Origin of the sequence: Streptomyces sp. NPDC051561 (assembly GCF_044454195.1) — a bacterium.
In the GTDB taxonomy this organism is placed as follows: domain Bacteria; phylum Actinomycetota; class Actinomycetes; order Streptomycetales; family Streptomycetaceae; genus Streptomyces.
Genome location: NZ_JBITDM010000025.1, coordinates 1 through 54879, shown reverse-complemented (window position 1 = coordinate 54879; position 54879 = coordinate 1). Strand labels below are relative to the sequence as shown.

At 69.8% G+C, this 54879-nt stretch carries 58 protein-coding genes, 4 tRNA genes and 1 pseudogene (1 of these 63 only partly in view); 17 read left to right on the top strand and 46 right to left on the bottom strand.

Annotated features, from left to right (window positions below):
* Positions 1-324, bottom strand: partial view of a helix-turn-helix domain-containing protein gene (locus ACIA73_RS35440; protein WP_399443066.1) — the 5' portion only. 123 nt of this gene lie to the left of the window's left edge; the window shows 324 of its 447 coding nt (coding positions 1-324); the start codon lies at positions 322-324; its stop codon lies off the left edge, out of view.
* A 225-nt stretch (positions 325-549) separates the two neighbouring features.
* Here ACIA73_RS35440 and ACIA73_RS35435 point away from each other — a divergent pair, with 225 nt between their 5' ends.
* From ACIA73_RS35435 to ACIA73_RS35425, 3 genes are read left to right on the top strand one after another with little or no spacing between them, the layout of a single operon-like run.
* Positions 550-837, top strand: coding sequence for a WhiB family transcriptional regulator (locus ACIA73_RS35435; protein ID WP_399443064.1), 288 nt, complete (start codon positions 550-552; stop codon positions 835-837).
* Complete coding sequence (locus ACIA73_RS35430; RefSeq protein WP_399443063.1) at positions 834-1583, top strand: hypothetical protein; 750 nt, start codon at positions 834-836, stop codon at positions 1581-1583. The genes ACIA73_RS35435 and ACIA73_RS35430 overlap by 4 nt, the downstream gene beginning before the upstream one ends.
* Positions 1580-1768: a hypothetical protein gene (locus tag ACIA73_RS35425; RefSeq protein WP_399443062.1), complete on the top strand. Its 189-nt coding sequence runs from the start codon at positions 1580-1582 to the stop codon at positions 1766-1768. The genes ACIA73_RS35430 and ACIA73_RS35425 overlap by 4 nt, the downstream gene beginning before the upstream one ends.
* A 218-nt stretch (positions 1769-1986) precedes the next feature.
* Here the strand turns inward: ACIA73_RS35425 and ACIA73_RS35420 are convergent, their stop codons facing one another.
* The 10 genes from ACIA73_RS35420 to ACIA73_RS35375 all read right to left on the bottom strand — a co-directional run bounded on the left by ACIA73_RS35420 (position 1987) and on the right by ACIA73_RS35375 (position 10343).
* Positions 1987-2499 (bottom strand): hypothetical protein, encoded by a 513-nt coding sequence (locus tag ACIA73_RS35420; protein WP_399443061.1) that lies wholly within the window; start codon positions 2497-2499, stop codon positions 1987-1989.
* Between the two features lie 210 nt (positions 2500-2709).
* The gene (locus tag ACIA73_RS35415) at positions 2710-2967 is read right to left on the bottom strand and encodes a hypothetical protein (protein ID WP_399443060.1); all 258 of its coding nucleotides are present in this window, start codon (positions 2965-2967) and stop codon (positions 2710-2712) included.
* 2 nt (positions 2968-2969) lie between these two features.
* Positions 2970-3260 carry a hypothetical protein gene (locus tag ACIA73_RS35410; protein ID WP_399443059.1) on the bottom strand — a complete coding sequence of 97 codons (291 nt, stop codon included), beginning with the start codon at positions 3258-3260 and terminating at the stop codon, positions 2970-2972.
* 69 nt (positions 3261-3329) lie between these two features.
* Positions 3330-4196 carry a peptidoglycan-binding protein gene (locus ACIA73_RS35405; RefSeq protein ID WP_399443058.1) on the bottom strand — a complete coding sequence of 289 codons (867 nt, stop codon included), beginning with the start codon at positions 4194-4196 and terminating at the stop codon, positions 3330-3332.
* 224 nt (positions 4197-4420) lie between these two features.
* The gene (locus ACIA73_RS35400) at positions 4421-5062 is read right to left on the bottom strand and encodes a hypothetical protein (protein WP_399443057.1); all 642 of its coding nucleotides are present in this window, start codon (positions 5060-5062) and stop codon (positions 4421-4423) included.
* A gap of 82 nt (positions 5063-5144) precedes the next feature.
* A complete protein-coding gene (locus tag ACIA73_RS35395) occupies positions 5145-5345 on the bottom strand; it encodes a hypothetical protein (protein ID WP_399443056.1) in 201 nt (66 codons plus the stop codon).
* Positions 5342-7720: a hypothetical protein gene (locus ACIA73_RS35390; RefSeq protein ID WP_399443055.1), complete on the bottom strand. Its 2379-nt coding sequence runs from the start codon at positions 7718-7720 to the stop codon at positions 5342-5344. Before ACIA73_RS35390 ends, ACIA73_RS35395 begins: the two co-directional genes overlap by 4 nt.
* Positions 7707-8552 (bottom strand): hypothetical protein, encoded by an 846-nt coding sequence (locus ACIA73_RS35385; RefSeq protein WP_399443054.1) that lies wholly within the window; start codon positions 8550-8552, stop codon positions 7707-7709. The genes ACIA73_RS35390 and ACIA73_RS35385 overlap by 14 nt, the downstream gene beginning before the upstream one ends.
* Before the next feature lie 6 nt (positions 8553-8558).
* A complete protein-coding gene (locus tag ACIA73_RS35380; RefSeq protein WP_399443053.1) occupies positions 8559-9671 on the bottom strand; it encodes a hypothetical protein in 1113 nt (370 codons plus the stop codon).
* A 42-nt stretch (positions 9672-9713) separates the two neighbouring features.
* The gene (locus ACIA73_RS35375) at positions 9714-10343 is read right to left on the bottom strand and encodes a hypothetical protein (protein ID WP_399443052.1); all 630 of its coding nucleotides are present in this window, start codon (positions 10341-10343) and stop codon (positions 9714-9716) included.
* 83 nt (positions 10344-10426) lie between these two features.
* Between ACIA73_RS35375 and ACIA73_RS35370 the strand changes: the two genes are divergently transcribed.
* The gene (locus tag ACIA73_RS35370) at positions 10427-10852 is read left to right on the top strand and encodes a hypothetical protein (RefSeq protein ID WP_399443051.1); all 426 of its coding nucleotides are present in this window, start codon (positions 10427-10429) and stop codon (positions 10850-10852) included.
* A 12-nt stretch (positions 10853-10864) separates the two neighbouring features.
* On the opposite strand, the gene ACIA73_RS35365 is transcribed toward ACIA73_RS35370, so the two are convergent.
* The 14 genes from ACIA73_RS35365 to ACIA73_RS35300 all read right to left on the bottom strand — a co-directional run bounded on the left by ACIA73_RS35365 (position 10865) and on the right by ACIA73_RS35300 (position 26545).
* The gene (locus tag ACIA73_RS35365; RefSeq protein WP_399443050.1) at positions 10865-11257 is read right to left on the bottom strand and encodes a hypothetical protein; all 393 of its coding nucleotides are present in this window, start codon (positions 11255-11257) and stop codon (positions 10865-10867) included.
* Positions 11258-11265: 8 nt separating this feature from the next.
* The gene (locus ACIA73_RS35360) at positions 11266-11556 is read right to left on the bottom strand and encodes a hypothetical protein (RefSeq protein ID WP_399443049.1); all 291 of its coding nucleotides are present in this window, start codon (positions 11554-11556) and stop codon (positions 11266-11268) included.
* Between the two features lie 107 nt (positions 11557-11663).
* Positions 11664-12251, bottom strand: a complete 588-nt coding sequence (locus tag ACIA73_RS35355) for a phage tail protein (RefSeq protein WP_399443048.1) — start codon at positions 12249-12251, stop codon at positions 11664-11666.
* A gap of 113 nt (positions 12252-12364) precedes the next feature.
* Positions 12365-12766, bottom strand: a complete 402-nt coding sequence (locus ACIA73_RS35350; protein ID WP_399443047.1) for a hypothetical protein — start codon at positions 12764-12766, stop codon at positions 12365-12367.
* A gap of 209 nt (positions 12767-12975) precedes the next feature.
* The gene (locus ACIA73_RS35345) at positions 12976-16893 is read right to left on the bottom strand and encodes a DNA-directed RNA polymerase subunit beta' (protein WP_399443045.1); all 3918 of its coding nucleotides are present in this window, start codon (positions 16891-16893) and stop codon (positions 12976-12978) included.
* 131 nt (positions 16894-17024) lie between these two features.
* On the bottom strand, positions 17025-20510 hold the full coding sequence (gene rpoB / locus ACIA73_RS35340; protein WP_399443044.1) for a DNA-directed RNA polymerase subunit beta: 3486 nt from the start codon (positions 20508-20510) through the stop codon (positions 17025-17027).
* A 670-nt stretch (positions 20511-21180) separates the two neighbouring features.
* Positions 21181-21564, bottom strand: coding sequence for a 50S ribosomal protein L7/L12 (gene rplL, locus ACIA73_RS35335; protein ID WP_399443043.1), 384 nt, complete (start codon positions 21562-21564; stop codon positions 21181-21183).
* Between the two features lie 111 nt (positions 21565-21675).
* Positions 21676-22206: a 50S ribosomal protein L10 gene (gene rplJ, locus ACIA73_RS35330; RefSeq protein ID WP_399443041.1), complete on the bottom strand. Its 531-nt coding sequence runs from the start codon at positions 22204-22206 to the stop codon at positions 21676-21678.
* Between the two features lie 382 nt (positions 22207-22588).
* Complete coding sequence (locus ACIA73_RS35325) at positions 22589-23533, bottom strand: hypothetical protein (protein WP_399443040.1); 945 nt, start codon at positions 23531-23533, stop codon at positions 22589-22591.
* 132 nt (positions 23534-23665) lie between these two features.
* Positions 23666-24388 carry a 50S ribosomal protein L1 gene (rplA, locus tag ACIA73_RS35320; protein ID WP_399443038.1) on the bottom strand — a complete coding sequence of 241 codons (723 nt, stop codon included), beginning with the start codon at positions 24386-24388 and terminating at the stop codon, positions 23666-23668.
* Between the two features lie 80 nt (positions 24389-24468).
* On the bottom strand, positions 24469-24903 hold the full coding sequence (gene rplK, locus ACIA73_RS35315; protein ID WP_185027986.1) for a 50S ribosomal protein L11: 435 nt from the start codon (positions 24901-24903) through the stop codon (positions 24469-24471).
* 176 nt (positions 24904-25079) lie between these two features.
* The gene (nusG, locus tag ACIA73_RS35310) at positions 25080-26003 is read right to left on the bottom strand and encodes a transcription termination/antitermination protein NusG (protein WP_399443037.1); all 924 of its coding nucleotides are present in this window, start codon (positions 26001-26003) and stop codon (positions 25080-25082) included.
* 83 nt (positions 26004-26086) lie between these two features.
* Positions 26087-26365, bottom strand: a complete 279-nt coding sequence (gene secE, locus ACIA73_RS35305; RefSeq protein WP_399443036.1) for a preprotein translocase subunit SecE — start codon at positions 26363-26365, stop codon at positions 26087-26089.
* Between the two features lie 107 nt (positions 26366-26472).
* Positions 26473-26545, bottom strand: a tRNA-Trp gene (locus ACIA73_RS35300).
* A 206-nt stretch (positions 26546-26751) separates the two neighbouring features.
* On the opposite strand from ACIA73_RS35300, the gene ACIA73_RS35295 reads away from it, so the two are divergent.
* Entirely contained in the window at positions 26752-27978 is a 1227-nt protein-coding gene (locus ACIA73_RS35295) for a pyridoxal phosphate-dependent aminotransferase (protein WP_399443035.1), read from the top strand.
* A 120-nt stretch (positions 27979-28098) separates the two neighbouring features.
* Positions 28099-29139, top strand: a complete 1041-nt coding sequence (locus ACIA73_RS35290; protein WP_399443034.1) for an adenosine deaminase — start codon at positions 28099-28101, stop codon at positions 29137-29139.
* 3 nt (positions 29140-29142) lie between these two features.
* Here the strand turns inward: ACIA73_RS35290 and ACIA73_RS35285 are convergent, their stop codons facing one another.
* A complete protein-coding gene (locus tag ACIA73_RS35285) occupies positions 29143-29697 on the bottom strand; it encodes a TetR/AcrR family transcriptional regulator (protein WP_399443102.1) in 555 nt (184 codons plus the stop codon).
* 156 nt (positions 29698-29853) lie between these two features.
* On the opposite strand from ACIA73_RS35285, the gene ACIA73_RS35280 reads away from it, so the two are divergent.
* Positions 29854-30486, top strand: coding sequence for an NAD(P)-dependent oxidoreductase (locus ACIA73_RS35280; protein WP_399443033.1), 633 nt, complete (start codon positions 29854-29856; stop codon positions 30484-30486).
* Between the two features lie 43 nt (positions 30487-30529).
* Here the strand turns inward: ACIA73_RS35280 and ACIA73_RS35275 are convergent, their stop codons facing one another.
* The 6 genes from ACIA73_RS35275 to ACIA73_RS35250 all read right to left on the bottom strand — a co-directional run bounded on the left by ACIA73_RS35275 (position 30530) and on the right by ACIA73_RS35250 (position 33130).
* The gene (locus ACIA73_RS35275) at positions 30530-31585 is read right to left on the bottom strand and encodes a UDP-N-acetylmuramate dehydrogenase (RefSeq protein WP_399443032.1); all 1056 of its coding nucleotides are present in this window, start codon (positions 31583-31585) and stop codon (positions 30530-30532) included.
* Between the two features lie 98 nt (positions 31586-31683).
* Positions 31684-32112 carry a MaoC family dehydratase gene (locus tag ACIA73_RS35270; RefSeq protein WP_399443030.1) on the bottom strand — a complete coding sequence of 143 codons (429 nt, stop codon included), beginning with the start codon at positions 32110-32112 and terminating at the stop codon, positions 31684-31686.
* 1 nt (position 32113) lies between these two features.
* On the bottom strand, positions 32114-32569 hold the full coding sequence (locus ACIA73_RS35265; protein ID WP_399443029.1) for a MaoC family dehydratase N-terminal domain-containing protein: 456 nt from the start codon (positions 32567-32569) through the stop codon (positions 32114-32116).
* 115 nt (positions 32570-32684) lie between these two features.
* Positions 32685-32849, bottom strand: a complete 165-nt coding sequence (gene rpmG / locus ACIA73_RS35260) for a 50S ribosomal protein L33 (RefSeq protein ID WP_007265873.1) — start codon at positions 32847-32849, stop codon at positions 32685-32687.
* An 89-nt stretch (positions 32850-32938) separates the two neighbouring features.
* Positions 32939-33011, bottom strand: a tRNA-Met gene (locus tag ACIA73_RS35255).
* A 46-nt stretch (positions 33012-33057) separates the two neighbouring features.
* Positions 33058-33130 (bottom strand) — tRNA-Thr (locus tag ACIA73_RS35250).
* 249 nt (positions 33131-33379) lie between these two features.
* On the opposite strand from ACIA73_RS35250, the gene ACIA73_RS35245 reads away from it, so the two are divergent.
* The 3 genes from ACIA73_RS35245 to ACIA73_RS35235 all read left to right on the top strand — a co-directional run bounded on the left by ACIA73_RS35245 (position 33380) and on the right by ACIA73_RS35235 (position 36010).
* Positions 33380-34660: an amidohydrolase family protein gene (locus ACIA73_RS35245; protein ID WP_399443028.1), complete on the top strand. Its 1281-nt coding sequence runs from the start codon at positions 33380-33382 to the stop codon at positions 34658-34660.
* Positions 34661-34711: 51 nt separating this feature from the next.
* On the top strand, positions 34712-35368 hold the full coding sequence (locus tag ACIA73_RS35240; protein ID WP_399443027.1) for an SDR family oxidoreductase: 657 nt from the start codon (positions 34712-34714) through the stop codon (positions 35366-35368).
* 108 nt (positions 35369-35476) lie between these two features.
* Positions 35477-36010: a GyrI-like domain-containing protein gene (locus tag ACIA73_RS35235; RefSeq protein ID WP_399443026.1), complete on the top strand. Its 534-nt coding sequence runs from the start codon at positions 35477-35479 to the stop codon at positions 36008-36010.
* Between the two features lie 126 nt (positions 36011-36136).
* Here ACIA73_RS35235 and ACIA73_RS35230 read toward each other — a convergent pair.
* Positions 36137-36218 (bottom strand) — tRNA-Tyr (locus ACIA73_RS35230).
* A 191-nt stretch (positions 36219-36409) separates the two neighbouring features.
* On the opposite strand from ACIA73_RS35230, the gene ACIA73_RS35225 reads away from it, so the two are divergent.
* The 3 genes from ACIA73_RS35225 (at position 36410) to ACIA73_RS35215 (ending at position 38340) form a co-directional block, all read left to right on the top strand.
* Positions 36410-36898, top strand: a complete 489-nt coding sequence (locus tag ACIA73_RS35225; RefSeq protein ID WP_399443025.1) for a YajQ family cyclic di-GMP-binding protein — start codon at positions 36410-36412, stop codon at positions 36896-36898.
* 192 nt (positions 36899-37090) lie between these two features.
* A complete protein-coding gene (locus ACIA73_RS35220) occupies positions 37091-37672 on the top strand; it encodes a methylated-DNA--[protein]-cysteine S-methyltransferase (protein ID WP_399443024.1) in 582 nt (193 codons plus the stop codon).
* A complete protein-coding gene (locus tag ACIA73_RS35215) occupies positions 37669-38340 on the top strand; it encodes an alpha-ketoglutarate-dependent dioxygenase AlkB family protein (RefSeq protein WP_399443023.1) in 672 nt (223 codons plus the stop codon). Before ACIA73_RS35220 ends, ACIA73_RS35215 begins: the two co-directional genes overlap by 4 nt.
* Here the strand turns inward: ACIA73_RS35215 and ACIA73_RS35210 are convergent.
* The 13 genes from ACIA73_RS35210 to ACIA73_RS35150 all read right to left on the bottom strand — a co-directional run bounded on the left by ACIA73_RS35210 (position 38337) and on the right by ACIA73_RS35150 (position 50342).
* A complete protein-coding gene (locus ACIA73_RS35210) occupies positions 38337-38609 on the bottom strand; it encodes a GlsB/YeaQ/YmgE family stress response membrane protein (protein WP_399443022.1) in 273 nt (90 codons plus the stop codon). The two genes, ACIA73_RS35215 and ACIA73_RS35210, sit on opposite strands and share 4 nt — an antisense overlap.
* 110 nt (positions 38610-38719) lie before the next feature.
* On the bottom strand, positions 38720-39112 hold the full coding sequence (locus tag ACIA73_RS35205; RefSeq protein WP_399443021.1) for a YccF domain-containing protein: 393 nt from the start codon (positions 39110-39112) through the stop codon (positions 38720-38722).
* Positions 39109-39972, bottom strand: coding sequence for a zinc metalloprotease HtpX (gene htpX / locus ACIA73_RS35200; RefSeq protein ID WP_399443020.1), 864 nt, complete (start codon positions 39970-39972; stop codon positions 39109-39111). Before htpX ends, ACIA73_RS35205 begins: the two co-directional genes overlap by 4 nt.
* A gap of 184 nt (positions 39973-40156) precedes the next feature.
* Positions 40157-41698, bottom strand: coding sequence for an NADH-quinone oxidoreductase subunit N (locus ACIA73_RS35195; RefSeq protein WP_399443018.1), 1542 nt, complete (start codon positions 41696-41698; stop codon positions 40157-40159).
* Positions 41695-43269: a NuoM family protein gene (locus ACIA73_RS35190; protein WP_399443016.1), complete on the bottom strand. Its 1575-nt coding sequence runs from the start codon at positions 43267-43269 to the stop codon at positions 41695-41697. Before ACIA73_RS35190 ends, ACIA73_RS35195 begins: the two co-directional genes overlap by 4 nt.
* Before the next feature lie 3 nt (positions 43270-43272).
* Positions 43273-45267 (bottom strand): NADH-quinone oxidoreductase subunit L, encoded by a 1995-nt coding sequence (locus tag ACIA73_RS35185; RefSeq protein WP_399443015.1) that lies wholly within the window; start codon positions 45265-45267, stop codon positions 43273-43275.
* Positions 45264-45668, bottom strand: coding sequence for an NADH-quinone oxidoreductase subunit NuoK (nuoK, locus tag ACIA73_RS35180; protein ID WP_399443014.1), 405 nt, complete (start codon positions 45666-45668; stop codon positions 45264-45266). The genes ACIA73_RS35185 and nuoK overlap by 4 nt, the downstream gene beginning before the upstream one ends.
* A complete protein-coding gene (locus tag ACIA73_RS35175; protein ID WP_399443013.1) occupies positions 45668-46324 on the bottom strand; it encodes an NADH-quinone oxidoreductase subunit J in 657 nt (218 codons plus the stop codon). The genes nuoK and ACIA73_RS35175 overlap by 1 nt, the downstream gene beginning before the upstream one ends.
* Positions 46321-46932 (bottom strand): NuoI/complex I 23 kDa subunit family protein, encoded by a 612-nt coding sequence (locus ACIA73_RS35170; protein ID WP_399443012.1) that lies wholly within the window; start codon positions 46930-46932, stop codon positions 46321-46323. The genes ACIA73_RS35175 and ACIA73_RS35170 overlap by 4 nt, the downstream gene beginning before the upstream one ends.
* Positions 46933-46934: 2 nt before the next feature.
* Entirely contained in the window at positions 46935-47903 is a 969-nt protein-coding gene (locus ACIA73_RS35165; RefSeq protein ID WP_399443011.1) for an NADH-quinone oxidoreductase subunit H, read from the bottom strand.
* On the bottom strand, positions 47900-49282 hold the full coding sequence (locus ACIA73_RS35160) for an NADH-quinone oxidoreductase subunit C (RefSeq protein WP_399443010.1): 1383 nt from the start codon (positions 49280-49282) through the stop codon (positions 47900-47902). Before ACIA73_RS35160 ends, ACIA73_RS35165 begins: the two co-directional genes overlap by 4 nt.
* Positions 49279-49911, bottom strand: coding sequence for an NADH-quinone oxidoreductase subunit B (locus ACIA73_RS35155; protein ID WP_399443009.1), 633 nt, complete (start codon positions 49909-49911; stop codon positions 49279-49281). The genes ACIA73_RS35160 and ACIA73_RS35155 overlap by 4 nt, the downstream gene beginning before the upstream one ends.
* Entirely contained in the window at positions 49902-50342 is a 441-nt protein-coding gene (locus ACIA73_RS35150; protein ID WP_399443008.1) for an NADH-quinone oxidoreductase subunit A, read from the bottom strand. Before ACIA73_RS35150 ends, ACIA73_RS35155 begins: the two co-directional genes overlap by 10 nt.
* Before the next feature lie 210 nt (positions 50343-50552).
* Here ACIA73_RS35150 and ACIA73_RS35145 point away from each other — a divergent pair, with 210 nt between their 5' ends.
* The 4 genes and pseudogenes from ACIA73_RS35145 to ACIA73_RS35130 form a co-directional block, all read left to right on the top strand.
* Positions 50553-51752, top strand: coding sequence for a sensor histidine kinase (locus ACIA73_RS35145; RefSeq protein WP_399443007.1), 1200 nt, complete (start codon positions 50553-50555; stop codon positions 51750-51752).
* Positions 51753-51887: 135 nt separating this feature from the next.
* The gene (locus ACIA73_RS35140; protein ID WP_399443006.1) at positions 51888-53189 is read left to right on the top strand and encodes a sensor histidine kinase; all 1302 of its coding nucleotides are present in this window, start codon (positions 51888-51890) and stop codon (positions 53187-53189) included.
* Positions 53190-53515: 326 nt separating this feature from the next.
* Positions 53516-54175: a response regulator gene (locus tag ACIA73_RS35135; RefSeq protein WP_399443101.1), complete on the top strand. Its 660-nt coding sequence runs from the start codon at positions 53516-53518 to the stop codon at positions 54173-54175.
* Between the two features lie 363 nt (positions 54176-54538).
* Positions 54539-54879: pseudogene (locus ACIA73_RS35130) on the top strand (2-oxoglutarate ferredoxin oxidoreductase subunit alpha); the annotation flags it as partial.

Here is a 54879-nt window from a genome sequence, read left to right as displayed (position 1 = left end):
CGTCAGCCGGTGGGCCCCGCCGCCCGCACCCGTGGACGCGGTGCGGGGCCCACCGGGGAGGGGGAGGTCCTCCTCGGTCAGGCGGCCGGACCGGATGAGCATGTCCCGTACCGGAACGCGCAGGACATGGGCGAGCCGGCGGGTCGTCTCCAGGTCGGGCATGCTCTGGCGCTGCAGAAGTCTCGTGATGGCCGCGCGGTGCACTCCCGCCTCGTCCGCGAGCCGGGACTTGCCCCCGCCGCGCGGACTGTCGATGTCGTATCCGCGGTGCCGGATCAGGTCCTCGACCCAGTTCGCGAATTGCTCGATCTCGCCGTTGGTCATGGCTGTTGCCTCCCTCTGAAGCAGGCAACAGCCTAACGCTCTCGCACGCACGATAAGCGCCTGGGCGCACCAGTCCTCCCGGTCGTGAATCGCCGCGTACGTCCACACCGGGACGCAGTTTCCCCTTGCAATTGCTGTACGTCACACCCGCATCACCATCCGCTTCGAGCCGGCCCCGGCCCCATCTTGGTTGCGCGCTCGCACGCAACATGTCAGTGTGCCGCCATGACCTCATCGATCTCTCGGCCGACCGGCGCTCATGATGCGTGGTCTCCGTGGTGGCGCGCTGCCGCATGTTCCGGGCTTCCACCGGAAGTCGTTTTCGCCCGCCGGGAGAGGGAAGCGGCGCCCGCCCTGCGTGCCTGCGCCCGCTGCCCCGTGGCACGCCACTGCGAGGAGACCGTCGCACCGGCCGACAGCTGGTTCGACGGGGTCTGCGCGGGGCGGCTCTGGCGCAACGGCCGCGCCGTCACCCGTACTCCGCACACCCGGCACCGAAGGGAAAGCCGATGACCCTCCCCCTTTCCGCCCGCACGCGTGACACCGGGCTCTGGCTCGATCTCCTGGTACGCCAACTGCCGGACCTCCACGCCGAATTGGCACCGGGGTCACGCTCCCGCGCCGGCGACCGGCCGGAGCCCGGCGCGGCCGAGCTCGCCGCCAGGGACGCCCGCATCCGGGCGGAGCGCCGCGACGCCCTCCACAACGAACAGGCGCACGGCCTCACCGCACCCGGCCACTCCGCCGCCCCGCTGCGGCTGCACGTCTCGGACGCGCTGCGGGACATCGGTGACGGCGTACGGGAACTCGACGAAGCCGTGCACGACAAGCTGGACATCGGCCGGCCGCGCCGCGCGAGCGTGCCGCAGCGGCTGCTGCGGATCCGCGGACTGCTGGACCGCGTCGACGCCCACCCGGTGCTCGCCGCCCACGTCCGCGACGAGATCCGGCGGATGGCCCGGCGCTGCGGACGCGCACTGGGCGACACGGAGCCACTGGTCCGGGTCGGCGGCAGGTGCCCCTGGTGCGACTCGGTCTCCCTGCGCGCGTTCCCGGACCGGCGTGCCGTGCTGTGCGTCAACCCCGGCTGCCGCTGCACGGACGCCGCGTGCGACTGCAGTACGGACCCGGCGTCCCACCATGTGTGGCGCGAGGAGTCCTGGGCGGCGCTGGTGGGCGGCGGCGCCGACCTGGAGGAGATGGGCGCCGCGCTGAGGGACAGCGCACCCGGGCAGCCGGAGGAAGAGGGGAACCGATGAGCCGCGGGCACGCGGAGCCTCTGATCACGGGCGCACTGGCCGCCCAGGAGGTGGCGGTGGCCCCGGCGACGATCCGCAAGTGGGTGCAACTGGGCCACCTGTCGCCCGCGGGCCGACAGGGGCGTGCCCAACTCTTCCGGCTGGAGGACGTGTTCGCGGCCGAGCGCGCCGCGCACCGGCGCTGAGGGCCTGTTCGGAACCCCGCCAACCCGGGTCCGAACGCACGAAAGCGAGGCGGCCGTGCCCCTGCGACGGGGGACGGCCGCCTCGTGCGCGGACGACGGTGGGTCGAGTGGTGCTTGGGCGATGGGTTGGGTGGTGCGTTGGGCGATGGGGGCGGCAGGCGCCGGACAACAGGTGAGCGTCGTGGGGGCACCGCCCCTCTCCGGCGCCGGCCATCCGCTCAGCGGCGGTGCTCGGCCGGCGACCCGGGTGGGCGCTCCGTCTCCCCCGTTCCGGCAGCCGGACGCGGACCCGGGCCGTGCGCGTCCGCCCGTACGGAACCCGGCCGGTCCGGCCTCCTGTGCTCCAGGCCCGCTTCCCGGGCCGGGCCCGGGCCGCTCCCCCGGCCCCACTCCCCGTCGGGGTCCCGCTCGTGCGTCGCGGGCGCCTCGGACTCCGGGTTCCGGGACGGGGCGACGCCGCCGGGTTCCTCCGGATCCCCGGGGGACGGAAAGCGGAGCAGCCTGGGCCGCCCGGGCTCCCGTCCCGAGGCCAGGTCCATCGCCTCGCGCCAGCCGCTGGAAAATCCACGGACCTCCGCGTCGATGGCGACGCGCGCGGCGACCTTCCGCACCACCGCGGTCACGGCGTCCGCCACGTCCGCGTTGTACCTGCCCGCCTCCCCTGCCTCGGCCGCCGTCTCGACCGCCGCGGCCACTACGTCGGCGAGCCGTTCTCCGGCGCTGCTGTCCATCACTCCTCCCCTTCCACCGCTTCCCGTGCCCCCGCCCTGGAATCGCCACTCTCTCGAATATGTGTTCGACACAAAGCAGGGTAGCGCCGCGGGGCCGGGGCGCGCGGGACCTCCACGGCCCCACGCGCCCGGAATTGCGGCCACGCGCACGCTAATTGCGTGCTCGCGCGCTCAATGGATCTTCTTTGCGCACCCCCGGATTCCTGCTCCTCACCGGGCCGAGGCCTGCCACAGCGTGACGGCCAGCGCCGCGCACGACGTCAGCGCCGCCAGCGACGGCAGCGGCCACCGGTTGCGCTCCAGCGCGTCCAGCCGTTCCTCGTGCTCACCGAGCACCTTGTCCGTCTGGTCGGCGCGCTGGAGCAGCAGCGCCAAGTCGCCCCGGGTCGTGGCGAATCCGACGTCCACCGACCTGCGCAAGCGCTCCAACTCCACCACCACTCCTCGCTCTTCGTGCTCCCGCATCATCCTCAGGACTCCTCCCCGTCGCCCGTGCCCCCGCGGGAAGCCGCGAGCGGCCTCTCCAGCGGCGTCCCCGGCGACCGGGCGGGCGCGCCGGACTGCCGCAGCCACGGCGGCAGCCAGCGCTGCACCGCGGGTGCGGACATCGCCCGGCTCAGCGCCGCCGCGAGTGCGGCGGCGCCCGCGAGGACGGGGACGTCCCGCACCGCGGGATCCTCCGCCAGCAGCGGTGCGGCCGCCAGCAGGGCGCAGCAGACCTGCGCGAAGGTGCGCAGCGCACGTCGTGTCGCATCGGTCATGGTGAAACACCTCGTCTCTCGATCCGGTCGTGGTCCCCCGGCCTGTTCTCCGGCCGGCCGCGCCCCGGCTCAGCCACGCGGCACCCGGAGCTTCTCCCAGCTCCTGGCCCCCGGGGTGCCGTCCGCGTCCTTGCCCCGGTGGCCGAGCTTGCGCTGCCAGGCGGCGTACGAGTCCCGGTCGGCGGAGCCCCAGACGGGGCCGGGACCGACCAGGTACCGTCCACAGCCCTCCTGCACCAGACGTCGGCCGACCAGCGTGAACAGCGGGTCGCGGCGTCCCGGTACGAAGAAGGCACTGCCCGGGAACGGCATGTACGCACCGGGCACCGGACGGCCCGGCGGCTCTGGTTCGGGGCGCGCGCCCAGCCGGGCACCGATCCGGCCGCGCATGCCGTCCATCGGGAAGGAGGGATCGATCTTGCGGCGGGTCCACTCCTTGTGCCCGACGACGCTCGCCGCCGACCAGCCGTGCGCCCGGCACAGCGCGGCCGACAGCCGCTCGACCGCGTCCAACTGGGCGGTCGGGTACGGGTCCCGGCCGGTACCGAGGTTCTCGATCTCGAAACCGTAGAACCGGGCGTTGCCGTCGACGGCGTCCTTTCCGGGGGCGGGAAGCGGCCGCTCGTCGCGCACCGCTTCCAGTACGGCCGAACTGCCGCTGCCGGCGTGGTTGGTGCGCCCGTATCCGACCAGGTGCACCGTGCCGTCCTTGGCGATCACGCCGATGCACAGCGGGCCGGGCAGGTCGGGCGCGCCCCGGAAGCAGAAGTCGACGCTCCGGGAGCCCGCGGTGTGGTGCAGCATCACGCCGTGCACCGGGCCCCAGGCGCCCTTGTGGTTGCGGTTGTGGGTGGCCCAGCCCGGAGTTTCGGCGAGCCGGACGCCTTCGGCGCGGAGCGTCCGGGCGAAGTCGTGGGCGGACAGGGGTGCGGCCATCGGTGGCTCCTCGGTTCGGTTTCTCTCGGTGCGCGCGTTCGGTTTCTCCCGGTGCGCGCATTCGGCTTCTTCCGGTGCGCGCGTTCGGTTTCTCCCGGTGCGCGGTTCACGCGAAAAGGCCCCGGTCCGCCGCGGGGGAAGCGGCGGACCGGGGCCCGTGACACCTCGGTTCGCGAGGCGGTGGGGCGAGGGCGTGAGTGGGATGGATGGGGCGAGTGGGGTGATCAGTGCACCGGATCGATCCGCAGGAAGCGGTTGGCGAAAGTGGCGGTGCTGGTCGTCACCGACGAGCGGTAGGCGGGTGTCACCGTGTACGACGCCCCGCCGGTCAGCCCGCTGATCTGGAACTGGGCGGAGACCGAGTTCTGGGCGGTGCCGCCCGAGATCGCGGCCCTGGCGTCCGCGGTTGCCAGGGTGACCGTGGTGCCCTGCTTGACGACGACCGACATGAAGGCGGTGCCCGCCGCCACGCTGGAGCTGACCCGGGCGCCGACCGTGACGATCACGGTGCCGGACGGCGGCGGCAGGAGAGCGGTGACCATCGTCTCGCCGGTGGACCCGGTGAGCGTCTCCGTGTAGGCGGCCGACGCGGTGGTGCCCGCGGTCGCGTTCTGTTTGAGGGCGGAACGGGCGATGACCGGGTTCCAGTAACTGCCCGTGTAGTAGTGGAACTGCCCCGGATTGAGCACATAGGCGAGCATCCCCGCCACCGGCGAGGTGATCGCCGAGAGGGCGGCGGCGTTGGCGACCCGCAGCACCGTCCGGCCGTCGAGCACGGTGGCCAGCGACTGGAGGTGCTGCGGCACGTTCGCCACATCGGTCGGCTGCGGGTACGGAAGGCTGCTGAGCGGGGTGAGCAGAACCATGGCTGGACTCTCCTGGATACGGGATACGGGATACGGGAAGCGTGGGCCGGCCGGGAAAGGGCCGGCGGAGCCGGACGGCTCGTCAGCCCAGCGGCGGCGGCAGGGTGTCGGGCGGCATGCCGCCGTCGTCCTCCCGGGACGCCGGGTCGTCGATCGGTACCGGGACCGGGGCGGGCCCTTCCGGGGCCGGGTGCGTCGGGTCAGGGACGGGCGTCGCGGGATCCTCCGGGACCGGCGTTCCGGGATCCTCCACCGGTGCCGCCGTCCGCTCCGTCGCGCTCATGCCGCGCCTCCCAGCGTGTCGATCAGCGTCCGATAGGTGAGCTGCTCCGCCGTCAGGTCGGCGAGGGTCGCGTACTGCGCGGTCACCATCTGGTAAGTCCGCTGCTTCCCGTACACCGGGTCCAGCGGCACATCGGGAGTGAGGCCCTCGTCCAGCGGCACGCCGTTGTACCCGGCCCCGCGCAGGGTGAGGACCTGCTGCGGCGCGGATCCTGCGGTACAGGTCGTCCGCGCGCCCACCACCCAGGCGAGGGTGTCGAGCCGGGCTCCGGCCGAGTCCACCACCCGCACGACGTCGCCGAGCTGGAGCCGCGGATCGTGCAGCACCTCCACCTCGCCGAGCACCGGCACCGGATAGCGCCCGGCGTCGAGCATGGCCTGCGCGAGTTCGTACGCCGACATGGCCGACTGGACCCAGTCCGAGGCCGCCGCCAGGTACTGCTGCTTGCCGTAGTACGCCTGGCTGGCCGGGCTCCAGCGCGCCCAGACCCGCTGGCGGGGGTCCGCGGACCGCTTGAGCGGGTCGATCTGCACCGACGGCTTGCCGTCCTTGGTGACCGTCCACACGCTCTGCGTACCGGTGTTCGTGAACCGCACGATGTACGCCGGCCCCTCCCGCCGGGAGCTCACCACGACCTGGCCCTTGACCGCGGTGCCCCCCGTCGCCGTACTGCCGAAACGCACCCGGTGGGTGGCGGTCGACGCAGTGGTGTCGTCCACGATCGTCAGCGGTCCGACATCGCTCTCCTCGTCCGCGATCGCGTACGTCACCTCCTCCGGGACACCGGGCCTGATCTCCCGTATCCGGGTGTCCAGCTGCGCCGTGCCGTGCGCGAGGCCGATTCCGGCCCAGTCCTGGTACGGCTGCTCGCAGTGGTTGCGGCAGGCGTCGATCTCCTCGCTGACGGTCAGCGAGGAGATGTCCCGGACCGTGGTGACGGTGGCGTCCTCCCGGGCGGGCACCCGGGCGAACCGGGAGGGGCCGCGCCAGCGGAAGACGCCCTGTTCGTCGAACTCCGCCGTGGACATCGACGCGCGGGCGATCTCCGTGATGGCGTCCCACTGGGAACCGGAGACCTTCGGGACGTCGTAGAGCGGCAGCGCAGCCTCGTCGAGCTCCGCGCCCCTGCGCCACTGGCCCGCCTGCTCCCACTCCGTGCGCGGGTAGGCGCCGACGGTGCCCGTCCACACCCGGTCGGTGACCTGGAGGCACTCCACCGGCATGTCGGTGGTGAGGTCGATCTGCTGGAGCTCGGAGCGCGGGTGGGCGCCCGCCGCCTCCACAAAGGTGGCCGGGGGGCCCGTGTGGTAGCCGCCGTCGGGTCCGGTCATCCTCGGGGTCACGGTGGGCAGCACCGAGCCGCCCGTACCCCTGGTGTCCACCATGAAGCCCAGGTGCCAGTTGCCGCGCAGCGCGGCCAGCTTGGTGAAGGTCCAGTCGAAGTACCAGTACCCGCCGCCGACCGTCCCCGAGGTGATCCGCACCAGGCCGGTGGAGATGTCGAACAGTGCGCTGAGGTAGCCGGCCGCGCCACCGCTGCGGTCGAAGACCGCCTTCAGCTCGACGGTGTTGCCCTTGGCCAGCGCGGTGTTCGCCCAGCACTCGACCTGGAACACGCCGCCCGGCGTGACGAAGCGCGAGCGCGGCATCCAGGACGCCCGCAGCCCGGGCCGCTCCGGCATCAGCGCCATCTCGAAGGGCGCGCCGTCCCGGACCCACCGGTAGTCGGCGGTGCTCGGCACCACCTCCGGCTGCCCGTACGACGCGTTGAAGCCGCCGTGCAGCGAGGCGTAGAGCACCGTGAACGGCGCCACGTCCTGGGTGTCCGCCAGCGGTGCGCGCGGCGGCGGGCAGGTGTCGATGCCGCCCTGGCGCAGCAGTTCGTCGACGCACCAGGTGGCCGTCGCCACCGGACGACCGTAGTAGAAGCCGTGGTAGGGACGCGGCAGCGACGCCGGACCGCGCAGCCGCTCGGCCCCGTCCAGGGCCTGGACGGTGACGCTGTCGCCGCCGGACGCGGCGGAACGGGAGCGGACGGTGCCGCGGAAGGCGGGCAGCGTCCGGCCGTTGACGCCCGCCGCGTGCACCACGGACTGGCCGGGACGCACGACGTCGCCCGACGAGCGGTCGGCCCACGCCGAGTACAGGCGCGGCGCGGCTTCCCCGGCCGTACCGCCCAGCAGGACCTCAAGTTGGGCGGAGGCGCTGCCGGACACGGCGCGCATGGCTTCGGGCAGGTCCGTGTTGTACGCCCGTTCCACCTTCCAGGACTGGACCTGCCCGCCGAGTTCCCGGCCGCCGAGGCGGGTGGTGTGGGTGGGCGTCCGCTCCGACGCCGCGAGACCGGCGTCCAGCCGGTCATCAGTTGGCTGCACCACGCACCTCCACGAGATCGATCTGGATGTTGCGGTACGGGAGCCTGGCCGACGGCACGTCGGTCAGACCGGTGACCGCCATCGAGGGGCAGCCGTCGCCGAGCGCGTACCCGACGGGGTCCTCGCCGATGGTCAGGCAGGCCCCGGCCAGCGCGGTCGCGCCGAGCGCACCGGGCCGGCCGACCGGGGTCGCGAAGGCGGCACCGGCGGGCGCCGTCCCCGTGACGACCCGTCCGGCCGCCGCACTGGACGCCAGATAGGAGCCGTCCACGGCCTTCCAGTCGACCTGTGCGGAGCACACGGCCGCGTCCCACTCCGGCGGGACCAGCCACGACACGGTCATCCCCGGTACGACGGGCCAGCCCGGCCAGCTGCCGTGCGTCCAGCCGAGCGAGGTGGTCACGTCCTTGCAGTCGCCGGTGAAGACGTCTGCGAAGGCCGGGCGCAGCGTGATGTCACCACTGACCGTGAACCAGTGGTCGTCACCGCTCGGCGCGCGGCTCTGCCCGGCCGCCTGGAGCGGGTCGAGCAGGTTGACCGACGCGGGGTCCAGGACCGCGACGGGGCCTCCCGCGTACACGTTCTGCCCGAGCATGCCGGGCCCGTTGACCCGGCGGGCCAGCCGGACGAGGTGCTGGGCGTCCGCCGGTTCCAGCCACTCGAAGGAGAGCTTCGTGCGGCGGGTGGTCCTGGCGGGGGCGACGAGGGTCACCTGTCCCTCCAGGGAACGGAATTCGCTGATGTTCAGGTCCGTACTGCGGTCCCAGCTCTTCGCCGCCTGGGATATCTCCCGCAGCAGACCGGGCTTGCCGATCCAGAGGTTCCTTGCCATGTCTGCCTACCTCCGGGCGAGTTGGCGCTGTCCGACCAGGACGGCACGGGCGATGGTCTGCGAATCCACCTGGACGTGGACGGGACGCTCGGCAAGCCGCTCGACGGCGTCCGCGAGCCGGGTGATCTGGGCGCGGCTCGCGCCGGAACTGATCATCCGGTCGAGCCTGCTGAGCGGGATGACGGCCTCGGACTCGCCGCCCTCGCCGACCAGGGCGAGGGTGCCGCCGTTGCGGGCGGGCACGACACCGCCCTTGGCCAGGCGGGGGACCGGGATCTTCGGCAGGTTGATGGAGAAGGACCGGCCGCCGAACACGGGCACCCAGCCGGGGATGCTGACCTTGAAGCCGTTCAGCGCGCCGATGACGGTGTTGATGGCGTTGGCGAAGCCGCGGAACGGGGCCAGCAGGATGTTGCCGATCCCCCGCAGGATCGGCCCGATCGCCTTCATCGCCACCGAGGTCGCGGTGGAGATGGCCTTCATCCCCGCCTTGAAGCCCTTCTGGACCAGGGCCACGATCTTGTCGACCTTCACGAACTGCAGGATCAGCGGCGCGAGCAGGGCCATGATCAGGCCGAACGGGTTGGCCGCCATGGCCAGGTTGAGCCCCTTCTGCGCGAGGCCGGCCCCCTTGAGCCCCTTGGCGAGCCCGCCCCCCATGGACTTTCCGGTGGTGTCCGCGCCCTTGCCCGCCTTGCCGACGGACTTCTCCACCGCGTCGGACTGCTGCTTGACGCCTTGGAGCGCGGTCTTCGCCTTGTCGGCGGACCCCTTGAGTTTGTCGAGGGCGCTCTTGAGCTTGTCGGCGCCGCCCTTGGCCTTGCCGAGGGAGGTGTCCGCGTTCCGCAGCCCGGTACGCAGTTTGCCGACGGCGGTGTCGCCCTGCCCCGCGGAGGTACGGAGCTTGCCGATCGCGCTGCTCGCCCGGTCGGCACCGCCCCTGACCTTGCCCAGGGCGGAGTCGGCCTGGCCCGCGCCGGCCTTCAGCCGGTTCAGCGGGGCCACCGCGGTTCCGGCGGCCCGCTGCAGCGCCCCCACGCCCTTTCCCGCGTTGTCCGCCGTGGATTTGAAGCCCCGCATCGAACCGGCGGCTTTATTGAGTGAACTTACGAGAGACATTCCTGAACCCTTCTCCTGACCACTTCCTGAATCTCACGCACCTCAGCCAAGCGCGGAAATGAGCCCGTTGATCCGGCGCTCCAGATTGTTGAGGTGCCGGGCGGTCTGCTGCGGATCTCCCGCCGAAGAAGGAGTGGCCTGCACCGCACGCGCCACACTGTTTGCCGACCTCCCCTGGACGCGCCGAACGTATTGCTCGACCGCGCCGATACGGCTGTTGTGTCCGCTGAACTGCCGCTCGATCTTTCCCGGCGGATATTTGTCGATGAAGCGCTGGACGTGCGGGCGGAGCTCCTTGGCCAGGTCGAGTGCAGCCTGGGCCTGGAGCTTCAGCTGGTCCGGCATCTCCCCACGCCGTCGGCTCGCGGCGTCCTGCGCGATCTGCACAAGATCCCATTTGGTCCACTCCGCCTTCACGAGAGTGGCTTCCGCGTTCGCCACGTTGAAGGTGGCAGCGAGGGCATTCATTTCGGGTTTGAGGCCATTCACCGCGGCAACAGCGGCATTCACCTCGCTTTTCAACCCGGTGATCTCCGACTTCTTCACCAACTCGCGCTCGGTGCGCTCCTTGAAACCTGATACGAAATCATTCCAAGCGCGTGCACCACCATTGGCAAACTGACTCACAATCGGCTCAAATGTCCGATTTCCCGGCTCCGCGCCACCGCTCATCTCGCACTTCCTCTCGCTGATTTACGTGTGCTAACGTCCGGGGCGGTTCACTGTCTTTGCACCGCACGGGACCTGGGGGACGGATGGGCATAGTGCTGGGGCTGATCTGCGTGATCGCGGCAGCCGGGCTCTTCTGGGCGACCCGCTGGATCGGCGGCAAGGGCCTCCGTCTCCTCGGCGCCGCCCGCGCCGCACTGCGCGGCAGCGCCGCCACCACGGGCACCTGCGTCAGCCCGGGCTCCTCGCGCCACCTGTACCGCTTCACCACCCCCGACGGCGTGAGTCACGACGTGTACGTACCGCGCACCTCGGAGAGCGACCAGCGCAAGGCGGGGAGCACGTCGCGGCTGCGCTACCGGATCGACGACCCGAAGACCGTTTCCAACGCCGCCCTGGACGAATGGGCGAGGCCGCTGGGAGCCGCCGCGGTGCTCTTCCTCGCGGCGTGCTGTGCGGCGAGCGCCGTACTGCTGCTGTTCCTCGGGGTCCTGGCCGTCGTGGGCAGCTGACGACGGCCGCCGTCAGCTGAAGAAGGACAACAGCTGTGCGGGGTCGGGGCGACTGTCCTCCGGCTGGTCCGGCTGGTCCGGCGCGGACGGAGTTTCCGGACCCGGCCGACGCACCGGCTCCGGAAACTCCAGCCGCTCCGCGTCCTCGTCCTGGTTGACGGTCGCGAACATCCAGTTGGCCTCGGCCAGTTGGTCCACCACGGAAGCCAGCAGATGGTCCGCGACCTCCCACTCGGCCGCCTCCCCGTGCAGCTCCCGCGCCACCGCACTGTCCCGCGGCAAGTGCTTCACCAGCACCGCGAGCCGCCGCGAGGACAGAGCCCCTCGGTGCCAGTCGAGCAGATCGAGGCCGTAGTGCCGGATCAGGTCCGCCTCCAGGGCCTCGGCGTGTTCGTCGACGAACACGCCGAGGCTCAGCCTTCCCCCAGGCCGAGCCCGGTCTCCTTGCCGTACGCCTCCAGGATGGCGGCGATGTCCTGCATCGTGATCTCGTGCCGGTCGAAGCGCCCGTACTGCTTCTCGCCGAGCAGTAGCCGCAACAGCCCGTCGACGTCGTCGTCCTCCAGGGCGCGCAGCTTGCGGGCGATCCCGCGGGTCAGTTCGGTGGGCAACTCGAAGACGTCGTCGTCGAGTTCGAAGGTCCAGGCACGGCCGAGCGCTTCGAGGCGCTGGGCACGGGCCGCGTTCACATTGAAACCGGACATGCCGGATCTCCTCTGCTTGATCAGGGCTCGATCAGGTCTTGATCAGGGATACGACGGGGGGGAGGGACCCGGCGCCGAGCCCCTCCCCTCGACGTTTCACACGCACATCACGCGGCGAACGACTTGTCCTTCATCAGCCACGTGGCCAGCGTCGGGCTGCCCTCGGCCGCCAGCGCGGTGAAGGTGACCCCGAGCTTCAGCGCCCCGGTCCGGGTGAGCGCGATCTCCTCGGTCTCGGTGACCTGACCGCGCGGGATGATGAAGCGGTACGTGACGTCCGCCCCGTCCCTGAACTCGATGCCCAGCTGCCGCTCGTCCTGCTTCGGCTCGGCCGCCAGCTTGTACTGGTAGGTGTCGGCGACGCCGGTCCCGGTGACCGGGGTGACCGCGTCGCCACCCATGAAGAACGGCAGGGTGTCCATGTTGAGCTGGAGCAGCTGGAACTTCACCGTCAGATCCCGGTCGGAGTAGATGAACCGTGCCGGGCTCACCGACTGCCAGGTGTCGACCGGGTCGATCTTGTCCTTCTTGTTGAACTTGATGCCGTCGGTGGTGGTGTAGCCCAGCTCGGTCCAGCCGGTCGCCCAGTTGTCGCCGGTGTGCGCCGGTGCGGCCGGCCCGGTGGCCCCGGCCTTCGCGACCAGGATGCGGCCGGAGCCTGCGACGCGGATCTGACTGCCGTTGTTGCCTGCCATGTCTGCTCCTCGGTGAGGGGGTGGGAAACTGCTCGGAAATGACGAAGGCCCCGCCGGTGGCGGGGCCTTGGGGTGCGCGCGAGCCGTGCGCGTGGTGTGCCGCGTACGGCGGATCAGGCGGGCCGGACCAAGATCCGGACGGTGGCGAGGTACCGGTTGCCGGCCGGCCGGAGGTAGTCCGGCAGCCAGCGCGGCCCGTCCGCCTCGACGACGTCGGTGACGAAGGCGGTGCCGTACGACGTGCCGGCCAGGGTGAGGACCGCGGCACGGGCGGCGAGCGCCACCGTGTGCGCGGCCGTCTTGTCCGGCCCGTACACCTCCAGGTCGACCAGCGGCTGGTCGAGGTGGAGGTCGTCCACCCACGCACCGCCGACGCGGGAGACGAGGACGGCACGCTGAGTGCCGTCGAAACCGGCCGGAGGACGGTTGTCAACCACCACGCCGGCCAGCTCCGGCCGGTTCTTGAGGTGGTCGACAACGAGCCGTTCCGCGTCCGGGAAGGCGAGGGGACTCACATGGACACTCCCTTCGGGGGCCTGTGCTGCGGGAACGCAAAAGCGGCAGATCTGCCGCCCGGTCGCCCGGGCACAGCTCTGCCGCTGCGCCAACTGTGATCCATGAAGCCCGAGTTCGCAACCCTGTAAGGAACCGGGCCCCCGGAAACGCCGAAGGGCGGCCACCCCCTCACGGGGTGACCGCCCTTCGTACGTACCGCTACACGCTCTTACTGGTTGTACGGACCGTAGTCGTAGTCCTCCAGCGGAACGGCCTGGCCGGAGCCCGTGCCGAACGGCGAGTAGTCGATGTCGTCGTAGCCGACGGCCGAGTACATCGCGGCCTTGGCCTCTTCGGTCGGCTCGACCCGGATGTTGCGGTAGCGGGAGAGACCCGTACCGGCCGGGATGAGCTTACCGATGATGACGTTCTCCTTGAGGCCGATCAGGGAGTCGGACTTGGCGTTGATCGCCGCGTCCGTCAGGACCCTGGTCGTCTCCTGGAAGGAAGCCGCGGACAGCCACGACTCCGTCGCCAGCGAGGCCTTGGTGATACCCATCAGCTGCGGACGGCCGGAGGCCGGGTGGCCGCCTTCCGTGACCACACGACGGTTCTCGGTCTCGAACTTCGAGCGCTCGACGAGCTCGCCCGGCAGCAGTTCCGCGTCGCCGGACTCGATGATCGTCACGCGGCGGAGCATCTGCCGGATGATGATCTCGATGTGCTTGTCGTGGATCGACACGCCCTGGCTGTTGTAGACCTTCTGGACTTCGCCGACCAGGTGGACCTGGACCGCACGCTGACCGAGGATGCGCAGGACGTCGTGCGGGTTGGTCGCACCGACGGTGAGCTTCTGGCCCACCTCGACCGCGTCGCCCTCGCCGACCAGCAGACGGGCACGCTTGGAGATCGGGAAGGGAGTCTCCTCGCTTCCGTCGTCCGGCGTGACGACCAGCTTCTTGGTCTTCTCGGTCTCCTCGATCCGCACGCGGCCCTTGGCCTCGGAGATCGGGGCGACACCCTTCGGCGTACGAGCCTCGAAGAGCTCGACGACACGGGGCAGACCCTGGGTGATGTCGTCACCGGCCACACCACCGGTGTGGAAGGTACGCATCGTCAGCTGGGTACCGGGCTCACCGATGGACTGGGCGGCGATGATGCCGACCGCCTCACCGATGTCGACCAGCTTGCCGGTGGCCAGCGAGCGTCCGTAGCAGAAGGCACAGGTGCCGACCGCGGACTCACAGGTCAGGACCGAGCGGGTCTTGACCTCCTCCACGCCGTGCATGACCAGCTGGTCGATGAGCACGTCACCGAGGTCGACGTTGGCAGGCGCGATGACCTTGCCGTCGATCACGACGTCTTCCGCCAGCATGCGGGCGTAGACGCTGGTCTCGACGTCGTCGGTCTTGCGGAGGATGCCGTCGGCACCCTTCTCCGCGATCTTCAGCTTGAGGCCGCGGTCGGTGCCACAGTCCTCCTCGCGGATGATCACGTCCTGCGAGACGTCCACCAGACGACGGGTCAGGTAACCCGAGTCGGCGGTACGCAGGGCGGTGTCGGCGAGACCCTTACGGGCACCGTGGGTGGAGATGAAGTACTCCAGCACGGACAGGCCCTCGCGGAACGACGCCTTGATGGGACGAGGAATCGTCTCGTTCTTGGCGTTGGACACCAGACCACGCATACCGGCGATCTGACGCATCTGCATCATGTTTCCTCGGGCACCCGAGTCAACCATCATGAAGATGGGGTTCGTCTTGGGGAAGTTCGCGTTCATCGCCTCGGCAACCTCGTTGGTCGCCTTGGTCCAGATCGCGATGAGCTCCTGAGTGCGCTCTTCCTTGGTGATCAGACCGCGCTCGTACTGCTTCTGGACCTTCTCGTCCTGGTCCTCGTAGCCCTTGACGATGGCCCGCTTGGCCTCGGGTACGACGATGTCGGAGACGGCCACGGTGACGCCCGAGCGGGTCGCCCAGTGGAAGCCCGCCGCCTTCAGGTTGTCGAGCGTCGCCGCCACGATGACCTTGGGGTAGCGCTCCGCCAGGTCGTTGACGATCTCGGAGAGCTGCTTCTTGCCCACCGAGTAGTCGACGAACGGGTAGTCCTCGGGCAGCAGCTCGTTGAAGAGCGCACGGCCCAGCGTCGTACGGAGACGGAAGGAGTCACCCGTCTGCCACTCGACCGCACCGAAGCCGTCGGAGGCGCCCTCTTCCGCCACCGGCGGGGTCCAGCCACGCGGCGGGACGGTGCCGATCGGGAAGCGGATGTCGACCTTCGCCTGGAGCGAGAGCTCCCGGTTGTCGAACGCCATGGTCGCCTCGGCGGTGGAGCCGAAGGACCGGCCCTCGCCGATGACCTTGCGCTCTTCCTCATCGGTCGTGAGGAAGAACAGGCCCAGCACCATGTCCTGGGTCGGCATGGTGACGGGACGACCGTCGGCCGGCTTCAGGATGTTGTTCGAGGACAGCATCAGGATGCGGGCCTCGGCCTGCGCCTCTGCCGAAAGCGGCAGGTGCACGGCCATCTGGTCACCGTCGAAGTCCGCGTTGAACGCGGTGCAGACGAGCGGGTGGATCTGGATGGCCTTGCCCTCGACCAGCTGGGGCTCGAAGGCCTGGATGCCGAGGCGGTGCAGGGTGGGTGCACGGTTCAGCAGCACCGGGTGCTCGGCGATGACCTCTTCGAGGACGTCGTACACGACGGTGCGGCCACGCTCGACCATGCGCTTGGCCGACTTGATGTTCTGCGCGTGGTTCAGGTCCACCAGGCGCTTCATCACGAACGGCTTGAAGAGCTCCAGCGCCATGGCCTTCGGCAGACCGCACTGGTGCAGCTTGAGCTGCGGGCCGACGACGATCACGGAACGCGCGGAGTAGTCCACACGCTTACCGAGAAGGTTCTGACGGAATCGACCCTGCTTGCCCTTGAGCATGTCGGACAGCGACTTCAGCGGACGGTTGCCGGGGCCCGTGACCGGGCGACCACGACGGCCGTTGTCGAAGAGCGCGTCGACGGCCTCCTGAAGCATGCGCTTCTCGTTGTTCACGATGATCTCGGGGGCGCCGAGGTCAAGGAGTCGCTTCAGGCGGTTGTTGCGGTTGATCACGCGGCGGTACAGGTCGTTCAGGTCGGAGGTCGCGAAGCGGCCACCGTCCAGCTGCACCATCGGACGCAGGTCCGGCGGGATGACCGGGACGCAGTCGAGGACCATGCCCTTGGGGCTGTTGGCGGTCTGCAGGAAGGCAGACACGACCTTGAGCCGCTTCAGCGCACGGGTCTTCTTCTGACCCTTGCCGGTACGGATGATCTCGCGGAGGCGCTCGGCCTCCTCCTCAAGGTCGAAGGACTCCAGGCGCTTCTGCAGTGCAGCCGCACCCATCGAACCGTCGAAGTACGTGCCGAAGCGGTCACGCAGCTCGCGGTAGAGGAGCTCGTCGCCCTCCAGGTCCTGGACCTTGAGGTTCTTGAAGCGGTTCCAGACCTCGTCGAGGCGGTCGATCTCGCGCTGGGCGCGGTCACGGAGCTGCTTCATCTCGCGCTCGGCACCTTCGCGCACCTTGCGGCGCACGTCGGCCTTCGCACCCTCGGCCTCAAGCTCGGCCAGGTCGGTCTCAAGCTTCTTGGCGCGGGCCTCCAGGTCGGAGTCACGACGGTTCTCGACCTGCTGACGCTCGACGGAGACGTGCGCCTCCAGCGAGGGCAGGTCGCGCGTCCGGCGCTCCTCGTCCACGAAGGTGATCATGTACGCGGCGAAGTAGATGACCTTTTCAAGGTCCTTCGGCGCGAGGTCGAGCAGGTAGCCAAGGCGCGAGGGGACGCCCTTGAAGTACCAGATGTGAGTGACGGGGGCGGCCAGCTCAATGTGGCCCATCCGCTCACGACGCACCTTGGCGCGAGTGACCTCGACGCCGCAGCGCTCGCAGATGATGCCCTTGAAGCGGACACGCTTGTACTTGCCGCAGTAGCACTCCCAGTCCCGGGTCGGACCGAAGATCTTCTCGCAGAAGAGTCCGTCCTTCTCGGGCTTGAGCGTGCGGTAGTTGATGGTCTCCGGCTTCTTCACTTCGCCGTGGGACCAGGTCCGGATGTCGTCCGCGGTGGCGAGGCCAATCCGCAGCTCGTCGAAGAAGTTGACGTCGAGCACTTGTCGTCAATCCCTCTTTCGGGGGTTCGAGCCCCTCGCGTGTCACGCGAGATAAATGGGCACTTCAAATGGTCTGAACGGGTCCGGGGAGGGCCGGGAGTCCTGAGGCTTCAGGACTCCCGGCCGGCCCGTCAGACCTCTTCGACGCTGCTCGGCTCTCGCCGGGACAGGTCGATACCGAGTTCCTCCGCTGCGCGGAAGACGTCCTCGTCCGTGTCGCGCATCTCGATGGACATGCCGTCCGAGGACAGCACCTCCACGTTGAGGCAGAGCGACTGCATTTCCTTGATGAGCACCTTGAAGGACTCGGGAATGCCGGGCTCCGGGATGTTCTCGCCCTTGACGATGGCCTCGTATACCTTCACGCGGCCGGTCACGTCGTCGGACTTGATCGTCAGCAGCTCCTGGAGGGCGTAAGCGGCGCCGTATGCCTCCAGCGCCCACACCTCCATCTCACCGAAGCGCTGACCACCGAACTGTGCCTTACCACCCAACGGCTGCTGGGTGATCATGGAGTACGGGCCGGTCGAACGGGCGTGGAGCTTGTCGTCGACCAGGTGGTGGAGCTTGAGGATGTACATGTACCCGATCGAGACCGGGTCAGGGAACGGCTCACCGGAGCGGCCGTCGAACAGGTGGGCCTTGCCGGAGGGCAGGACCAGCCGGTCGCCGTCGCGGTTCGGGATCGTGGCCTCGAAGAGGCCGGTGATCTCGTCCTCGCGCGCACCGTCGAACACCGGGGTGGCGACGTTGGTGCCGGGCTCGACGCGGTCGGCGCCGATCGCCTGGAGGCGCTGCGCCCACTCGTCACCCAGACCGGAGACGTCCCAGCCGCGGCTGGCGAGCCAGCCGAGGTGGATCTCCAGGACCTGTCCCGGGTTCATTCGGGACGGGACACCCAGCGGGTTCAGGATGATGTCGACCGGGGTGCCGTCCTCAAGGAAGGGCATGTCCTCGATCGGGAGGATCTTGGAGATGACGCCCTTGTTGCCGTGACGGCCGGCGAGCTTGTCACCATCGGTGATCTTGCGCTTCTGCGCCACGTAGACACGAACCAGCTGGTTCACGCCCGGCGGCAGCTCGTCGCCCTCTTCGCGGTCGAAGACGCGGACGCCGATGACCTTGCCGATCTCACCGTGCGGCACCTTCAGCGAGGTGTCGCGCACTTCGCGCGCCTTCTCGCCGAAGATCGCGCGGAGCAGGCGCTCCTCCGGCGTCAGCTCGGTCTCACCCTTGGGCGTGACCTTGCCGACGAGGATGTCGCCGGCGACGACCTCGGCACCGATACGGATGATGCCGCGCTCGTCGAGGTCGGCGAGGACCTCTTCGGAGACGTTCGGGATGTCCCGGGTGATCTCCTCCGGGCCGAGCTTGGTGTCACGGGCGTCGACCTCGTGCTCCTCGATGTGGATCGAGGAGAGGACGTCGTCCTGCACCAGCCGCTGGCTGAGGATGATCGCGTCTTCGTAGTTGTGGCCCTCCCACGGCATGAACGCCACGAGGAGGTTCTTGCCGAGCGCCATCTCACCCTGCTGGGTGGCGGGACCGTCGGCGAGGACCTGACCCTCGATGACCCGTGCGCCCTCGTTGACGACAACCTTCTGGTTGACCGAGGTGCCCTGGTTCGAGCGGGAGAACTTGGCGATCCGGTACGTGGTGTACGTGCCGTCGTCGTTGGTGACGGTGACGTAGTCTGCGGAAACCTCCTGGACCACACCCGCCTTCTCCGCCTTGATGACGTCACCGGCGTCGACCGCGCAGCGGTACTCCATGCCGGTGCCGACGAGCGGAGCCTCGGACGTGATCAGCGGCACGGCCTGACGCATCATGTTCGCGCCCATGAGCGCGCGGTTGGCGTCGTCGTGCTCCAGGAACGGGATCATCGCGGTCGCGACCGACACCATCTGGCGCGGCGAGACGTCCATGTAGTCGACGTCGTCGCCGGGGATGTAGTCGATCTCTCCGCCACGACGGCGGACCAGGACGCGCGACTCGGTGAAGCGCATGTCCTCACCGAGGATCGCGTTCGCCTGGGCGATCACGAAGCGGTCTTCCTCGTCAGCCGTGAGGTAGTCGACCTCGTCGGTGACGACACCCTCGGTCACACGGCGGTACGGGGTCTCGACAAAGCCGAAGGCGTTGACGCGGCCGTACGAAGCCAGCGAACCGATCAGACCGATGTTGGGGCCTTCGGGCGTCTCAATCGGGCACATACGGCCGTAGTGGGACGGGTGCACGTCACGGACCTCGAAGCCTGCCCGCTCACGGGACAGACCACCGGGACCCAGTGCCGAGAGACGACGCTTGTGCGTCAGACCCGACAGCGGGTTGTTCTGGTCCATGAACTGCGACAGCTGCGAGGTGCCGAAGAATTCCTTGATCGACGCCACGACCGGGCGAATGTTGATCAGGGTCTGCGGCGTGATCGCCTCGACGTCCTGGGTCGTCATGCGCTCACGCACGACGCGCTCCATCCGCGCCAGGCCCGTACGGACCTGGTTCTGGATGAGCTCGCCGACGTTACGCAGACGACGGTTGCCGAAGTGGTCGATGTCGTCGGTCTCGACGACGATGCTCCGGCCCGACTCGCCGACCGTCTCGACCTCGCCGGCGTGCAGCCGGACCAGGTACTTGATGGTGGCGATGATGTCCTTGCTGGTGAGGACACCCGCGTTCAGCGGCTCGTCGGCGCCGAGCTTCTTGTTCACCTTGTAGCGGCCGACCTTCGCGAGGTCGTAGCGCTTCGGGTTGAAGTAGAGGTTCTCGAGCAGCGTCTGAGCAGCCTCGCGCGTGGGCGGCTCGCCCGGACGCAGCTTGCGGTAGATGTCGAGCAGTGCGTCGTCCTGGCCCTGGGTGTGGTCCTTCTCCAGGGTGGCGCGCATGGACTCGTACTCGCCGAACTCCTCCAGGATCTGCTCGGTCGTCCAACCGAGAGCCTTGAGGAGAACGGTGACGGACTGCTTGCGCTTGCGGTCGATGCGGACACCGACCATGTCGCGCTTGTCGATCTCCATCTCCAGCCAGGCACCCCGGGAAGGGATGATCTTGGCGGAGAAGATGTCCTTGTCGGACGTCTTCTCGATGGAGGAGTCGAAGTAGACACCCGGCGAGCGGACCAGCTGCGACACCACGACACGCTCGGTGCCGTTGATGACGAAGGTGCCCTTGTTGGTCATGAGCGGGAAATCGCCCATGAAGACCGTCTGGGACTTGATCTCGCCGGTCTCGTTGTTGGTGAACTCCGCGGTGACGAAGAGCGGGGCGGCGAACGTGAAGTCGCGGTCCTTGCACTCGTCGATGGAGTTCTTCGGCGGCTCGAAACGGTGGTCGCGGAACGTCAGCGACATCGACCCGGAAAAGTCTTCGATCGGGGAGATCTCTTCGAAGATCTCTTCCAGACCGGACTTGGTGGGGACGTCCTGTCCACTCTCGAGAGCGGCCTCGACGCGACCCTTCCAAGCGGCGTTACCGAGCAGCCAGTCAAAGCTCTCGGTCTGCAGCGCGAGGAGGTTCGGAACCTCGAGGGGCTCCTTGATCTTTGCAAAGGAGATGCGCAGCGGGGCGGTGCTGGCGCCGTTGTTCGTATTGGAGGTCGAGGCGTTGCGCGAGGCGGCCAAGAGGGGGTCCTTCCGAGGGCTCGGACTCACTACGCGCGTACCGGTCCCAAGTTGGACACGGAGACAGAAAAGCCCAGATCAAGAAAGCCCTGATCAGGGCAGATCATTCCTCGGTGCTCAAGCATGGGCATGCCCCTGGTGACGGGCAGGAGGCAGCTAACAGGCAGCGCAAAGGGTCAGTGTAGCCACTTGGCTCACTGATGTCCAGAGCGGGTTTTTGGGGACCCTCATCGGCCTCTTTGTTCTTCTCAACGCCACTGCCAGGAACTGCCACAACTGCTTCTGCATCCACGTCACGGGCGAGCCCTCTGCGCCCTGCGAGCGCACCTCGATACTGCCCTCTTCGTCTTCGATCCATGCCTCGGATACGGATCGATGTAACGACGCGTCCTGAGAATTGCGCGCTGCGTGCCGTTCGTCAAGGCCCCCCGCCCCCTCGGGGCTCCGGTCACCTGCCCGGACCGCCTTCACGGCGTACAACGGGCGTACACGGGCGTACAGCGGGCCTGTGGGCGCACAACGAAGATCACCTTACTCGTCACAAAGCCCTGAGCCCAGTTGTGCGGGGGAACGCCGAAGGGCGACCACCCCATTGGGTGATCGCCCTTGGCTGTGCCGGTGTTACACCTCGCGGCGCATCTCCGGCGAAAGAGTCCTGGGACTCAGGAAGTCACTTGACCTCGACGGCCGCGCCGGCGCCCTTGAGGGACTCGGCGGCCTTCTCGGCGTCTTCCTTCTTGACCTTCTCAAGGACCGGCTTCGGAGCGCCGTCGACGAGGTCCTTGGCCTCCTTCAGACCCAGCGAGGTGAGCTCACGCACGACCTTGATGACCTGAATCTTCTTGTCGCCGGCACCGGTGAGGATGACGTCGAACTCGTCCTGCTCCTCGACGGCCTCGGCAGCGGCGCCGCCACCGGCCGGGCCGGCAACCGCGACGGCCGCGGCGGCGGTGACGTCGAACTTCTCCTCGAAGGCCTTCACGAACTCGGAGAGCTCGATGAGGGTGAGCTCCTCGAACTGAGCGAGCAGGTCTTCCTGGCTGAGCTTCGCCATGATGGCGTCCTTCCACTAATTCGGCAGGTGCCGGAGTTAAATGTCGGCGGGCGTACTGTCGGCCCGCTGCGGCCGTCTCCCTACCGGGTTACGACCATTGCGCGAGCCGAGTTACTCGGCACCGCCCTGCTCTTCGAGCTTGACGCGAAGCGCTTCCGCAGTGCGGACGAACTTCGACGGAAGCGCCTGGAAGAGCTGCGCAGCCTGAGTCTGCTTGCCCTTCATGGCACCCGCCAGCTTGGCGAGCAGAACCTCGCGGGACTCGAGGTCCGCGAGCTTCTTGATCTCATCGGAGGTCAGCGCCTTACCGTCAAGGACACCGCCCTTGATGATGAGGTTCGGGTTCTCCTTGGCGAAGTCACGAAGACCCTTCGCCGACTCCACCGGGTCACCGGTGATGAAGGCAACCGCCGTCGGACCAGTGAACTGGTCGTCCAGCGAAGTGATCCCGGCCTCGTTGGCCGCGATCTTGGTCAGCGTGTTCTTCACCACGGCGTACTGGGCGTTCTCACCGAGCGAACGACGCAGCGTCTTGAGCTGCGCGACGGTGAGACCCCGGTACTCGGTCAGCACGGCGGCGTTCGAGCTACGGAACTGGTCCGCAAGCTCGGCTACCGCGGCAGCCTTGTCGGGCCTTGCCATAGAGCGTCGGCCTCCTTCCGGGTGATGAGGACCGCTCAGAAGGGGCTCGAAAATGCAAAACGCCCCGGCGCAAGCGCACGGGGCTGAGCTCAACCAGAATGAACCGGGAACTTTCCACGAACACCTGCGCAGGTCGTCCGCACTAACTAGCGGATCCTTCGGCCACCACGTCCTCTTACGAACACGCAGCAACGACCAGCGGTCTTTGGCTTCCTCGGAAGAGTACGCGACGGCGTACGAATCGAGCAAATCGTCTCCGGGCCGGCCCCGGGTGCACCGCACGAGGGGGGCCGGCCCGGTCCGCGAAGACGGAAAAGCGAAGGCCCAGGAGGCGCCGGACCATGCGGCGGCAGCCAGAGGCACCGCGCCTGGAAGCCCCGGGCTAGGAGGCCGCGCCCGCCTTCTGCTTCTCCTTCTTCATGATCTCCGCGAAGTCCGCGGTGTCGGAGGCGGCGGGCTTCTCGACCGCGGCCGGCGTGCCGTAGTCCGAGTAGAACGCGGTCGAGTTGAGCGGACCGGACTTGGTGCTTGCCTTCTCGGTCTTCTTCACCAGCAGGTTGTCCTTGTCCACCCAGATGTCGATCTGCTCGGTGGTGATGCCGGCCTGGGTGAGCTGGGCCTTGTACGCGTCCAGCTGGGCCTTGTCGAGAGTGGAGTTCTTCTCGGCCAGCTTCGCCACGTCGACGGTGCCCGCGTAGTGCGTGGCGGCCACTCCCCGGACGTTCTCCTCGCCGACCTTCTTGACGTCGCCGGAGGCCAGCAGGCCCTTCACGCCCTGGTCGGGGCTGGAGTTCTGAAGCTGGTCCTTCAGCATGGCGCCGGACGGGCCGAGCAGTTCGGCCATGGCGTCGTAGGAGTAGTAGATCCAGTGCTTGCCGCCGATCTGCTGGGCGAAGGCGTCGCCCATCCTGGCGTAGTAGCCATCGCGCACGTAGCGCGCCTCCGAGGTGGCCGGGTTGCCTGCCTTCTTCTGCGCCTCGGCCAGCTGGCCGCCCTGCTGGGTGACCTGCATGGTGCCGGTGACCCCGTCGGACCACCCCAGCACGCCCTCGCTGTGGGTGTTCACTGCGGATCCGACCTGCATGGTGGTCTCCACCTTGGCCGACTTGGCCTCGCCGGTCTTCTGCTGAACGGTACGGAGCATGCTGAGCGGGCTGAAGCCCGAACCGGCGTCGCCGCCCGTCTGCTTGCCCGCGCTCTCCTTGGCCGCGCCGTCCTGCGCGCCGCCGTCCTTGGCCCCCGTACCGCCACCACAGGCCGACGCGCCGGCCATGACCGCGGCCGACACGACCGCGATGCCCACACGCCTGATGACGTAACTCTGCATGGTGGAACCCTCGCCCCTCGTTGTCACTGGAATCACCCCGCACCGTAACGCAGCCGGGCCCCCGCTCCTCCGAAGAGGGGCGGGGGCCCGGCCGAGTGCAATACGCGAGACCCGCGACTGCCGTCAGAGAACTCAGACGGCGGCCGGGTCCTCCTCGACGAGGAGGTTGCGGGTGCGGTTGGAGTCCAGCGGGATGCCGGGGCCCATCGTCGTGGCCAGGGCGGCCTTCTTGATGTAGCGGCCCTTGGCGGCGGACGGCTTCAGACGGAGGATCTCCTCCAGCGCCGCTGCGTAGTTCTCCACCAGCTTGGTCTCGTCGAAGGAGACCTTGCCGATGATGAAGTGCAGGTTCGAGTGCTTGTCGACGCGGAACTCGATCTTGCCGCCCTTGATGTCCGTGACAGCCTTCGCCACGTCCGGGGTGACCGTTCCGGTCTTCGGGTTCGGCATCAGACCACGCGGGCCGAGCACGCGGCCGAGGCGGCCGACCTTGCCCATGAGGTCCGGGGTGGCGACGACGGCGTCGAAGTCCAGACGGCCCTTCGCAACCTCGTCGATCAGTTCGTCGGAGCCGACGATGTCGGCGCCAGCGGCTTCCGCGGCCGCAGCACGGTCACCGGTCGCGAAGACCAGGACCCGGGCGGTCTTGCCGGTGCCGTGCGGAAGGTTCACGGTGCCGCGGACCATCTGGTCGGCCTTGCGCGGGTCGACACCCAGACGCATGGCGACCTCGACGGTGCCGTCGAACTTGGTGGTGGCGGTGTCCTTGGCGATACGGATGGCCTCGAGGGGGGCGTACAGACGCTCCCGGTCGATCTTGGCGTCCGCAGCCCGGAGGGACTTGCTGCGCTTCACTGCTGCTCCTGTGTGTTCAGGTGTGGAGTCGTGGTACGGGCCAGCGCGTGGCCCTGCCACTGTCGTACGAAGGGGCTGAATCAGCCTTCGACCGTGATGCCCATGGAACGGGCGGTACCGGCAATGATCTTGTCGGCAGCGTCAAGGTCGTTGGCGTTCAGGTCGGGGAGCTTGACCGTGGCGATCTCGCGCACCTGAGCGGCGGTGAGCTTCGCGACCTTGGTCTTGTGGGGCTCGCCCGATCCCTTGTCCACACCAGCGGCCTTGAGGATCAGCTTGGCGGCCGGCGGGGTCTTCGTCACGAAGGTGAAGGAGCGGTCCTCGTAGACCGTGATCTCCACCGGCACGACCATGCCACGCTGCGACTCGGTCGCGGCGTTGTAGGCCTTGCAGAACTCCATGATGTTGACGCCGTGCTGACCGAGCGCCGGGCCGACCGGCGGGGCCGGGTTGGCGGCGCCCGCGTTGATCTGGAGCTTGATAAGCCCCGTGACCTTCTTCTTCTTGGGAGGCATTGCTCTCTCCGGGTCCTAGTGAGAGTTTCGGCCATCCATCCGATCATCCGGATGGAGGCATACCGCACAACGATAACGGGTATAGACGTGCGGCTAAAAACCGAGCAGGTCAGACCGGCTTTGGAAGCCCGATCTGACCTGTTCGGAAGCTCTTGTCAGAAGTGCCTGACCTGGGGTCAGTTCTTCTGGATCTGGTCGAAGCTGAGCTCGACCGGAGTCTCGCGGCCGAAGATCTCGACGAGGCCCTTGACCTTCTTGGAGTCCGGGTTGATCTCGTTGATCGTGGCCTGCAGCGTCGCGAACGGGCCGTCGGTGACGGTGACCGAGTCGCCGACCTCGAAGTCCAGGACCTCGACGGCGAGCTTGCGCTGCGGCGCCGGCTTGCCCTCGGCCTCGGCAGCCTCGCGGGCCGCCTTCTCCTCGGCCTCGGGGGCGAGCATCTTGACGATCTCGTCCAGGGTCAGCGGGTACGGGTCGTAGGCGTTGCCCACGAAGCCGGTGACGCCGGGGGTGTTGCGGACAACGCCCCAGGACTCGTTGGTCAGGTCCATGCGCACCAGCACGTAGCCGGGGAGCTTGTTCTGACGGACGTTCTTGCGCTCGCCGTTCTTGATCTGAACGATTTCTTCTTCCGGCACTTCTGCCTGGTAGATGAACTCTTCGACGTTCAGGGAGACGGCGCGCTGCTCCAGGTTGGCCTTCACGCGCTTCTCGTACCCGGCGTAGGTGTGGATGACGTACCACTCGCCGGGCAGGGTGCGCAGCTCCTCGCGGAGGGCCACGATCGGGTCGACCGGCTCGGAGGTGGGCTCCTCGGCCTCTTCGGCCTCGGCGATCTCCTCGACCTCGGCGTCGACACCGTCTGCGTCCGCGACGGCCTCGGCCGCAGCGGCGTCCTCGTCGGTCTCGGCGACCGCGACGGCTTCGACATCCTCGTCGGACTCGATGTGCAGGGCGGCCTCTTCGGCCGGCTCGCCGGCAGCGACGTCGGCGGCTTCGGCCTGGTCGGGCTCCACAGCGTCCGCCGCCTCAACGATGGCGGTCTGGTCCTCTACGGACTCGACCGACTCGCTGGCGTCGTTCAGGTTCGGGTCAGACACGGTGGCTGCTTCTTCCTGGATACACAAATGGGTGGAACGCGCGAAAGGGGCGCCCGTTGAAGGAGGCGCCCTACGCGAGGTTTTTAGCCGAAGACGTACTTCACGGCGGCCGCGAAGCCCTGGTCGATCACGGTCACGATGCCGATCATGATCACGACGAAGACGATGACGACAGTGGTGTACGTCGTCAGCTGGCTGCGAGTGGGCCAGACGACCTTGCGGAGTTCCGCAACGATCTGGCGGTAGAACTGCGCGAGGCGGCCGAACGGGCCCTTCTTGCCCCGCTTGCCGCCCTTGCGTGCCTTCTTCGGTACTTCGTCCTGGGCATCAGGCATGTCGATGGAGCCCACGGCGTCCGTCACGCTACTCACCTGATTCCGGGTCGTGGCCGTGCCGCGCCCGGTGGAGCCGCACGACAAATGCAGAGAAGTACGTACATGCGCACACATCCTGGCGAAGGAGTGTGTAGCAGGGCCGGAGGGACTTGAACCCCCAACCGCTGGTTTTGGAGACCAGTGCTCTACCAATTGAGCTACGACCCTTTGTGGTTCCCCCAACCTACCGCATCCAGCCGAGTGCACGGAGTGCGTACGGCGGAGTGGTCTGCTGTGGGCCAACGACAGGTGAGTGTACGTGCTCCCAGGCCCGACGTCGAACAGATAGGGCTCCGAGGTGATCTTCGGCCGCTCCCCACCGGTCTTCCAAACCCCTGTGCCCGGGCCCCTCGCGGTCTGGGACGATGGGCCGTATGAGCGCTGCTACCCCTCCGACCGAGCGCAGGGTGTCCGCCCGCGTCGGTGCAATCTCCGAGTCCGCCACGCTTGCCGTCGACGCGAAGGCGAAGGCCCTCAAGGCCGCCGGCCGTCCGGTGATCGGCTTCGGTGCGGGCGAACCCGACTTCCCGACGCCCGACTACATCGTCCAGGCCGCGATCGAGGCCTGCTCGAACCCGAAGTACCACCGCTACACCCCGGCGGGCGGGCTTCCCGAGCTGAAGAACGCGATCGCCGCGAAGACGCTGCGCGACTCGGGTTACGAGGTGGACGCCTCGCAGATCCTGGTGACCAACGGCGGCAAGCAGGCCATCTACGAGGCGTTCGCCGCGATCCTCGACCCGGGCGACGAGGTCATCGTCCCGGCCCCTTACTGGACGACGTACCCCGAGTCGATCCGGCTGGCGGGCGGTGTCCCGGTGGAGGTCGTGGCCGACGAGACGACCGGTTACCGGGTCTCCGTGGAGCAGCTTGAGGCGGCCCGCACCGAGAACACCAAGGTCGTGCTCTTCGTCTCGCCGTCGAACCCGACCGGCGCCGTCTACAGCGAGGCCGACGCGGAGGCGATCGGGCGCTGGGCGCACGAGCACGGGCTGTGGGTGCTGACGGACGAGATCTACGAGCACCTGGTGTACGGCGACGCGAAGTTCACCTCGCTGCCGGCGATCGTGCCGGAGCTGCAGGACAAGTGCATCGTGGTCAACGGTGTCGCCAAGACGTACGCGATGACCGGCTGGCGGGTCGGCTGGATCATCGGCCCCAAGGACGTGGTGAAGGCCGCGACGAACCTCCAGTCGCACGCCACCTCCAACGTGAGCAACGTGGCGCAGGTGGCGGCGCTGGCCGCCGTCTCCGGGCCGCTGGACGCGGTCGACGAGATGAAGACGGCCTTCGACCGGCGCCGGCAGACGATCGTGCGGATGCTGAGCGAGATCGACGGCGTCGTCTGCCCGACGCCGGAGGGCGCCTTCTACGTGTACCCGTCGGTGAAGGGGCTGCTCGGCAAGGAGATCCGCGGCAAGCGCCCGCGGACCTCGGTCGAGCTGGCCGCGCTGATCCTGGAGGAGGTGGAGGTCGCGGTGGTTCCCGGCGAGGCCTTCGGCACCCCGGGGTACCTGCGGCTGTCGTACGCGCTGGGTGACGAGGACCTCGTCGAGGGTGTCTCGCGGATGCAGAAGCTGCTCGCGGAGGCCCGCGACTAGTCGCGGGTGAGGTGGGACGGTCCCTCGGCCTGTGGCCGGGGGACCGTTTCTGCGTTCGGGGGCGCACCCGTTGGGGAAAAGGCGCTTCCGGGCGCGTCGTGCGTACGGCAAGATCGGGCGATGGAACGTGTACGTGATCTGACCCTGCTGCCCAAGGCCCATCTGCACCTGCACTTCACCGGATCGATGCGGCCCACCACTTTGCTGGAGCTGGCCGACAAGCACGGTGTGCATCTCCCCGACGCGCTGACCAGCGGTGAACCACCGAAGCTGCGGGCGACCGACGAGCGGGGCTGGTTCCGCTTCCAGCGGCTCTACGACGCCGCGCGGTCGTGTCTGCGGACCCCCGAGGACATTCAGCGGCTGGTGCGGGAGGCCGCCGAGGAGGATGTGCGGGACGGGTCGGGGTGGCTGGAGATCCAGGTCGATCCGACGTCGTACGCGCCGCTGCTCGGCGGGTTGATCCCGGCGCTGGAGATCATTCTGGACGCGGTGGACAGTGCGTCCAGGGAGACCGGGCTCGGCATGCGGGTGCTGGTGGCGGCGAACCGGATGAAGCATCCGCTGGACGCGCGGACGCTGGCCAGGCTCGCGGTGCGGTACGCGGACCGAGGGATCGTCGGGTTCGGGCTGTCCAACGACGAACGCCGGGGCATGGCGAGGGACTTCGACCGCGCCTTCGCGATCGCGCGGGAGGGGGGCCTGCTCGCGGCGCCTCACGGCGGCGAGCTGACCGGTCCTTCTTCGGTACGGGACTGCCTCGACGACCTGGACGCCTCGCGGATCGGGCACGGGGTGCGGGCGGCCGAGGATCCGCGGCTGCTGCGGCGCCTCGCGGAGCGGGGCATCACCTGTGAGGTGTGCCCGGCTTCCAACGTGGCGCTGGGGGTGTACGAGAAGCCCGAGGACGTACCGCTGCGGACGCTGTGGGACGCCGGGGTGCCGATGGCGCTGGGGGCGGACGACCCGCTGCTGTTCGGGTCGCGGCTGGCCGCGCAGTACGAGCTGGCGCGGGAGCACCACGGCTTCACCGATGCCGAACTGGCCGAGCTGGCACGGCAGTCGGTGCGGGGGTCGGCCGCGCCCGTGGATGTAAGGGAGAAGCTGCTGGCCGGGATCGACGCGTGGCTGGCGGGGGGACCGTCGGCCCCGGCCGGGTGACCGTCAGCCGTTGATGCCCCGGAGCAGGGTGGTGGCCAGGGCGGCGGCGAAGTCGTCGACGGACTGCGGGGGCGGCTTGCCGGCCAGACCGTCCCGGTCGTAGGCGAAGGCGCGCTGGGCGCAGGCGCCCATGAGGAGCGAGGCGGCGGCGAAGGTGTCGGCGCGGGGGCCGATGCGGCCCGCCGTCCGTTCCACCTGCAGATAGGCGTCCAGGCCCTCGATGGGCATGTGGGGTCCGGTGCCCATCTCCTGCATGGCCTTGTCGTGGCGGCTCTTGAGCTTGGTCTCGGCGTAGAGCGAGGCGGCGATCGGGAAGCTCTCGGCGTAGAAGAGGGTCGCCTGACGGGCGATCTCGGTGAGGTTCTGCTCGACGGTGCGCTCGCCGGGGTCCAGCACGAGGCGCTGCAGGAGCGGGGTGAGGCGGGGCAGCCGCTCGGACAGGACCGCGACGAAGATCTCGTCCTTGCCGGTGAAGTGCTTGTAGAGCGCGGCTTCCGAGCAACCCGCGGCCCTGGCGATCTCCTTGGTGGTGGCCCGGGACAGGCCGAGGGTGCGCATCAGCCGGTGGGCGGCGTCGAGGATGCGCTCGCGGGTGGGCTGCTGCGCGGGCTGCTGCGGATTCGGCACGGGGGCTCCAGGGGGTTGACGGGTGGGTGAGTATTCACTCACCTTGGCTGGTGAGTGAATACTCACCCACTCCGGGAGGATCCCGCAATGAAGCTCACGGTATTCGGTGCCACCGGCGGCGTCGGGCAGGAAATCGTCAAGCAAGCACTGGCCGCGGGCCACGAGGTCACCGCGGTCGTCCGGGACCCCGCACGGTTCACGGTGACCGGCGAAGGACTCACGGTGTTCCGTGCCGATGTACGGGACCCGGAGGAGCTGCGGGCAGCGGTGGCCGGGCGGGACGCGGTCCTCTCCGGCCTCGGGGCGCGCAGCACCAAGGACGCGGGCATCACGACCACGCTGACCCGCGCGGTCCTGCGCGCCATGGAGGTGGAGGGCACCCGCCGCCTGGTCGTCGTCAGCGCGGCCCCGGTCGGCCCCGACCCGGACCGCCAGCCCCTCGTCGACCGGGCCGCGGGCCGTGTGATCAGCCGCGTCCTGAAGCCCGTCTACGACGATCTGCGCGCCATGGAGGCCGAGTTGGCCGCCTCCGCCACCGACTGGACCTCCGTACGCCCCCCGAAACTGACCGACAAGCCGCTCACCGGCCGCTACCGCACGGTCGTCGGCGGCACCCCGCGCAGCGGCCGCACCCTCGCCCGGGCCGATGTGGCCCACGCGATGCTGGCGGTACTGGACGACGCGTCCACGGTGAAGCAGGGGGTGGGGACGGCGTACTGAGGGCGCACCGGGACGCTCGGAGACCGCGTCCCGACGCGGGCCCTCAGAGGGCGCAGCCGACCGTCACCGGCTCGTTCACCAGGGTCACGCCGAAGGCTTCCCGTACCCCTGTGACGACCTCGCGGGCCAGGGTGAGGAGCTCCTCGGTGGTGGCGTCGCCGCGGTTGGTGAGGGCCAGGGTGTGCTTGGTGGAGATACGGGCGGGCCCGCTGCCGTACCCCTTGGTGAAGCCCGCGCGGTCGATCAGCCAGGCGGCGGACGTCTTGGTCAGGCCCTCCCCCGCGGGGAAGGCGGGCGGGGCGGTGTCCGGGCCGAGGCGCTCGTGAACCCGGGCCAGGAAGTCCGCGAACCCGGTCTCGTCCAGGATCGGGTTGGTGAAGAAGGACCCGGCGGACCAGGTGTCGTGGTCCTCGGGGTCGAGCACCATGCCCTTGCCCGCGCGCAGGCCCAGCACGGTCTCGCGGGCGGTGGCGGCGGGCACCCGCTCCCCCGCCCCGACACCGAGGGTGCGGGCGGTCTCCGGGTACTTCACCGGTGCGGACAGCCCGCCGGCGTCCTCCAGCTCGAAGCGGACCCGGAGCACGACGTACCGCTCGGGGTCCTCCTTGAAGCGGCTGTGGCGGTACGAGAACGCGCACTCGGCGTTGGTGAGGGTGACGCGCTCGCGGGTGCGGCGGTCGTAGGCGTCGACCTCGGTGAGGGTGCTGGAGACGTCCTGGCCGTACGCCCCGACGTTCTGGATCGGGGTCGCGCCGGCCGAGCCGGGGATTCCGGCGAGGCACTCGATGCCCGCGAGACCGGCCTCGACGACCCGCCGCACGGCGTCCGTCCACACCTCCCCCGCCGCCAGCTCCAGTTTCGTACCGTCGAGCCGGAAGCCCTGGGTGGCGATGCGCAGGGCGGTTCCGGCGAAGCCCTGGTCGCCGATGACCAGGTTGCTGCCGCCGCCGATGATCAGGAGCGGGGTGCCGGTGGCGTCCGCCTGTTGGACGGCTGCGATCACCTCGTCGTCGGTGGTGGCCGTGACCAGGCGGTCCGCCGGGCCGCCGAGGCGGAAGGTGGTCAGGGGGGCGAGGGGGGCGTCTTGGAGTTCCTGCACGGGCCCAGCGTACGAGAGGGGGGTGGCGAGGTGCGGGGCCGTGTGGTGACAGGTCGCGCGGTTCCCCGCGCCCGGGTGGGGCGCGGGGTGAGCGGGCCTCAGACGAGCTGGACCACCGCGCGGGACATGCCCAGGACCTTCTGGCCGGCGCTCATCGCCACCAGGTCGACGCGGACGCGGTTGTCGCCGAGGAGGGCGGCGACCTTCGCGGTGACCTCCAGCAGCGCGCCCTTGTCGTCGTTGGGGACGACCACGGGCTTGGTGAAGCGCACCCCGTACTCGACCACGGCGGCCGGGTCGCCGGCCCAGTCGGTGACCACCCGGATCGCCTCGGCCATGGTGAACATGCCGTGCGCGATGACGTCCGGCAGGCCGACCTCGACCGCGAACTTCTCGTTCCAGTGGATCGGGTTGAAGTCGCCCGAGGCCCCGGCGTACCGCACCAGTGTGGCGCGACTCACGGGGAAGGACTGGGCGGGCAGCTCGGTGCCGACCTCGACACTCTCGTACGCGACCTTGGCAGCCATCTCACGCCTCCTCGGCGGCGGCACGCGCCACCAGCTTCGTCCAGGCGGTCACGACGTGCTCACCGCTCTCGTCGTGGACCTCACCGCGGATGTCCAGAATGTCGTTGCCGGCCATCGACTTGATGGCCTCGATGGTGGAGGTGACCGAGAGCCGGTCGCCCGCCCGCACCGGGCGGTTGTGGACGAACTTCTGGTCGCCGTGCACCACCCGGCTGTAGTCGAGCCCCAGCTGCGGGTCCTCGATGACCAGACCCGCGGCCTTGAAAGTGATCGCGAACACGAAAGTCGGCGGGGCGATCACATCGGAGTGGCCGAGCGCCTTGGCGGCTTCCTGATCGACGTAGGCGGGATTGCCGTCGCCGACGGCCTCTGCGAACTCGCGGATCTTTTCCCGGCCCACCTCGTACGCCGGGGTGGGCGGATAGGTCCGCCCCACGAAGGACTGGTCGAGCGCCATGGACTCGTAACCTCCTGTGCTGTGACGTGAAGTGCAGTGACGTGAATTACCTGCGGTGACAAACGACACGAGGCCGCCCCCGGTTAAGGGGACGGCCTCGTGTACGAGCCTGTACTTAGCGCGTTTCGCGGTGCGCCGTGTGCGAGTTGCAGCGCGGGCAGTGCTTCTTCATCTCCATGCGGTCCGGGTTGTTACGCCGGTTCTTCTTGGTGATGTAGTTCCGCTCCTTGCACTCCACGCAGGCCAGCGTGATCTTCGGGCGGACGTCGGTGGCAGCCACGTGAGTGCTCCTTGGACGGACGGATGTACGGATGAACGCAAAAAAGAGTAGCCGATCGGAGGACCGACCCTACAATCGGCTACTGCGCGTAGCGGTGACCGGACTTGAACCGGTGACACAGCGATTATGAGCCGCTTGCTCTACCGACTGAGCTACACCGCTTTGATGCTGGATCACCTCCCCCGAGGGGGAGGATCTCCGACACCAGAGCCCCAATGCGGAATCGAACCGCAGACCTTCTCCTTACCATGGAGACGCTCTACCGACTGAGCTATTGGGGCGAGCGATGAAGACATTACACGGGTGTGCGCCGATCCCCCAAATCCATATCCAGGGGCTTGATCGCGCAGCTCGGAGCACCCCTCCCCCACCCGTCGCGTAGGCCACCTGAGGTCACTCCGGTACGACTATTCCGCTCCTTCTCGAAGCCTCGCGGACGGGCCCCTAGGCTCGATCGCACGTTGCGTGATCTTGGGTGCCGGCCGCTCCCCCGCCACGTCCCTTCCGCCCGAGTCCCCGCCAGGAGCGTGATGTCCGACAGCAAGCCGCAGCCGCCCCGCCGCCCGGGGAGTTCCGGCGGCTTCGACGGGTCCGACGGGGACGGCTCCACCGCGCTCCTGCTCAGCGGCGCGCGACTGACCGACGGCCGCACCGTCGACGTACGGCTCAGCGAGGGGCGGATCGAGGCGGTCGGTACGGCGGGGAGTCTTCCGTCACACCGGGCCTCCCGGGTGGATCTGGCCGGCTTCCTGCTGCTGCCCGCCCCGGTCGAGCCGCACGCCCACGGCGACACCGCGCTGACCGCCGACACCAGCGGGCCCGTCTCGTACGCCGGACAGGATGTCCAGCGGCGGGCCACCGACGCGGCGCTGCTGCAGCTCGGGCACGGGGCGACGGCACAGCGCGCGCACGTGCGGATCGGGGATGTGCAGGGGCTCGGGCCGATGGAGGCGGTGCTCCAGGCGCGGCGGGCACTGCGCGGTCTGGTGGATCTCTCGACGGTGGCGGTGCCGCGGCTGCTCACCGGGGTGGCCGGGGCGGACGGGCTCGCGATGCTGCGGGACGCGGTGAAGATGGGCGCCTCGGTGGTGGGCGGCAGCCCGGACGCGGACCCCGATCCGGCCGGGTACGTGGAGCGGGTGCTGGAAGTGGCCGCCGAGCACGGGTGTCCGGTGGACCTGCATACGGACGGTGACGATCCGGCCAGGCTGGCGCGGCTGGCGGCGATGGCGGGCGGGCTGCGGTCCGGGGTGGCGATCGGGCCGTGCGGCGGGCTCGCCCGGCTGCCTCTGGAGGTGGCCACGCGGGCTGCCGGCCAGCTGGCCGCGGCCGGGGTGAGTGTGGTGTGCCAGCCGCAGGGCGGGTGCGGCGGGGTGGATCAGCGGGGAGTGGCGCCGGTACGACTGCTCAGGGCGGCCGGGGTGCGGCTGGCGGCGGGCAGCGGGGCGCTCAGGGACGCGGCGAATCCGGTGGGGCGGGGGGATCCCCTGGAGGCGGCGTACCTGCTGGCCTCGCAGAGCGGGATGCGGGCGCAGCACGCGTACGACGCGGTGGCGGCGGTGGCCAGGGAGGCGATGGGGCTGCCCGAGGTGCGGCTGGAGGCGGGATTCCCGGCGGAGTTGGTGGCGCTGCGCGGGGATCGGCTGTCCGGGGTCCTGTCGCTGGCGTACAGCCGGATCGTGGTGCACCGGGGGCGCGTGGTGGCGCGGACGAGCGCGGTGCGGGAGTACTGCGATTCGGTGGCGGCCGGGGACGCGGATCTGGAGTTGCCGAGGCAGGGGCGGGGTGCGGGGGGCGGCACCGTCGAGTGACGTGTCCGTGAGGGGCGGCGGCGCCGGGTTTGGGGGCGTACGGTCGGTGTTATGCGGATCGTGATTGCTGGTGGACATGGTCAGATCGCGTTGCGGCTGGAGCGTTTGCTCGCCGGGCGCGGAGGCGAGGTCGCGGGGATCATCCGCGACCCCGGACAGAGCGCGGACCTGCGGGAAGCGGGGGCCGAACCGGTCGTACTCGACCTGGAGTCGGCGTCCGTGGAGGAGGTCGCGGCGGTGCTCGAAGGGGCCTCCGCGGCCGTCTTCGCGGCCGGTGCGGGCCCGGGCAGCGACGCCGGGCGCAAGGACACCGTGGACCGGGACGCGGCGGTGCTGTTCGCCGACGCGGCGGAGCGCGCGGGGGTGCGGCGGTACCTGGTGGTGTCCTCGATGGGCGCCGATCCCTCGCACGCGGGTGACGAGATCTTCGACGTGTATCTGCGGGCCAAGGGCGCTGCGGACGCGGACGTCCGGGGCCGGAAGGGCCTGGACTGGACGATTCTGCGGCCGGGTTCGCTGACCAACGACGCGGGCAGCGGGCTGGTGCGTCTGGGGGCGTCGACCGGGCGCGGTCCGGTGGCCAGGGACGACGTCGCGGCCGTACTGGCGGAGCTGTTGGAGACGCCGTCGACAGCGGGGCTGACACTGGAGCTGATCGGTGGCGACGTACCGGTGTCGGTGGCAGTGAAGGACGTCGCCGGTAACTGAGCGGGGGCGTGAGGAGGCACAACCGCGCGGCGGGGCCGATGAGTTCGGGCCTGCCGTGCGGTCGTCTTCCGGTGGGCGAACCGGTGCGCGAGCGAGCGAAGGAGTGGCATGTCCAGTACGTCCGAGAATCCGTCCACGAGTGGGCCGGTCGAGGTCGAGCCCCTCATTGTGGAGCGGGAGGAGCAGCCGTACGCGGGGATCAGGGGCCGGGTGAAGGCGGACGGCTTCGCGCAGATCGCCGACCGGATTCCGGAGCTCTTCGGCTGGCTGGCGGCGCGGGGAACCGAACCGCTCGGTGGTCCGTTCCTCCGGTACAACCTGGTCGGTACGGAAGGGGAGTTCGAGGTCGAGGCGGGGGTTGCGGTCGCGGTGTCGCCGGAGCCCGAGGGTGATGTGCTGTCCGGTGTGCTGCCCGCCGGGAAGTACGCGACGGTGACCCACTTCGGCCATCCGGACGGCCTGTTCGCGGTCACCGAGGCGCTGCTGGCGTGGGCGCGCGCGCAGGGGCTGGCGTGGGACATGACGACGGCCTCCGACGGCGAGCACTGGGTCGGCCGGCTGGAGACGTACAAGACGGATCCACGGGTGCAGCCGGACCCGGCCCACTGGGAGACGGAGCTGGCGTTCCGGCTGGAGGACTGACGTTCCGGCCGCGAGCGTCGGGGGCCCGGTGAGGTATCCCGCTGCGGGCATCCGGAAAAGCTGCGGGCGTCCGGAAAACCCAAAGGCCCCCGAGCTGCGTTTCCGCAGTTCGGGGGCCTTCTTTTGTGGCGGCGCCAGGATTCGAACCTGGGTAGGCTAAGCCGACGGATTTACAGTCCGTTCCCATTGGCCACTCGGGCACACCGCCATGGGATGCCACCGGGGATTTTCGCCTCGCGGCGCTTTTCCCTGGGGACGACGTAAACAATACCTGATGACCAGGGGTGGTTCGCCACTCGATTGATCAGTGCCCGCGCCCGCCGGGGGTGGCTAGGCTTTGCGGCGTACGACCACGGCTTCGTGCCGTACCCCGTCACCCACATCAAGGAGCCACAGGACATGGCCGACTCCAGTTTCGACATCGTCTCGAAGGTCGAGCGGCAAGAGGTCGACAACGCCCTCAACCAGACCGCGAAGGAGATCTCGCAGCGCTACGACTTCAAGAACGTGGGCGCCTCGATCTCCTGGTCCGGCGAGAAGATCCTGATGGAGGCGAACTCCGAGGAGCGCGTCAAGGCCATCATGGACGTCTTCGAGACCAAGCTGATCAAGCGCGGGATCTCGCTGAAGGTGCTGGACGCGGGCGAGCCGCAGCTGTCCGGCAAGGAGTACAAGATCTTCTCCTCCATCGAGGAGGGCATCTCGCAGGACAACGCCAAGAAGGTCGCCAAGATCATCCGCGATGAGGGCCCCAAGGGCGTCAAGGCGCAGGTGCAGGGCGAGGAACTGCGGGTCAGCTCGAAGAGCCGCGACGACCTGCAGACCGTGCAGGCGCTGCTCAAGGGCAAGGACTTCGACTTCGCGCTCCAGTACGTGAACTACCGCTGAGCCGGTAGTGACCCCTGGACGGGGGCGGTGGGCGGCTTCGGGCCGACGCCGCCCCTGTCGCGTTTTCCGGGTGGGCAGGTGCTGTGTGCCCGGGACCAGGGCCGTGTCCGAAATCCGCCAGCTTTGGTGGGGGCGGGTGCGCAGACTCGTGGGTGGAGAGCGTGGCGCGGGCTGCGCGGAGAGGATGGGGTCATGAGCACGACCGGTACGGCGGTGCACGCGGCCACGGCCGGCGCGACCACGGTGTACGCAACCGTGGACAGTCCGCTGGGTGAGTTGCTGCTGGTCGGGGAGGAAACGGCGGCGGGCGGCGGGATCGCGCTGGTCTCGCTGTCGGTGCCCGGGCAGAAGGGCGGGGCGGTGGTACGGCAGGGGTGGCGCCGCGCGCCGGAGTTGTTCGGTGAGGTCGGCGAGCAGCTGAAGGCGTACTTCGGTGGGGAGTTGACCCGCTTCGAGGTGGCGTACGCACAGGGCTCGGGGACGGATTTCCAGCGGCGGGTGTGGGCCGCGGTCGAAAGGATTCCGTACGGGGAGACAACCTCGTACGGGCAGCTCGCCGAGTCGATCGGGGCTTCGCGGGCGGCGGTGCGGGCGGTCGGGACCGCGATCGGGCGCAATCCGCTGCTGGTGCTGCGGCCGTGCCACCGGATCGTCGCGGCGGACGGTTCGCCGGCCGGGTACGCGGGCGGGCTGGAGCGGAAGCGGCTGTTGCTGGAGCTGGAGGGCGGGGCGCCGGAACCGGGGCCGGAGCCGGAGGGTGGCTCGCGGGGATGAGTGGCCTGTTCTCGCTGCCCAGGGCGGAGGTGGCGCCGGGGGCCGTGCACGTGCCCGGGTGGCTGTCGTTGGAGGAGCAGCGGGAGCTGGTGGTGGTGTGCCGGGAGTGGGCGCGGTCGCCGGTGCCGCTGCGGCGGACGCGGCTGCCGGGAGGTGGGGTGATGTCGGTGCGGTCGGTGTGCGTGGGGTGGCACTGGGAGCCGTATCGCTATGTGCGTACGGCGGACGGGGTGCCGGTCGCCGAGTTCCCGCGGTGGCTCGGGGAGCTGGGGCGGCGGGCGCTGGTCGCGGCGTACCAGGAGGACAGCGCGGGGGCCGGGTACGAGCCGGACATGGCGCTGGTCAACTTCTATGACGCGCAGGCGCGGATGGGGATGCACCAGGACCGGGAGGAGAGGTCGTCGGCGCCGGTGGTGTCGCTGAGCATCGGGGACAGCTGTGTGTTCCGGCTGGGCAATACCGAGGGGCGTGGACGGCCTTACACCGATGTGGAGTTGGGGTCCGGGGATCTGTTCGTCTTCGGGGGCGAGTCGCGGTTCGCGTTCCACGGGGTGCCGAAGGTGCGGCCGGGGACGGGAGATCCGGCGACCGGTCTTGCGGGTGGGCGGCTGAACATCACGCTGCGGGAGACGGGGCTGGGCCGAGAGCCCGCGAATCCCCCCGGCTAGCGGCGTTCTCGGGAGTTGCCGAAGAGGATGCGGTAGGCGATCAGCAGGACGAGGGAGCCGCCGATGGCGGCGAGCCAGGTCGGGCCGTCGTAGAACTGGTTGGCGATCTCTCGGTCGAAGAAGCGCGTCGAGATCCAGCCACCGAGGAACGCGCCCGCGATGCCGATCAGCGTGGTGCCGATCAGGCCGCCCGGGTCGCGGCCCGGCAGCAGGACCTTGGCTATGACTCCGGCGATCAGGCCGAGGATGATCCAGCCGAGGATGCTCATGGTGGGACTCCCCCTGTGTGCGGTGCAACTACGTCGTGTCGTACGGGAGGACGCCCCCGGGACGGCGAAGGTTGCGCAGCTCAGCAGGGGGATGGATCACCCGGCCTCGCTCAGCGGGCGGCGAAGGGCTGGTCCGTGGGGACGATTTCCTTGCCGAGCGGCATCAGGGACACCGGGATCAGCTTGAAGTTGGCGATGCCGAAGGGGATTCCGATGATGGTGATGCACAGGGCGACGCCGGTGATGATGTGGCCCAGGGCGAGCCACCAGCCGGCCAGGATCAGCCAAAGGACGTTGCCGATGCAGGAGGGTGCTCCGGCGTCGCGGCGGTCCACGACGGTCTGGCCGAACGGCCACAGGGCGTACAGGCCGATCCGGAAGGCGGCCAGGCCGAACGGGATGCCGATGATGGTGATGCACAGCAACAAACCCGCGACCAGGTAGCCGAGGAACAGCCAGAAGCCGCTGAGGACCAGCCAGATGAGGTTCAGGAGTGTCTTCACGGGCGCGGGCCTGCCATCTGTTCGAGTCGGGCGATTCGTTCCGCCATGGGCGGGTGGGTCGAGAACAGCTTGGCGGTGCCCCGGCCCGGACGGAAGGGGTTCGCGATCATCATGTGGCTCGCGGTCTCGATCCTGGGCTCGGGGGGCAGCGGCAACTGCTTCGTACCGGCGTCGAGTTTACGGAGGGCGCTGGCCAGGGCCAGGGGGTCCCCGGTGAGTTGGGCGCCGGAGGCGTCGGCCTCGTACTCGCGGGAACGGCTCACGGCGAGCTGGATGACCGAGGCGGCGATCGGACCCAGGATCATGATCAGCAGCATGCCGATGATGCCGGGGCCCTCGTCGTTGCTGGATCTGCCACTGGGGATCAGCCAGGCGAAGTTGACCAGGAACATCACGACGGAGGCGAGGGCTCCGGCGACCGAGGAGATCAGGATGTCGCGGTTGTAGACGTGGCTCAGCTCGTGGCCGATGACGCCTCGCAGCTCGCGCTCGTCGAGGATCTGGAGGATGCCCTCGGTGCAGCAGACCGCCGCGTTGCGCGGGTTGCGGCCGGTGGCGAAGGCGTTGGGGGCCTGGGTCGGCGAGATGTAGAGGCGGGGCATGGGCTGGCGGGCGGCGGTGGAGAGCTCGCGGACCATGCGGTAGAGGGCGGGGGCCTCGAATTCGCTGACCGGGCGGGCGCGCATGGCGCGCAGGGCCAGCTTGTCGCTGTTCCAGTACGCGTAGGCGTTGGTGCCCAGCGCCACGAGGAGCGCGACGATCAGTCCCGTACGGCCGAAGAAGCTGCCGATGACGAGGATCAGCGCGGACATTCCCCCGAGGAGTACGGCGGTCCTCAACCCGTTGTGCCGGCGGTGCACGGTGCGCCCTCCAAATGGTGCGGCAGGGGAACTGCTGGCTGGCTCGGTGGTGCTTCCACGTTCAGTGGACCCTCCCTTACTGGTCAACGCCAGGCGGGGGGAGCTAGTTCCCTTGTGCACCGGGGAGGAGGGTTAGGCCGTCCGGGTGGGGGTGTGCGCGTGCGCTGCGCGGCAGTGCGTGCGGCTACTGGAAGAGGTCGCCGGTGGCGAAGCGGAGGATCAGCTGGGGGGCACCGGAGAGGGCGATTCCGGTGATCAGGGCGATGGCGATGGCGGTGGCGAGGGGAGCGGGGATGCGCAGGCGGGCCTTGGCGGGGGCGGTCGCCGGGGCGTCCTCGGGGGCGGTCGCCGGGGCGCGGAAGAGGAGGGCCGTCCACTGGAGGTAGTAGTACAGCGCGATCACGACGTTCACGGCCATGACCGCGGCGAGCCAGCCCAGGCCCGCGTCGACGGCCGCCGAGAAGACGGTGACCTTGGCGAAGAGGCCGATGATGCCCGGGGGCAGACCGGCCAGGCAGAGCAGGAAGAAGCCGAGGGCGAGGGCGGCCAGGGGGTTGGTGGAGTAGAGGCCGCGGTAGTCGGCGATGCGGTGCAGGGGCTTCGTACGGGCGACGAGGGCGGCGACCGCGAAGGCGCCAAGGTTCACCACGGCGTACATCAGGGCGTAGGCGACGGTGGAGCCGATCTGGGTGTCGCTGGAGTACGCGGCGGCGGCGATCGGGACCAGCAGATAGCCGGCCTGGCCGACGGATGACCAGGCGAGCAGGCGTACGGCGCTGTGGGCGCGGGTGGTGGACTGGCGCAGGGCGGCCAGGTTGCCGACGGTCATGGTGAGGGCGGCGAGCACCGCGAGCGCCGGGCCCCAGACGTCGGCGTACGACGGGAAGGCGACGACCGTCACCAGGATGAGCCCGGAGAAACCGACGGCCTTTCCGATGACCGAGAGGTACGCGGCGATGGGGAGCGGGGCGCCGACGTAGGTGTCGGGGACCCAGAAGTGGAAGGGCGCGGCGGCCGTCTTGAAGGCGAAGCCGACCAGGGTGAGGGCGACGCCCGCCTGGGCGAGCGTGTCCAGCTGGGCCGGTACGTCGTCGAGGCGGGTGGCGATCTCGGTGAGGTGCATGGTGCCGGTGGCGGCGTACACGAAGCTGACGCCGAGGAGCATCACGGCGGTCGCGGTGACCGAGGAGAGGAAGAACTTCAGGGCCGCTTCGGAGGACCGCTTGTCGCCGCGCCGCAGGCCGACCAGGGCGAACGCGGGGAGGGAGGCGACTTCGAGGGCGACGACGAGGGTGGCGAGGTCGCGGGCGGCGGGGAGCAGGGCGGCTCCGGCGGCGGAGGAGAGCAGCAGGAACCAGTACTCGCCGGCCGGGAGCTTGTCGTCCTTGGTGGCGGTGATCGACAGGAGGGCGGTGAGGAGCGCGCCGCCGAGCACCAGGGCCTGGATGACCAGGGCGAAGTAGTCGGCGGTGTAGCTGCACACCGTGATGTCGTCGATCAGGCAGAAGGTCTTGTGGTGGCCCTTGCGCAGCGGGACCAGCGCGACGAGGGAGGCGGCCAGGCCCGCGACGGCGATCAGGCCGAGGAGGTGCTTGCGGCTCTCCCGTACGAACAGATCGGCGACCAGGATCAGGAGCGCGACGGCCGCGACGATGACGGGCGGGGCGATGGCGAGCCAGTCGACGGACTGGACCACGGAGGGGACGGCTTCGGCGGCCACGGTCACGACTTGCCTCCTGCGAGGAGCTTCTGGACGGCCGGGTCGGTGAGGCCGAGGAGGACTGCGGGCCAGAGGCCGGCGAGGACGGTGAGGGCGACGAGCGGGGTCCAGGAGGCGAACTCGTAGCCCTGGACGTCGGCGATGGGTTCGCTCTGTGCGCGGCGCTCGCCCATGCAGACGCGGCGGACGACGATCAGCATGTACGCGGCGGTGAGCAGCGTGCCGAAGCCGGCGATCGCCATGAAGGTGAGGAAGGCGGGGCGGCTGAGGCCTTCGGCGGGGTCGAACGCGCCGAACATGGTCAGCATCTCGCCCCAGAATCCGGCCAGTCCGGGCAGGCCCAGGGAGGCGACGGCGGCGAAGGCCAGGAAGGCGCCGAAGCGGGGGGCGCTGCCGTAGAGGGCGGCGCCGGTGGCTCCGGCGAGGGTGTCGAGGTCGGCGGTGCCGTAGCGGTCCTTGAGGGCGCCGACCAGGAAGAAGAGGAGGCCGGTGATGAGGCCGTGGGCGATGTTGGCGAAGAGGGCGCCGTTGACTCCGGTGGGGGTCATCGAGGCGATGCCGAGGAGGACGAAGCCCATGTGGCCGACGGAGGAGTAGGCGATCAGGCGCTTGAGGTCGCCCTTGTTGCCCTTGCGCGCGAGGGAGAGGCAGGCGAGGGATCCGTAGACGATGCCGACGACGGCGAAGGCGGCGAGGTACGGGGCGAAGGTGTGCATGCCCTCGGGGGCGATGGGCAGGGCGATGCGGACGAAGCCGTAGGTGCCCATCTTGAGGAGTACGCCGGCCAGCAGCACGGAGCCGACGGTGGGGGCGGCGGTGTGGGCGTCCGGGAGCCAGCTGTGCAGGGGCCACATCGGGGTCTTCACCGCGAGGCCGAGCGCGATCGCCAGAACTGCCGTGACCTGCACGGACGTTGTCAGCCCACGGCCGTTGTCAGTGGCGAGTGCCACCATGTCGAAGGTGCCGGACTTCAGGCCGATGAGGAGGAGGCCCAGCAGCATCACGACGGAGCCGAGCAGGGTGTAGAGGATGAACTTCCAGGCGGCCTGGGTCTTCTGGGCGCCGCCCCAGCGGGCGATCAGGAAGTACATCGGGATGAGGACCATCTCGAAGGCCAGGAAGAACAGGATCAGGTCGAGTACGGCGAAGGTGGCGAGGGTGCCGGACTCCAGGACGAGGAGGAGTGCGACGAATGCCTTCGGGGAGGGCCCGGCGGGCATCTTGAAGTAGCTGTAGAGCGCGCAGAGGAAGGTCAGCAGCGCGGTCAGGACCAGGAGGGGGAGCGAGATGCCGTCGGTGCCGAGATGGATCCGGATGTCGAGCGCCGGGATCCAGGCGAGGTCGGTGGTGGCCTGCATCTTCGCCGGGTGGCTGTGGTCGAAGCCGAGGGCCAGCACCAGGGTGGCGAGCAGGATCACGCCGGTGACGACGATGCCGTGGCGCAGTACGGCCTGGTCGGGTGACTTCCCCTTCAGCCCGGGTGGGGCGGGGAGAAGGGCTGCGGCGGCGCCGATGAGCGGGCCGACGACGATCAACGCAAGAAGGAACTGCATCACGGATTCGCTGATATCGATCATGGCTCACGCTCCGGCGGCGGCGACGAGGACGGCGGCGATCGCCAGGACGACGGAACCGGCGAGCAGCGCGGCCAGATAGGTCTGGACGTTGCCGGTCTGGGTGAGGCGGACGGCGTTGCCCAGCCAGCGCGGGAGGGTGCCCGCGCCGCGGACGTAGGTGTCGATGACCTCGCGGTCCAGGAAGCGGACCAGTTCGGCGCCCGCCCGTACGGGGCGGACGAAGAGGGCCGCGTAGAGGGCGTCCAGGTGGAAGCCGGTGGCCGCGTGGCGGTGCAGGGGGCCGAGCAGGAGGCGGCCGGGGTCGCCGGGGTCCGGGGCGGAGGCGATGTCGCCGTACGCGGCCCGGTGCGTGGCGATGGCTTCTTCCTCGGAGGTGGCAGGGTCGGCGTCCGGGTGGGCGGCGACCGCGCCGAGGGGGATGTTGCTGCCGGCCCGGTAGCGCAGGGCGCGCCAGGAGCCGTACGTCATGATCCCGCCGACCAGGGCGACACCGGTGCCGAGGATGGCGGTGGTGACGGTCGGGGTCAGGGACTGGACGTCGAACCAGCCGGCGAGCTGTCCGACGGACAGGCCCAGGCCGAGGGAGGGGACGGCCAGCACCCAGAGGGTGGCGGTCATGGCGATCGGCTGCTTGCCGTGGTCCGGGGCGGCGGGGCCGCGGCCGCGGAAGGCGAGGAGCCAGAGGCGGGTGGCGTAGGCGGCGGTGAGGAGGGCGGTGAGCAGGCCGGAGATCAGGACGATCCAGCCGGCGCCCGAGGGGGCGGCGGAGTCGCCGAAGGCGGTGTGTTCGGCGGCGACCAGGACGGCTTCCTTGGAGAAGAAGCCGGCGAACGGGGGGATGGCGGCGAGCGCGAGGAGCGCGATGGTCATCGTCCAGTAGGCGTCCGGGATGCGCTTGGCGAGCCCGTCCATGCGGGACATGGCGGCCAGCGAGTTGGTGCCGGCGGCGTGGATGATCACGCCGGCGCCGAGGAAGAGGAGGGCTTTGAAGGCGCCGTGGGACAGCAGGTGGAAGACGGCGGCACCGGCGTCGCCGACGGCCAGGGCGCCGGTCATGTAGCCGAGCTGGCCGATGGTCGAGTAGGCCAGGACCCGCTTGATGTCGTCCTGGGCGAGGGCCGCGAGGGCGGAGCCGGCCATCGTGACGGCGGCCATCACGGCGAGGACGGTCATCGCCACGGCGGAGGCCGCGAAGACGGGGAGGAGGCGGGCCACGAAGTAGATACCGGCGGCGACCATCGTCGCGGCGTGGATCAGCGCGGAGACGGGCGTCGGGCCCGCCATCGCGTCGGGCAGCCAGGTGTGCAGCGGGAACTGGGCGGACTTGCCCGCGACGCCGACGACCAGGAGGAGGGCGATCAGCGTGGGGTGGTCGAGGCCGCCGGTGGCGACCTCCTTGAGGATGTCGGCGATCCGGAAGGTGCCGGTGTCCGCGGCGAGCGCGAACAGACCGAACAGGAAAGGGACGTCGCCGAGCTTGGTGACCAGGAAGGCCTTGAGGGAGGCGGCGCGGGCTTCGGGCGTCTCCCAGTAGTGGCCGACCAGGAAGTACGAGCAGATGCCCATGATCTCCCAGCCGACCAGCAGCACCATCAGGTCGCCGGAGTAGACGACGAGCAGCATCGCGGCGGTGAAGAGGGAGACCACGGCGGCGTACGAGGCGTAGCGCGGGTCGTCGCGGAGGTAGGCCGTCGAGTAGGCCTGGACGCAGGTCGCCACGACGGTCACCAGGACGGCGACCAGGGCGGCGAAGCCGTCGATGTGCAGGGCCAGGTCGATGGGGATCGAGCCGGTCGGGGTGAGCTGGGTGGCCGCGTCGATCGCCGCTCCGCCGCCCTGGCGTACGGCGACGGTGATCGCCAGCGCGAGTGCGGCCACGGTGGGCAGCAGGGCCAGTGGGCGAACGAAGCCGGGGACGGTGCGGCCGAGCAGCAATCCGGCGACGGCACCCAGGAACGGAAGGAGGGGGACGAGGACGGCGAGGGTCGTGGTGGTCACGCGGCGGCCTCTGCCTTCTGTGCCGGGTCGGCGCCGTGGTCGGGGCCGTCGCCGGAGTCTTCGGTCCCGTCGTCGGCGGCCGTCTCGTCGGCCTTCGTCTCGGCGGTGTCGCGGAGTCTGTCGATGTCCGAGGTGCCGCGGTTGCGGTAGACCATCAGGACGATCGCCAGGCCGATGCCGATCTCGGCGGCGGCGATGGCGATGGTGAAGAGGGTGAGGGCCTGGCCGGTGTGCAGGGTGTCGCGGAGCCAGACGTCGAAGGCGACCAGGTTGAGGTTGACGGCGTTGAGCATCAGCTCGACGGACATCAGGACCAGGATCGCGTTGCGGCGGGCGAGGACGCCGTAGAGGCCGACGCAGAAGAGGAGGGCGGCGAGCACGGCGGGGTAGGCGAGGTGCATCAGCGCTGCTCCTTCTTCGTGCTGGGGGCGGGCTTCTGCTTCGTGCGGGGGGCGGGCTGCCGGCCGGGGGTGCTGCCGGAGCCGGTTGCCTCGTCGGCCGCCGCGTTCTTGCGGGAGAGGACGATCGCGCCGACCAGGGCGGCCAGCAGCAGGACCGAGAGTGCTTCGAAGGGGAGCACCCAGTGCTGGAAGAGGATCTCGCCGGTGACCTTGGTGGAGCCCTGGACCGGTCCGTCCAGGTCGATCCAGGTCGTACGGAACGCGTCGACGACCACCCAGACCAGGGCGGCTGCCGCTGCGACGGCCACCACGAGGGCGGCCGGGCGGTTGCCCGAGTCGGCGTCCGGGGAGCGACCGATGGGGGCCCTGGTGAGCATGAGGCCGAAGAGGAGGAGGACGACCACGGAGCCGACGTAGATCAGTACCTGGACCCAGGCGATGAACTCGGCGGTGAGCAGCAGGTACTCGACGGCGAGGCCACCGAGGGCGACGACCAGCCAGAGCGCGGCGTGCACCAGCTGCTTGGTGGTGACCGTGACGACGGCCGCGCCGAGGGTGACGATGCCGACCAGCAGGAAGGCGATCTCCACGCCGGTCGGCGAGAGGAAGCCGTGGGAGGCGGCGGCGAGGGAGGTGGACGTCAGTGCGGTCGTCATGCCTGCCCCTCCTGCGACTCGGCGGTGTCGGCGGCTGCGGCTGTGTCGGCTGCTGCCGCGGCGGCCTCGGCCTCGGCGGCCTGCTGGGCGGCTTCGAGCTTCTCCACGGCCTTGCGGGCTGCCGCGATCTCCTTGGGTTCCTCGGCGCCGGGGTCCAGAGCGGGCGGGGCCGGGACGGTCCACATCCAGTCGCGGAGCTTGTCGCGCTCGTGGGTGAGCTCGTGGATGTCGGTTTCCGCGTACTCGAACTCCGGCGACCAGAAGAGGGCGTCGAAGGGGCAGACCTCGATGCAGATGCCGCAGTACATGCAGAGCGAGAAGTCGATGGCGAAGCGGTCGAGAACGTTCCGGCTGCGCTCGCGGCCGCCGGGGGCGGCGGCGGGCACCGTCTCCTTGTGGGAGTCGATGTAGATGCACCAGTCCGGGCACTCGCGTGCGCAGAGCATGCAGACGGTGCAGTTCTCCTCGAACAGGCCGATCACGCCGCGCGTGCGGGGCGGGAGTTCCGGCTGCTTCTCGGGGTACTGCGCGGTGACGGTCTTCTTCGTCATCGTGCGGAGGGTGACGGCGAGGCCCTTGGCCAGGCCCGACCCGGGAATGGGTGCCATGACTACTGGATCGCCACCTTCACGATGCCGGTGAGCGCGATCTGCGCGAGTGCGAGCGGGATGAGTACGGTCCAGGACAGCTTCTGGAGCTGGTCCTCGCGGAGTCGCGGATAGCTGACCCGGAGCCAGATCACCACGAAGGAGAGGATCGCGGTCTTCAGCAGGGTCCAGACCCAGCCGAGGCCGTCGGCCCCCCACGGGCCGTGCCAGCCGCCGAGGAACAGGACGGTGGTCAGCCCGCAGACGATCACGATGCCGGCGTACTCCGCGAGCAGGAACAGCGCGAAGCGCAGGCCCGTGTACTCGGTGTACGCGCCGAAAATGATCTCCGAGTCGGCGATCGGGGCGTCGAACGGGGGGCGTTGCAGTTCCGCGAGCCCGGCCGTGAAGAAGACGAAGGCGCCGATGATCTGCCAGGGCAGCCACCACCACTCCCACGCGTTCAGGATGCCGCCGAGCGAGACGGTGCCGGCGGCCATGGCCACCGAGGCGGCGGCGAGCAGCATGGGCAGTTCGTACGCGAGCAGCTGGGCTGCCGTGCGCAGGCCGCCGAGCAGGGAGAACTTGTTGTTCGATGCCCAGCCGGCCATCAGGGAGCCGAGGACTCCGACGCCCATGATGGCGAGCACGTAGAAGATGCCCGCGTCGATGGACTGGCCGACGGCGGTTTCGCTCGGGCCGATCGGGATGACGAGGAGGACCAGGAGGTACGGGAGCAGGGCGACGGCGGGCGCGAGCTGGAAGATGCGGCGGTCGGCCCCGTTGGGGACCACGTCCTCCTTCTGCGCGAACTTCACACCATCGGCGACGAGCTGGGCCCAGCCGTGGAAGCCACCCGCGTACATGGGGCCGAGGCGGCCCTGCATGTGCGCCATCACCTTGTGCTCGGTCTGGCCGACCACCAGGGGCAGCACCAGGAAGAGCACGAAGACGAGGGCCAGGCGGAGGGCGACGTCGAGTACGTCGTTCACGCGGGATCGCCTCCGGCGGGGGTGGTGGGGTGGTCGGGGGGACCGGGGGGTTTGGGGGTGCCCTTGGGGTTGGCGGTGGGGTCGGGCGCGGGCTCGGGCCCGGACTCGGGCCCGGACGCGGAGTCGGACTCGGGCGCCAACCCGTTCTCGCGATCGCCCTCGGGCGCGGAAGCCCCGTTGTCGGTGAGGTCGGCAGTGGGTCGCGCGGAGTCGGACTCGGGTCCAGGCGTGGCCTCGGGCGTCGATCCGGGCTCGGGGTCGCCCACGGGTGCTGCGTCGGAGGTGGGGTCCCCGTCCGTCGAGAAGGCGGGCTTGGGGTTGTGCCACGGAGCGTCCGTAGCGGGCTCGCGGCGCTTCGGGCGGGCCTCTGTGGTGTTCTCGCCCTGGCTCGCGGAGCCGTCGGCTGTGCTGCGGGTACGGCGCGGGGGCGCGGCCGGGGTGTCCGGCGTCGCCGGTGCAGGGGCGGGCGCTGCCTGGCTCGCGGAGCCGTCAGCCGCGCTCCGTGAGCGGCGGGGGGTGGCGGCCGGGGCGGCAGAGGCAGCCGGATCCGTGGAGTCGGGTGCGGCAGAAGCCGGAGCAGCCGGATCCGTGGAGTCGGGTGCGGCAGAAGCCGGAGCGGCCGGATCCGTGGTTGGGGGTGGGGTCTGGGAGGCGGAGCCGTCGGTGGTGGCGCGGCTGCGGCGGGGCGGGCGGTCGGTGGTGGCCGGGGTGGCAGTGCCGGGCGTGCGGGTGGGGCGGTCGGCTCCGGTGGTGGCTGCCGCGCCGGCTCGGGCTCCTCGGGTGGGGCGGGCCGGGGCGGGGGGGAGCTGGCCCTTCAGGGGGCCCCATTCGTTGGGGTCGGGGACGCCCGGGGGGAGCATCTGGCGGCGCTTGGGGCCGCCGTGTTCGGACTCGCCGGGCTCCTTGGCGCCGGGCCAGGCCTTGGCGACCCGGGCGGCGAGGACGAAGTCCTTGCGGAGGGGGTGGCCCTCGAAGGAGTCCGGGAGGAGGAGGGGTGCGAGGTGGGGATGGTCGGTGAAGTCGATGCCGAACATCTCGTGGGTCTCGCGCTCGTGCCAGGAGGCGCCGGCGTAGATCTCGACGGCGGTGGGCAGCACCGGGGCGGTGTGCGGGACCGTCGTACGGACGAGAAGGCGACGTACCGTACGGCCTTCGAGCGCGACGACGTGGGCGGACACCCGGAAGCCGGTGCCGGGCTCGTCGACCGCGCTCAGCCAGTCGAAGTAGGTGCAGCCCAGCTTGTCGCGGGCGATTTCGAGCGCGCCGATCCAGGCGCCGAGGGGCACGTCGACCGTGAGCAGGTCGTACGCCCGCTCGGCGCGGGCCTCTTCGCCGAAGATCTCGGTGACGTTCTCGGGCAGGGCGTCGTATGCGTTCACCGGTCGGCTCCCGTGGCGGGCGGGGGCGGGGGCGTGACCAGTCCGCTCTGCAAGGAGGAAACGGACGGGCGCGAGGAGGAGTTCCCGTCCCCGTTCCCGTAGCGGTCGGCCAGCGACTCGCGGGCGATCTTCTCCTGGAGCTTGAGGATGCCCTGGAGGAGCGCTTCGGGGCGGGGCGGGCAGCCCGGGACGTACACGTCGACCGGGATGATCTGGTCGACGCCCTTGGTCACCGAGTACGAGTCCCAGTAGGGGCCGCCGCAGTTGGAGCAGGCGCCGAACGAGATCACGTACTTGGGCTCGGGCATCTGCTCGTACAGGCGCTTGACGGCCGGGGCCATCTTGTCGGTGACCGTGCCGGAGACGACCATCAGGTCGGCCTGGCGCGGGCCGGGCGCGAAGGGGATCACGCCGAGCCGGATGAAGTCGTGGCGGGCCATCGACGCCGCGATGAACTCGATGGCGCAGCAGGCCAGGCCGAAGTTGAACACCCAGAGGCTGTAGCGGCGGCCCCAGTTGAGGACCACCTTCATCGGCTCGGGCGCGAGACGGGAGAGAACGCCGAGGCGCTGCGGGACCGGCAGGTCCACCGGGTTTCCGGCCTGCGGGGCGGCGGGGGTCACGTCCATTCGAGGACGCCCTTCTTGTATGCGTACAGCAGACCCACGGCCAGGAAGCCGAGGAAGATGAACATCTCGACCAGCGTCGTGGCGCCGTATCCGGGCGCCGCGAAGACCGTCGCCCACGGGAAGAGGAAGATCGAGTCGACGGCGAAGATCACGTACAGGAACGCGTAGACGTAGTAGCGGACCTGGGTGTGTGCCCAGCCCTCGCCGACGGGGTCGACTCCGCACTCGTACGTCAGCAGCTTTTCCGGGGTCGGCACCACGGGCCGCAGCAGCCGCCCGGCGCCGAACGCCACGGCGACGAAGAGCACGCCGATGACGGCGAGCAGGCCGACCACCGAGTAGCTCTGGAAGTAGTCCGCGGCCAAGTGCGCCGATGGCGAATGCGGGGAGGCCGCGGCCGCCCATTCGATCGGCACGGTCGGTTCCGGCACGTCCCGTCCCTCGCTCCCCGGCCTTTCGGCTCCGTATTGTCCGTTGTGTCCGTGTGTCGACGGTGGTCGATCTGTACGCACGGGAGTCTAGGGCCTGGTAAAGCCTCAGTAAGCAGCCGCGTCCCGAGTGACCGGGGGTGGGGCTGTCCCCACCCCCGGCCGCTGGCCCACCCCATGGCGTACGGATGCGCCGCCCGGCAGGCTGGGGCCATGACCGCCAGCTCCGGTGCGCGTACGCCCGGCTCCGACCTTCCTCCGCCCCACGCCTTCGCCTTCGGCCGGCATACGTGGAAAGAGGTCACGCACCTGTTGCTCGACCTCCCGGCGGCCCTGGTCGGCTTCCTCGTGACGGTGATCGTCATCGTGCTCGGCAGCGGTCTGGCCGTGACGGTGATCGGACTGCCGCTGCTGGCGGTGGGGCTGGGGGCCGCGCGGCTGATCGGACGCTCCGAGCGCTCACGGGCGCGTGCGCTGCTCGGGATGCAGGTGGAGGAGCCGAGTCCGCTGCGGGCCGCCCAGGCGCGGGAGGGTTTCTTCTCCTGGCTGTGGACGTCGCTGCGGGACCCGGTGGGCTGGCGCGCGGCGCTGTACTCGGTGATACGGCTGCCCTGGGGCGTGCTGACGTTCACGGTGACGCTCGTGAGCCTGATCGTGCTGTGGCCGGTGCTGGGTTATGTGACCCGGGGGCTGAGCAATGTGGACCGGGCGATGGTACGGGGGCTGCTGTCGCCGTCGGGCGAACTGGAGCGGCGTATCGCCGAACTGGAAACGGACCGGGGCGTGGTCGTCGACACCGCCGCCGCCGACCTGCGCCGCATCGAACGCGACCTGCACGACGGGGCGCAGGCCCGGCTGGTCGCCCTGGCCATGGGGCTCGGCCTGGCGAAGGAGAAGCTGCTGGACGACCCGGAGACCGCGGCGCAGATGGTCGGCGAGGCGCACGGCGAGGTGAAACTGGCGTTGCAGGAGCTGCGCGACCTGGCGCGTGGGATCCATCCCGCGGTGCTCACGGACCGTGGCCTGGACGCGGCACTGTCCGCGATCGCTTCCCGGTGCACGGTGCCGGTGACGGTGACGGCGGACCTGGGCGAGCGGCCGGCCGAGGCGATCGAGGGGATCGCGTACTTCACGGTCTCGGAGCTGCTGCAGAACGTCAGCAAGCACAGTGGTGCGCGGACGGCGGCGGTGGAGGTGTGGCGGTCGGGGAACCGGCTGCTGATTCAGGTACGGGACGACGGGCGCGGCGGCGCGCGGCTGGACGGGGGGACCGGGATGTCGGGGCTCGCGGACCGGCTGGGGGCGGTGGACGGGCTGTTCACGGTGGACTCGCCGCCGGGCGCGGGGACGACGGTGACGGCGGAACTGCCCTGGCGGGAGCGGTCGTCGCAAGGTGCGCGGACGTCGCGCTAAGCCGGTGCCCAAGGACCGGGGGTGGGGAAAACCCCAGGTAAAGACTGCGATTTACCTCATGGCCCAAAGCCTCGCGGCCCCGCAATCTTGAAGTACTTCAGCAGATCACTTCGTACCGAGGAAACGGACGGCATCATGGCCACGGATTACGCACCTCGGACCCGGGAGCACCGGGTCCCGGCGGTACTGCGCGCGCCGTTCGAGGCCCGCGCCCTGCGCGAGTTCGGCTATGTGCTGCTCAGCCTGCCGATCAGCATCGTGACCTTCGTCAGCGCGATCCTGACGATCTCGCTCGGTGCCGGCCTGCTGGTGACCTTCATCGGGATACCGGTGCTGGCGGGCGGACTCCTCCTGGCGCGCGGGTTCGGTGCCATGGAGAGGGGCCGCGCCCGCGTCCTGCTGGGGCTGGATGTGCCGTCGCCCAAGCCGGTGCGCAGCGCCAGGCCAGGGGCGATGGGCTGGATGGGGGCGACCCTCAAGAGCGGTGCGTCCTGGCGGCACCTGCTGTACGGGCTGCTGCACATGCCGTGGGCGATCTTCGCCTTCACCGTCTCGGTGGTGTTCTGGACCGTCGGCCTGGCGGGCCTGACCTACCCGCTGTACCAGTGGACGTTCAGTGGCGAGGACGGCGTGCGGCTCTACGGCGGCATGCACGACGAGGTGTACCTCGACTCCCCCCTGGCGATCACCCTGACCAGCGCGGTGGGCCTGCTCGTCGTGATGGTCTGCCCCTGGATAACCCGGGCCCTGGTGTCGGTGGACCGGCTGATGGTGGCCGGGCTGCTCGGGCCTTCCGCCCTGGACAGCCGGGTGACCGAGCTGGAGTCGGACCGCGGGGTGGTGGTCGACACCGCAGCCGCCGACCTGCGCCGGATCGAGCGCGATCTGCACGACGGGGCGCAGGCCCGTCTGGTGGCCCTGGCCATGGACCTCGGGCTGGCGAAGGAGAAGCTGCTGAACGACCCCGAGGCGGCGGCGCGGATGGTGGACGAGGCGCACGGCGAGGTGAAGGTGGCGTTGCAGGAGCTGCGTGACCTGGCGCGTGGGATCCATCCCGCGGTGCTCACCGACCGTGGTCTGGACGCGGCACTGTCGGCGATCGCCTCGCGGTGCACGGTGCCCGTGGCGGTCGAGGTGGATCTGTCGGCCCGGCCGGCCCCGGCCATCGAGGGCATCGCGTACTTCACGGTCTCGGAGCTGCTGCAGAACGTCAGCAAGCACGCACGGGCCACCCGGGCCTCGATCGATGTGTGGCGTACCGAGGAGCGGCTGATGCTCCAGGTCACCGACGACGGCCGGGGCGGCGCGAGCACCAGCGGCGGCTCGGGGCTGGCCGGTCTCGCGGAACGGCTGGACGCGGTGGACGGAATCCTCGTGGTGGACTCCCCCGCCGGCGGACCGACCACCATCACGGCCGAACTCCCCTGGCGCGGCTGACCCCGGGCCGGACGCGGGGGCCGGTCGCTCACGACCCCCGCCGGTGTGGGGCCGGGGATCTCGCCCCTCCAGGCTTCGCACCTCCAGCCCTCGCCCCCCAGGTCTCGCCCCACTCCGGGTTCCTCGGCTCCGGGCTTCGCGGCTTCCGGTTCCTCGGCTCCGGGCTTCGCGGCTTCCGGTTCCTCGGCTCCGGGCTTCGCGGCTCCGGAGCCCCGCCCCTTACTTCCCGCCATCCGGGCGCGCCCCGGTCCGGATGCTGGGATGCTGGGGGCAGTTGAGTGCGGTACACACCGGAGCTGGGGGCAGGGAAAGTCGTGGGAGACAGGGTGCGTGTGGTCATCGCCGAGGATTCGGTACTTCTTCGGGAGGGCCTGACCCGGTTGCTGACCGATCTCGGACACGACGTGGTCGCGGGGGTCGGGGACGGGGAGGCGCTGGTCAAGACGGTCGGTGACCTCGCCGCGCAGGGGGAGCTGCCGGATGTGGTGGTGGCGGACGTACGGATGCCGCCGACCCACACCGACGAAGGTGTCCGGGCCGCGGTGCGGCTGCGGCGGGAACATCCCGGAATCGGGGTACTCGTGCTGTCGCAGTACGTGGAGGAGCAGTACGCCACCGAGTTGCTGGCCGGTTCCAGCACGGGTGTGGGGTATCTGCTCAAGGACCGGGTGGCAGAGGTCAGGGAGTTCGTGGACGCCGTGGTGCGGGTGGCCAGGGGCGGAACCGCCCTGGACCCCGAGGTGGTGGCCCAGCTGCTCGGCCGAAGCCGTAAGCAGGATGTGCTCGCCGGGCTCACCCCGCGCGAGCGGGAGGTCCTGGGTCTCATGGCCGAGGGCCGGACCAATTCGGCGGTCGCCAAGCAGCTGGTGGTGAGCGACGGAGCGGTCGAGAAGCACGTGAGCAACATCTTCCTGAAGCTCGGGCTCTCGCCGAGCGTCGGGGACCACCGGCGGGTGCTGGCGGTACTGACATACCTCAACTCCTGAGCGCGGTCTCCGGGTGCAGTGATTCGTGAACAGCGGATGAAATCTGACGGGGCCGGGGCGAGGCCGGGCCGGTGGACGAGCCGGGGCACCCGCACTGGCCTTCTGACGTTCCGTCAGTTAACAAGGTCCAGGGGGACTCCACCGGGACTTCGGGACCAGAACCAAAGGATGAGCGCGGAGCGTCTTCAACAACGTGCCGGGGGGCGAATGAACCGTGACGAATCAGGGCACCGAGGTGTCTCAGCAGCAGGTCCATCATGTGAGCGGGCCGAGGAAGGCCACCCTTACCGACGTAGGGTGGCCAAGGGATGGCCGGGCGATCGGCCGTTCCGGAGCAGCCGCCTCTGAGGGAGGTCCAGTTCAGTGACCAGCCAGGTCAGTAGCCCGGCCGAGCAGGCCGACGGAGCCGACGGAGCACAGGGGGCCGACGCGGCCCACGACTCCGTGGTCGGGGAGCAGCGCGGGTCTTCCGCCAACGGCACCCCGCAGGCCCCGGAGAAAGAGGTCCGCCGCCTGGACCGGGTGATCATTCGGTTCGCGGGTGACTCCGGTGATGGTATGCAGCTCACCGGTGACCGGTTCACATCGGAGACCGCGTCGTTCGGCAACGACTTGTCGACGCTGCCCAACTTCCCCGCCGAGATCCGCGCCCCCGCCGGGACGCTGCCCGGTGTCTCCAGCTTCCAGCTGCACTTCGCCGACCA

Excerpts from the sequence above, each read along its gene's own strand:
- ACIA73_RS35435 (WP_399443064.1), top strand. The coding sequence starts at position 550 with ATGACCTCATCGATCTCTCGGCCGACCGGCGCTCATGATGCGTGGTCT.
- ACIA73_RS35430 (WP_399443063.1), top strand. The coding sequence starts at position 834 with ATGACCCTCCCCCTTTCCGCCCGCACGCGTGACACCGGGCTCTGGCTC.
- ACIA73_RS35425 (WP_399443062.1), top strand. The coding sequence starts at position 1,580 with ATGAGCCGCGGGCACGCGGAGCCTCTGATCACGGGCGCACTGGCCGCC.
- ACIA73_RS35420 (WP_399443061.1), bottom strand. The coding sequence starts at position 2,499 with ATGGACAGCAGCGCCGGAGAACGGCTCGCCGACGTAGTGGCCGCGGCG.
- ACIA73_RS35415 (WP_399443060.1), bottom strand. The coding sequence starts at position 2,967 with ATGATGCGGGAGCACGAAGAGCGAGGAGTGGTGGTGGAGTTGGAGCGC.
- ACIA73_RS35410 (WP_399443059.1), bottom strand. The coding sequence starts at position 3,260 with ATGACCGATGCGACACGACGTGCGCTGCGCACCTTCGCGCAGGTCTGC.
- ACIA73_RS35405 (WP_399443058.1), bottom strand. The coding sequence starts at position 4,196 with ATGGCCGCACCCCTGTCCGCCCACGACTTCGCCCGGACGCTCCGCGCC.
- ACIA73_RS35400 (WP_399443057.1), bottom strand. The coding sequence starts at position 5,062 with ATGGTTCTGCTCACCCCGCTCAGCAGCCTTCCGTACCCGCAGCCGACC.
- ACIA73_RS35395 (WP_399443056.1), bottom strand. The coding sequence starts at position 5,345 with ATGAGCGCGACGGAGCGGACGGCGGCACCGGTGGAGGATCCCGGAACG.
- ACIA73_RS35385 (WP_399443054.1), bottom strand. The coding sequence starts at position 8,552 with ATGGCAAGGAACCTCTGGATCGGCAAGCCCGGTCTGCTGCGGGAGATA.
- ACIA73_RS35380 (WP_399443053.1), bottom strand. The coding sequence starts at position 9,671 with ATGTCTCTCGTAAGTTCACTCAATAAAGCCGCCGGTTCGATGCGGGGC.
- ACIA73_RS35375 (WP_399443052.1), bottom strand. The coding sequence starts at position 10,343 with ATGAGCGGTGGCGCGGAGCCGGGAAATCGGACATTTGAGCCGATTGTG.
- ACIA73_RS35370 (WP_399443051.1), top strand. The coding sequence starts at position 10,427 with ATGGGCATAGTGCTGGGGCTGATCTGCGTGATCGCGGCAGCCGGGCTC.
- ACIA73_RS35360 (WP_399443049.1), bottom strand. The coding sequence starts at position 11,556 with ATGTCCGGTTTCAATGTGAACGCGGCCCGTGCCCAGCGCCTCGAAGCG.
- ACIA73_RS35355 (WP_399443048.1), bottom strand. The coding sequence starts at position 12,251 with ATGGCAGGCAACAACGGCAGTCAGATCCGCGTCGCAGGCTCCGGCCGC.
- rplL (WP_399443043.1), bottom strand. The coding sequence starts at position 21,564 with ATGGCGAAGCTCAGCCAGGAAGACCTGCTCGCTCAGTTCGAGGAGCTC.
- rplJ (WP_399443041.1), bottom strand. The coding sequence starts at position 22,206 with ATGGCAAGGCCCGACAAGGCTGCCGCGGTAGCCGAGCTTGCGGACCAG.
- ACIA73_RS35325 (WP_399443040.1), bottom strand. The coding sequence starts at position 23,533 with ATGCAGAGTTACGTCATCAGGCGTGTGGGCATCGCGGTCGTGTCGGCC.
- rplK (WP_185027986.1), bottom strand. The coding sequence starts at position 24,903 with ATGCCTCCCAAGAAGAAGAAGGTCACGGGGCTTATCAAGCTCCAGATC.
- ACIA73_RS35295 (WP_399443035.1), top strand. The coding sequence starts at position 26,752 with ATGAGCGCTGCTACCCCTCCGACCGAGCGCAGGGTGTCCGCCCGCGTC.
- ACIA73_RS35290 (WP_399443034.1), top strand. The coding sequence starts at position 28,099 with ATGGAACGTGTACGTGATCTGACCCTGCTGCCCAAGGCCCATCTGCAC.
- ACIA73_RS35285 (WP_399443102.1), bottom strand. The coding sequence starts at position 29,697 with ATGCGCACCCTCGGCCTGTCCCGGGCCACCACCAAGGAGATCGCCAGG.
- ACIA73_RS35280 (WP_399443033.1), top strand. The coding sequence starts at position 29,854 with ATGAAGCTCACGGTATTCGGTGCCACCGGCGGCGTCGGGCAGGAAATC.
- ACIA73_RS35270 (WP_399443030.1), bottom strand. The coding sequence starts at position 32,112 with ATGGCTGCCAAGGTCGCGTACGAGAGTGTCGAGGTCGGCACCGAGCTG.
- ACIA73_RS35265 (WP_399443029.1), bottom strand. The coding sequence starts at position 32,569 with ATGGCGCTCGACCAGTCCTTCGTGGGGCGGACCTATCCGCCCACCCCG.
- ACIA73_RS35245 (WP_399443028.1), top strand. The coding sequence starts at position 33,380 with ATGTCCGACAGCAAGCCGCAGCCGCCCCGCCGCCCGGGGAGTTCCGGC.
- ACIA73_RS35240 (WP_399443027.1), top strand. The coding sequence starts at position 34,712 with ATGCGGATCGTGATTGCTGGTGGACATGGTCAGATCGCGTTGCGGCTG.
- ACIA73_RS35235 (WP_399443026.1), top strand. The coding sequence starts at position 35,477 with ATGTCCAGTACGTCCGAGAATCCGTCCACGAGTGGGCCGGTCGAGGTC.
- ACIA73_RS35225 (WP_399443025.1), top strand. The coding sequence starts at position 36,410 with ATGGCCGACTCCAGTTTCGACATCGTCTCGAAGGTCGAGCGGCAAGAG.
- ACIA73_RS35220 (WP_399443024.1), top strand. The coding sequence starts at position 37,091 with ATGAGCACGACCGGTACGGCGGTGCACGCGGCCACGGCCGGCGCGACC.
- ACIA73_RS35215 (WP_399443023.1), top strand. The coding sequence starts at position 37,669 with ATGAGTGGCCTGTTCTCGCTGCCCAGGGCGGAGGTGGCGCCGGGGGCC.
- ACIA73_RS35210 (WP_399443022.1), bottom strand. The coding sequence starts at position 38,609 with ATGAGCATCCTCGGCTGGATCATCCTCGGCCTGATCGCCGGAGTCATA.
- ACIA73_RS35190 (WP_399443016.1), bottom strand. The coding sequence starts at position 43,269 with ATGATCGATATCAGCGAATCCGTGATGCAGTTCCTTCTTGCGTTGATC.
- nuoK (WP_399443014.1), bottom strand. The coding sequence starts at position 45,668 with ATGCACCTCGCCTACCCCGCCGTGCTCGCCGCCCTCCTCTTCTGCGTC.
- ACIA73_RS35175 (WP_399443013.1), bottom strand. The coding sequence starts at position 46,324 with ATGACGACCGCACTGACGTCCACCTCCCTCGCCGCCGCCTCCCACGGC.
- ACIA73_RS35170 (WP_399443012.1), bottom strand. The coding sequence starts at position 46,932 with ATGGCACCCATTCCCGGGTCGGGCCTGGCCAAGGGCCTCGCCGTCACC.
- ACIA73_RS35155 (WP_399443009.1), bottom strand. The coding sequence starts at position 49,911 with ATGGACGTGACCCCCGCCGCCCCGCAGGCCGGAAACCCGGTGGACCTG.
- ACIA73_RS35145 (WP_399443007.1), top strand. The coding sequence starts at position 50,553 with ATGACCGCCAGCTCCGGTGCGCGTACGCCCGGCTCCGACCTTCCTCCG.
- ACIA73_RS35140 (WP_399443006.1), top strand. The coding sequence starts at position 51,888 with ATGGCCACGGATTACGCACCTCGGACCCGGGAGCACCGGGTCCCGGCG.